Below are 55,584 nucleotides of genomic sequence, written 5' to 3'. Positions count from 1 at the left end.
AGCAACTGGGCAAACGCGGCTATCAATGCGCGCCGATCAACCTGGGGTCCAACACCGATCCTTACCAGCCGATCGAGCGTGAACACCGAATCACCCGACAAACCCTGGAAGTGCTGCTGCGTTATCGCCACCCGGTGACGATCATCACCAAGGGCTCGCTGATCCTGCGTGACCTGGACCTGCTCGCCGAACTCGCCGCTCAAAGGCTGGTGGCGGTGATGATCAGCCTCACCACCCTGGACGATGAACTCAAACGCATCCTCGAACCCCGCGCAGCCGCCCCCAAGGCCCGCCTGCGGGCGATTCGCGTCATGCGCGAGGCCGGGGTTCCGGTGGGTGTGCTGTGTTCACCGATGATTCCGATGATCAATGACTGCGAGCTCGAAAGCCTGTTGAGCGAAGCACACGCAGCGGGGGCGCAAAGTGCGGCGTACATGATGTTGCGCCTGCCTCTGGAGGTGGCGCCGCTGTTCGAGGAATGGTTGGCGGCCCACTATCCCCAGCGGGCAGCCCACGTGCTGAGCCTGATCCGCCAGAGCCGTGGCGGTGAACTCTACGACAGCCGGTTTGGTAGCCGGATGCGTGGCGAAGGTCCGTTTGCCGACCTGCTGGCGCAACGATTTGCCAAAACCATCAAGCGCCTGGGGCTCAACCGCCGAGAGGGCTTCAACCTGGATTGCGCTGCCTTTTGTCCGCCGGGTCGCCAGATGACGCTGATTTGAGGACAATTGACCTATGGTGTATGAGTGCGAACCCGTGACGGACCACGCCGGTCACGTTTTATGTGCCCTGTAACATACGGTCCAGAGCGGTTGATTCAGTTTGAGTTAAGTTTCGCCGGCTACCTTGTTCATCGAGTGACTGACGGGTCGAGATCTCTCGCCCGGACGTTTTTTTAACAGCCACTGGCTTCACACCGGACAAAACGGGAAAATTCCCTGAATCCGCCAATGAGGAAGACTTCATGAGTGACAAGGATAAACAGCCGTTGGCTGCGTCGGCTTCAGCCCCACAAGAGGCGGAGACCGCCGATGCAGCGCTGCAACATATCGTTGACGGTTTTTTGCATTTTCATCACGAGGTTTTTCCACAGCAGGAAGAACTGTTCAAGAAACTCGCCACGGCGCAAAAGCCACGGGCGATGTTCATTACCTGCGCCGACTCGCGCATCGTTCCCGAGCTCATCACCCACAGCTCGCCGGGCGATCTGTTCGTCACCCGTAACGTCGGCAACGTCGTTCCGCCTTACGGGCAAATGAATGGCGGCGTTTCCACTGCCATCGAATACGCGGTGCTGGCACTGGGCGTGCAACACATCATCATCTGCGGCCACTCCGATTGCGGTGCCATGCGTGCGGTGCTCAATCCCGCCAGCCTGGAAAAGATGCCCACGGTCAAAGCCTGGCTGCAACACGCCGAAGTCGCGAAAACCATGGTGCACGACAACTGCAACTGCACCGACGAAAGCGAGACCATGCATGTCCTCACCGAGGAAAATGTCATCGCTCAATTGCAACACTTGCGCACCCATCCTTCGGTAGCCTCGCGCATGGCGAACGGTCAGCTGTTCATCCATGGCTGGGTCTACGACATCGAAACCAGCAAGATCAAAGCTTACGACGCGGACCAGAGCCGTTTCCTGCCGCTCGACGGCAGTCGACCGATTCCGGTGGCGACGCCCAAAGCGCGCTTCTAAACCCTCCTAAAAATCTGTGTGGCTTGACGCCGGCCGCTGTTTCAGCGGTCCGGCCTCGTCACGCCTGAAGAAAACTTCGGGAGAACCACCATGCGTGCAGCGCAACTCAAAGCTGTTCTGCCACGGGAGCTGTTGGCGTCCGTGGTTGTGTTCCTTGTGGCCCTGCCCCTGTGCATGGGCATCGCCATCGCCTCGGGGCTGCCACCGGCCAAAGGCCTGATCACCGGCATCATTGGCGGGCTGGTCGTGGGTTGGCTCGCCGGCTCGCCCCTGCAAGTGAGTGGCCCGGCCGCCGGCCTGGCGGTTCTGGTGTTCGAACTGGTACGCCAGCACGGCATCGCCATGCTCGGACCAATCCTGTTACTGGCGGGTTTTCTGCAACTGGTTGCCGGGCGCCTGAAGCTGGGCTGCTGGTTCCGGGTCACGGCGCCAGCTGTGGTGTACGGCATGCTCGCCGGGATTGGCGTGCTGATTGTGCTGTCACAGGTGCATGTGATGCTCGACGCGGCGCCCAAGGCTTCCGGTCTGGATAACCTGGCGGCGTTCCCGGGGGCGCTGGTTCAGGCGCTGCCGTCCGTGGGTTGGCAGGCCGGCCTGCTCGGGCTGTCGACGATTGCGGTGATGTGGCTGTGGGAGAAATGGCGCCCGCATGCCCTGCGCTTCATTCCCGGCGCCTTGCTCGGCGTCGGGCTGGCCACGACCGTCAGCCTGATACTCGCCCTGCCGGTCAAGCGGGTGGAGGTCCCGGCCAACCTTGCGCAGGCCATCGACTGGCTGAAGCCGGCGGACTTGCTCAACCTCGCCGACCCGACACTGTTGATCGCGGCCCTCGCCGTCGCCTTCATCGCCAGCGCCGAAACCCTGCTGTCGGCGGCTGCGGTGGACCGCATGCACAGCGGCCAGCGCTCGGACTTCGACCGGGAACTCTCGGCCCAGGGCGTGGGCAATATGCTCTGCGGCCTGCTCGGCGCGCTGCCGATGACCGGTGTGATCGTACGCAGTTCGGCCAACGTTCAGGCCGGTGCGTCAACGCGCCTGTCGACGATCTTCCACGGCTTGTGGCTGCTGGCGTTCGTGTTGCTGCTGTCGAGCCTGTTGCAGAGCATTCCGGTGGCGAGCCTGGCAGGCGTGCTGGTGTACACCGGTTTCAAGCTGGTAGACCTCAAGGTATTCCGTGGCCTGGGCCGTTATGGCCGGATGCCGATGTTCACCTACGCCGCCACCGCACTGGCAATCATCTTCACCGACTTGCTGACCGGCGTGCTGATCGGCTTTGGCCTGACCCTGGTGAAACTGGCGCTGAAGGCTTCGCGGTTGAAGATCAGCCTGATCGACCTGCCCGGAGAAGGTGAAATGGAACTGCGCCTGATCGGCGCGGCGACCTTCCTCAAAGTGCCCGCGCTGACGCAGGTACTGGGGACCATTCCGGCGGGCTCGACCGTGCATGTGCCGCTCAATAACCTGAGCTACATCGATCACGCGTGCCTGGAACTGCTTGAGGAATGGGGGCGAGCCAACGCGGCCAAGGGGTCGAGGTTGTTGATCGAGTCGCGGGGGTTGAAGCGCAGGCTTGAAGGACGGTTGAGAACCAACACCGGCATCGGTTCCGCCGCCTAGACAGCACTGTGGGAGCGCGTCTGCTTGCGAAGGCGGACAGTCATTCAACGTTGATGTTGGCCGACACACCGCCTTCGCGAGCAGGTTCGCTCCCACAGGTTCGCGGAGGGCATTACGCCACGGTTTGATCCAGCTCCAGGCCCACGCCCAGGCGACGGGACATGCACGGCCAGCGCTTCCAGGCAGCCCCCGTATCCGGGCTGCTGAGTTTTTCACGGTAGGCTTCCACCGACTCCAGGGCGAAGCTGTCGTCGTCGAGCATGTTGTCCACGGCGTGGTGCACCACTTCATCCAGCTGGTTGGCGAAGGCCTCACCGATCAATTGATGGGCAATCAGGTTGGCGACAGTCATGTCCAGGGGGATCAGTGGCTGGCCAAAATGCTTGATGTACAGATCGTTGACCTCCTCGACAAACCGGTGCGCCAGATAGGCTTCATCCAGCAGGCTGTCCAGGCCGACGTGCCCCGCCATGATCTGCGGCGGCTGGAGGAAGTATTGTTCGGCGATTTTCAGCACCGGCTTGATCTGCGACTCGATACCCGCCTCCCTGGCGACTTCATTGGCTGCGTCCAGCAGATCGGGCACCTCGTCGATATAGGCGGCGACAAAACGCGTCAGCACGCCATGGGCATCGACCTCCGGCAATTGGATCGTCGGATGCAGTTGCGGCAGTTTACTTTCAAGCTGACGGGTCAGCAGGCCTGTAGCGGCTTCGTGTTGTTGGGCTTTTTGGATCTGCTCGCGTAATGCGGCGGTGTTCATGAAAACTCCAGGAAACAAAGGCAATGAAATAGGGAAGACATAACTTAGCTGGCTCACCAAAACGCTTAAGACGCATTTGTCATAATTGTTTCATCGTTGAGACGGCAAAGTTATAACCATTTGCCACCACTCGTCCGCATCCTTCTCCATTCGGGACCTTGAACGCAAGTCCCGGCTGTTTCAGATCATTTACGCCCTCACATTGCGAGGTGGCAGTCGCTGTCTATACTCGGGTTGGAATGGAGTTAGCTGATGACGCCCGACTGCACACGCAGCAAGGCCCGGCGATTCAAGTTCGTAGTCTGATGCAGCCGCTCCCTTGCCGCAGGTGAAAGCCGGCGGGATAACAAGAACGATAAGGGGAACCCGCAATGATGCGACATCCACATGTCTGGATGGGCCTCCTGTTGTGGTCGATTTTCAGCCCGGCGCACGCCGCCTGGACTGTGAATATGGCGCCGGGAGCGACTGAAATCAGTCACGCAGTGTTTGACCTGCACATGACCATTTTCTGGATCTGTGTAGTGATCGGCATCATCGTCTTCGGCGCCATGTTCTGGTCGATGATCCTGCACCGCCGCTCGACCGGGCAGGTGGCCGCAAAATTTCATGAAAGCACCACCGTCGAAATCCTCTGGACCATCGTGCCCTTCCTGATCCTGGTGGCAATGGCCGTTCCCGCGACGGCGACTCTGATCAAGATGTACGACGCCAGTGAGCCGGATATCGATATCCAGGTCACCGGCTATCAATGGAAGTGGCACTACAAATACCTGGGCCAGGACGTCGAGTTCTTCAGCAACCTGGCCACCCCCGCCGAGCAGATCCACAACCGGCAGGCCAAGGGCGAACATTACCTGCTGGAAGTCGACAAGCCGCTGGTGCTGCCGATTGGCGCCAAGGTGCGCTTCCTCGTGACCTCCGCCGACGTCATCCACTCCTGGTGGGTGCCCGCCTTCGCCGTCAAGCGCGATGCCATCCCGGGCTTCGTCAACGAAGCCTGGACCCGCATCGACAAGCCGGGCATCTACCGTGGGCAGTGCGCCGAGCTGTGCGGCAAGGACCATGGCTTCATGCCGATCGTGGTCGAGGTCAAGGAAAAGGCCGATTACGAAAAATGGCTGGGCGAGCGCAAGGCCGAAGCGGCGCAACTCAAGGAGCTGACCAGCAAGGAATGGACACTCGACGAGCTCAAGGAGCGCGGCGACAAGGTTTACCACACCACCTGCGTGGCCTGTCACCAGGCCGAAGGCCAGGGCCTGCCGCCAATGTTCCCGGCACTCAAGGGCTCGAAAATCGCTACCGGGCCGAAAGACGCCCACCTGAGCATCGTCTACCACGGCAAGCCCGGCACCGCGATGGCGGCGTTCGGCAAGCAGCTGTCGGAAGTCGATATCGCGGCGGTCGTGACCTACGAACGTAACGCCTGGGGCAATAACAAGGGCGACATGGTCACTCCCAAAGAAGTACTGGAGCTGAAACAGGCGGAAAGCAAATGACCCGGTCTATTGCGCATGTAAGCAACCGGTCGGGGCGACGCGCCCCGGCCCGCCCAGCCCAACCGTTTGCAGGAGACAAGCCATGAGCGCCGTCATCGATGACCATGGTCATGCCGACCACGCCCACGGCCCCGCCAAAGGCCTGATGCGCTGGGTACTGACCACCAACCACAAGGACATCGGCACCCTGTACCTGTGGTTCGCCTTTTCCATGTTCCTGCTCGGCGGTTCGTTCGCCATGGTGATTCGCGCCGAACTGTTCCAGCCGGGACTGCAGATCGTCCAGCCGGAATTCTTCAACCAGATGACCACCATGCACGGCCTGGTGATGGTCTTCGGCGCGGTGATGCCGGCCTTCGTCGGCCTCGCCAACTGGATGGTGCCGCTAATGATCGGCGCGCCGGACATGGCCCTGCCGCGGATGAACAACTTCAGTTTCTGGCTGCTGCCGGCGGCGTTCCTGCTGTTGGTCTCGACGCTGTTCATGCCCGGTGGCGGGCCGAACTTCGGCTGGACCTTCTACGCACCGCTGTCGACGACCTATGCACCCGAAAGCGTGACCTTCTTCATCTTCGCCATCCACCTGATGGGGATCAGCTCGATCATGGGCGCGATCAACGTGATCGCCACCATCCTCAACCTGCGCGCCCCCGGCATGACCCTGATGAAAATGCCGCTGTTCGTCTGGACCTGGCTGATCACCGCGTTCCTGCTGATTGCCGTAATGCCGGTACTGGCCGGGTGCGTGACGATGATGCTGATGGACATCCACTTCGGCACCAGTTTCTTCAGTGCCGCCGGTGGCGGTGATCCGGTGCTGTTCCAGCATGTGTTCTGGTTCTTCGGGCACCCCGAGGTGTACATCATGATCCTGCCGGCCTTCGGTGCCGTCAGCTCGATCATTCCGACCTTCTCGCGCAAACCGCTGTTCGGCTACACCTCGATGGTCTATGCAACGGCGAGCATCGCGTTCCTGTCATTCATCGTCTGGGCGCACCACATGTTCGTGGTGGGCATTCCGCTGGTGGGCGAACTGTTCTTCATGTACGCCACGCTGCTGATCGCCGTGCCGACCGGGGTGAAGGTGTTCAATTGGGCCAGCACCATGTGGCAGGGCTCGCTGACCTTCGAGACACCGATGCTGTTCGCGGTGGCGTTCGTGATCCTGTTCTCCATCGGCGGCTTCTCCGGGCTGATGCTGGCGATCGCACCCGCCGACTTCCAATACCAGGACACCTACTTCGTGGTCGCGCACTTCCACTATGTGCTGGTGCCGGGAGCGATCTTCGGGATCTTCGCTTCCGCGTACTACTGGCTACCGAAGTGGACCGGTCACATGTACGACGAAACCCTCGGCAAGCTGCACTTCTGGCTCTCGTTCATCGGCATGAACATGGCGTTCTTCCCGATGCACTTCGTGGGCCTCGCCGGCATGCCACGGCGGATTCCGGACTACAACCTGCAATTCGCCGACTTCAACATGGTGTCGTCGATCGGTGCATTCCTGTTCGGCACCACGCAGCTGTTCTTCCTGTTCATCGTGATCAAGACCATTCGCGGCGGCCCGCCAGCACCGGCCAAACCCTGGGATGGCGCCGAAGGCCTGGAGTGGAACATTCCGTCTCCGGCGCCGTATCACACCTTCACCACGCCGCCGGAAGTGAAATGAACACGCTGTCTTTCGTGGGAGCGAGCCTGCTCGCGATGAATGCCGCCGCAGTGCATTCATCCAGGCCGGGTGCGTTTTCGTTCACGTCCATCGCGAGCAGGCTCGCTTCCACAGGAAAGGACCATGGCTGACTCGATTTCGATGAAAAAGCTGGTCACGCGCCTGTTGCTGGTGGTGGTGGCGATGTTTGTCTTCGGGTTTGCCCTGGTGCCGATCTACGACGTGATGTGCAAGGTGTTCGGCATCAATGGCAAGACCGCCGGGCAGTATGAGGGTGAGCAGATCGTCGACGCCTCGCGGCAGGTGCGCGTGCAGTTTCTGTCGACCAACTCTGCGGACATGCCCTGGGATTTCTTTCCCACCAAGGATGAGCTGACGACCAACCCCGGGGCGGTGAACGAGATGGTGTTTATCGCGCACAACCCCACCGACCGCCCGATGAGTGCCCAGGCCGTGCCAAGCATTGCCCCCAGCGCCGCGGCGGCGTACTTCCACAAGACCGAATGTTTCTGCTTTACCCAGCAAGTGCTGCAGCCCGGTCAACGGATCGAGATGCCGGTACGTTTCATCGTTGACCGTGACATGCCCAAGGATGTGAAGCACCTGACGCTGTCCTACACGCTGTTCGATATCACCGCCCGACATCCACCGGTGGCTGCAAATACTGGCGGTTGAGCGTGCCCGATAAGGAGAACAATAAATGGCAACTCATGAGCACTATTACGTACCGGCCCAGAGCAAGTGGCCGATCATTGCCACGGTCGGCATGTTCGTCACCGTGTATGGCCTGGCGACCTGGTTCAACGATCTGAAAGCCGCGCGCCCGGAATCCCACGGCCCGCTGGTTTTTTTCGTCGGCGGCCTGTTGCTGGCCTACATGCTGTTCGGCTGGTTCGGAACGGTGGTCAAGGAGGGTCGCGCCGGGCTGTACAGTGCGCAGATGGATCGTTCGTTCCGCTGGGGAATGAGCTGGTTCATTTTCTCCGAAGTGATGTTCTTCATCGCGTTCTTCGGTGCGCTGTTCTACGTGCGCCATGTGTCAGGCCCCGCCCTGGGCGGTGAAGGCAGCAAGGGCCTTGCCCATATGTTGTGGCCCGGCTTCGAGTTCACCTGGCCATTGCTGAACAACCCCGACTCCAAACTCTTCCCGCCGCCCAAGGACGTCATCAGTCCGTGGGGTCTGCCGCTGCTCAACACGGTGCTGCTGGTCAGCTCCAGCGTCACCGTGACCATCGCCCACCACGCGCTGAAAAAGGGCCATCGCGGCGCGCTGAAACTGTGGCTGGCGATCACCGTGCTGCTGGGCTGTGCGTTCCTTGGCTTCCAGGCGGAAGAATACCTGCACGCCTACCACGAACTGGGCCTGACCCTGGGCTCGGGCATCTACGGTGCGACGTTCTTCATGCTCACCGGGTTCCACGGCGCACACGTGACCATCGGCACCATCATCCTGTTCGTGATGCTGATGCGGATCATGCGCGGGCATTTCGACAACGACCATCAGTTCGGTTTCGAGGCGGCCAGTTGGTATTGGCACTTCGTGGACGTGGTGTGGATCGGCTTGTTCGTTTTCGTCTACGTGTTGTGAACCGCCTTACCAGGACACGTGCGACACCAACTGGCCGCTGAAAAAACCCCAGGCGATCAAGCCGACGGTAATGGCGGCCAGGGCCACACGAACACTCAAGGCGATGACGAGGCGGTTCGAGCTGCTGTCGTCCTTGACCAGAAAAAACAGGCCGCTGAACAGGCTGACAACCGTGGCAATCAGCATCAGGACGATAGCTGCCTTGAGCATGGGGAATCTCCGGGGGGAAGGCGATGCAGTTGAGTATAGCTATCGCGACCAGCGAACTTCTGGCGGCGCCATGAAACGCTTCCGGCCGGGTGTCGTGCCGACATTGGTGGTTGCACTCCTGCTGCCCCTGTTGGTGTCGCTGGGTTTCTGGCAACTGGGCCGGGGCGCGGAAAAGACGGCGCTGCTCAACACTTACGCTGAGCGGCGGGCCGCCGAGCCGATGTCCAGCACCGAGCTGCAGCACACTCAAGACCCGGCCTTTCGCCGCGTGCGCCTGCATGGCCAGTTCGATGCCGCCCACAGCCTGCTGCTGGATAACCGCCAGCGCGATGGCAAGGTCGGCGTGGAGTTGCTGCAACCGTTTCAGGATCAGACCACCGGACTGTGGCTGTTGGTCAATCGCGGCTGGCTGCCCTGGCCCGACCGGCGCACGCCGCCACAATTCACCACGCCGTCCCAGGTGCTGAGTCTCGATGCCTGGGTCTACGTTCCGCCCGGCGAGACCTTTCAGTTACAGGCCGATCCGAACGCCACAACCTGGCCCGAACTGGTGACCGTCGTCGACCCGGCGAAGCTGTGGACCACGCTGGATCGTGAAGGCTTCGCCTACGAATTACGCGAAGAAAGCGGTCCTGCCTCGTACCGGGCCGATTGGCCGGTGGTCGCCCTGGGCCCGGAAAAACACATCGCCTACGCCGTGCAATGGTTCGCCATGGCGATCGCCCTGCTCGGCCTCTTCATTTACCTCGGCTGGCACAACGCAAAGGAGAAACACCATGGGAGCGGCCATGAATCCACCCAGCATGTCTGAGGCGAAAGCCCCGGTAAACCGGCGCAAGGGGCGCGTGCAGTTGCTGCTGATCCTGCTTGGGGTGATCGGCCCGATGATCCTTGCCACCGGCATGTACAAATTGCAGTTCTGGGTGCCCGAGGGCCGCAGCTACCACGGCGAATTGATTGGCAACGGCCAGACGCGTGCCGACCTCGGCGTACAGGCGCAGGAGGACCGCTGGCAGATCCTGGTGACGGCACCGAAGGCGTGCTCCGTGGACTGCCAGCAACTGGTGTACCTGGCTCGGCAGGTGCAGATCGGTCTGGGCCGCGATGCCTCGCGCGCCAGCCATGCATTGGCCACCGCGCAACCGTTGGCCAGCGACTACGACGCCAAGCTGACCCGCGAGTACCCGCAACTGCAACGCTACTCCATGGACCTGACCCTGTTCAGCAAGACGACCGGCGAGTCGACGCTGCCGCAGCTGTGGATCATCGACCCCCACGGCAATCTGGTGCTGCGCTACGACCCGGCGGTGAAGGGCAAGGACCTGCTCAATGACCTGCGGCACCTGCTGAAACTGTCGAACATCGGATAAAGGGCATCGTCATGGCCAAACCTGGATTTCGCCTCGCGCTGTTTGCCACCCTGCTGGCGTTGATCGTCGTGCTGCTCGGCGCCTACACCCGCCTGACGCACGCCGGTCTCGGCTGCCCGGACTGGCCCGGCTGCTACGGCTTCATCAGCGTGCCGAAAAGCGAGGCTCAGCTGGCCCATGCCGAGCTGCGTTTTCCCGATTCGCCCGTCGAAGCGCACAAGGGCTGGAACGAGATGGTCCACCGCTACTTCGCCGGCACGCTGGGCTTGCTGATCTCGGTACTGGCCGGGCGAGCCTGGGTGCATCGACGTCACCCGGGACAACCGGTGAAGCTGCCGCTGTTTCTGCTGGCGGTGGTCATCGCCCAGGCGGCCTTCGGCATGTGGACGGTGACACTCAAGCTGTGGCCGCAAGTGGTCACCGGGCATTTGCTCGGAGGATTCGCGACATTGAGCCTGTTGTTCCTGCTGACCTTGCGCCTGTCCGGTGTGCTGCCGGCGCTGACCGTGCCCCGGCGCCTGCAGTATTGGGCGACCGCCGGGTTATTGCTGGTGATCCTGCAAATCGCCCTCGGAGGTTGGGTCAGTTCCAACTATGCCGCCGTGGCGTGCATCGACTTCCCGACCTGCCACGGTCAATGGTTGCCGCCGGCGGACTTCGCCAATGGCTTTCACCTGACCCAGCACATCGGCCCCAATTACCTCGGCGGGCAACTGGACAGCGAGGCCCGCACCGCGATTCACCTGACTCACCGCATCGGCGCCTTGCTGGTCACCCTGGTATTGCTGGGCCTGGCGTGGCAATTGAAAGCCGTCGGCATGACGCGACTGGCCGCTCTGGTGCTGATCGCGCTGGGCGCACAAATCACCCTCGGCATCAGTAACGTGCTGTTTCACCTGCCGTTGCCGGTGGCCGTCGCCCACAACGCCGGCGGCGCAGCGTTGTTGCTGACCCTGGTGCTGGTCAACTATCACGCACGAACCAGCCTGGTTCGGGTCAAGCAGCCGTCGCTCGGGCGCTGGCGGTTCAGCCCGCGCAAACAGTCGGTCGGGCCCATCACAATAAAAGGAGAGATGCCATGGCGACTCTGACCGGTACACGGCACAGCCAGGCGATCTGGCGTGATTATCTGGAGCTGACCAAGCCGAAAGTGGTGGTGCTGATGCTCATCACATCGCTGGTCGGCATGTTTCTCGCGACCCGCGCCGGGGTGCCATGGACGGTGCTGGTGTTCGGCAATCTGGGGATCGCCCTGTGCGCCGGCGGGGCGGCGGCGGTCAACCATGTGGTGGACCGGCGGATCGACGCGGTGATGGCCCGCACCCACAAACGCCCCCTGGCCGAAGGCCGGGTTTCACCGACCGCGGCGCTGACCTTCGCACTGGTGTTGGCGCTGCTGGGCCAGGCGCTGCTACTGGCCTTTACCAACCCGCTCACCGCCTGGCTGACCCTCGCCTCCCTGCTCGGCTACGCCGTGATCTACACCGGCTTTCTCAAGCGCGCGACACCGCAGAACATCGTCATCGGCGGCCTGGCCGGTGCCGCCCCGCCGCTGCTGGGCTGGACCGCCGCCACTGGTCACATCAGTGCCGAACCGCTGCTGCTGGTGCTGATCATCTTCGCCTGGACCCCGCCGCACTTCTGGGCGCTGGCCATTCACCGCAAGGAAGAATACGCCAAGGCCGACATCCCGATGTTGCCGGTCACCCACGGCGAGCACTACACCAAGATTCATATCCTGCTCTACACCTTCGCGTTGCTGGCGGTCAGCCTGATGCCCTACGTGATCCACATGAGCGGCCTGCTCTACCTGATTTGTGCGCTGGGCCTGGGCGCGAGGTTTCTGCAATGGGCCGTCGTGCTGTACCGTGGCACTCGACCGCACGCGGCGATCAATACCTTCAAGTACTCTATCTACTACTTGTTCCTGCTGTTCATCGCGTTGCTCGTGGACCACTACTTATTGTTGAACCTATGACTCGAACTCAGAAAACCGTCTTCATCCTCGTCGCCCTGATCGCGCTGGTTCTGGGCCTGACCATCAACAAAGTGCTGTCCGGCAAGGGCCAGGGTGATCCCACTGCATTGATCGACGCCGGGATCATTCTGTTGCCGCAGAGCCGTACGCTGCCAAACGTGACGATGACCGACCAGGACGGTCAACCGGTGGCGGTCAACGAGCTCGAAGGCAAGTGGTCGCTGCTGTTCCTGGGTTACACCTTCTGCCCGGACATCTGTCCGACCACCCTCGCCCAACTGCGCCAGATCAAGAGCGAGCTGCCGAAGGAGGCTGTGGATAACCTGCAGATCATCCTGGTGAGCGTCGATCCGAACCGCGACACGCCCAAGCAACTCAAGCAGTACCTGGGCTACTTCGACCCACAGTTCCGGGGCCTGACCCCGGCCTCGGTGGACGACATTCAGAAACTGGCCAATGCCGTGAGCATCCCGTTCATTCCGGCCGACACCAGCAAGCCCAACTACACGGTGGATCACAGCGGCAATCTGGCGGTGATCGGACCGGATGGCAAGCAACGCGGGTTCATCCGCGCACCGTTGAACAACGTGAAGCTGGTGGCGCAGTTGCCGGTCATGCTCAAGCGGAAATAGTTTCAGGCACAAAAAAGGGAGGCCCATTGGCCTCCCTTTTTCATTGCATTCGCAATCAGAACGCCGGCACTACCGCGCCTTTGTACTTCTCGATGATGAAGGCCTTCACTTCCGGGCTGTGCAGCGCGGCAACCAGTTTCTTCATGTCTTCGCTGTCCTTGTCGTCCGGACGGGCCACCAGGATGTTCACGTAAGGCGAGTCGCTGCCTTCGATGACCAGCGCGTCTTTGGAAGGATCGAGCTTGGCTTCCAGCGCGTAGTTGGTGTTGATCAGCGCGAGGTCGACCTGGGTCAGCACGCGAGGGATGGTCGCGGCTTCCAGTTCGCGGAATTTCAGGTCCCGGGTGTTCTCGGTGATGTCCTTGACCGTCGAGAGGATGTTGTTCGAATCCTTCAGCTTGATCAGGCCCGCCTTGGCCAGCAGCAACAGTGCACGGCCGCCGTTGGTGGCGTCGTTCGGAATCACCACGTTGGCGCCGCCCGGCAGCTCCTCCAGCTTCTTGTACTTGCTGGAGTAGGCGCCCAGGGGCTCCAGGTGCACGCCGGCAACCGACACCAGGTCCGTGCCCTTGGCCTTGTTGAACTCATCGAGGTACGGCTGGTGCTGGAAGAAGTTGGCGTCCAGGCGCTTCTCGGCCACTTGCACGTTCGGCTGAATGTAGTCGGTGAAGACCTTGACCTTCAGGTCCACGCCTTCCTTGGCCAGCACTGGCTTCACGAATTCGAGGATTTCTGCGTGCGGCACCGGAGTGGCCGCCACGGTCAGGGTGTCGGCGTGGGCGGAAAAGGCTGCAACGGCAGCGAACGCGACGAGTAGTTTTTTCATTCAGCTAATTCCTTGTCAGTACCCGCTTACTTGCGGGAAAAATGCACGACCAGCTTGTCGCCAACCGTTTGCAACACTTGAACCAGTACCAGCAGCAACACCACGGTGACCACCATCACGTCGGTCTGGAAACGCTGGTAACCGAAACGGATCGCCAGGTCGCCGAGCCCCCCTGCGCCCACCACACCGGCCATGGCCGTGTAGGACACCAGTGTAATCGCTGTCACCGTAATCGCCGCAAAGATGCCCGGACGGGCTTCTGGCAGCAAGGCATTGGTGATGATCTGGCGAGTGGTGGCGCCCATGGACTGGGTCGCTTCGATGATGCCGCGATCCACTTCGCGCAGGGCGGTTTCCACCAGCCGCGCAAAGAACGGCGTGGCCCCCACCACCAATGGCGGAATCGCACCGGCGACGCCCAGCGAGGTGCCGGTGATCAGCACGGTGAACGGAATCATCACGATCAGCAGAATAATGAAAGGCAGCGAACGCAGGATGTTCACCATCAACGACAGCATCGCGTAGATGCCCTTGGCCTCGAGCAATTGGCGCGGGCTGCAGAGGAACAGCAACACGCCCAACGGCAGCCCAAGGAGCACGGTGAACAGCAGCGAACCGCCGAGCATCAGCAGGGTATCGCCGGTGGCCAGCCAGATTTCGAACCAGTCGATATTAACGAAGAAACTTGTCAGGGCTTCCATCAGCGCAGCACCTCCATGTGGACGTCAGCGGCGGTGAAACGGGCAAACGCCGCCTCCATGTCGCCACCGGTGACCGCCAGGGTCAGTTGCCCGTAGGGGATGTCTTTGATGCGGTCGATACGACCGGCCAGGATGCTGTAGTCCACGCCTGTTTCGCGGGCGACGGTGCCCAGCAACGGCGCATAGGTGGCGTCGCCCTGGAAGGTCAGGCGCACGATGCGGCCCGGCACATGGGCGAAATCATCGCGTTGCTCGCTTTCGTCGATCTGTTCGCTTTCCTGGACGAAGCGCTTGGTGGTCGGGTGCTTGGGGTGCAGGAACACCTCGGCCACGGAGCCTTGCTCGACGATCACACCCGCATCCATCACCGCCACCTGGTCGCAGACCCGACGGATCACATCCATCTCGTGGGTAATCAGGACGATGGTCAGCTTCAGCTCACGGTTGATCTCGGCCAGCAACTGCAGGACCGACGCCGTGGTTTGCGGGTCCAGGGCGCTGGTCGCCTCATCGCACAGCAGAATTTTCGGCTTGGTCGCCAGAGCGCGGGCAATGCCGACGCGCTGCTTCTGGCCACCGGACAACTGCGCCGGGTACTTTTTCGCATGGTCGGACAACCCCACCCGCGCCAGCAGTTCGGCGACACGCTGGTCGATCTCGCCACGCGACAGCTCGCCGGCCAGGGTCAGCGGCAGCGCGACATTGTCGGCCACGGTCTTGGAAGCCAGCAGGTTGAAGTGCTGGAAAATCATCCCGACCTGTTGGCGAAAGCGGCGCAAGCCATTGGCGTCGAGCGCCGTCACTTCTTCGCCGTCGACAATGATCTTGCCGCCAGTGGTGTTCTCCAGGCGATTGATCAGACGCAGCAGGGTACTTTTTCCCGCACCGGAATGACCGATCAGGCCGAAGACCTGACCGTTCTCAATCGTCAGACTGGTCGGGTGCAGGGCGGGGATATCCTTACCGGCGACGCGGTAGGTTTTATGGACGTTTTGAAACTCGATCACGTAGCGAACCTTGTGGGGCGCGTTGGAAAAAGATCAGCGGTTAGCCGGGCGCGCATTTTAGCCTGTCCGTATAGAGGTTATTAGCATTTATTCGGCAATCAACCTTCGATTTGGCAATAACGCGACCGAAAGTCATAAAAAAGGAACGGTTGGAAGCCCCCGTCAGTCACTCATTAGGCAACTCGACGATCGCCAGGTGCCGTGCCTGGACGCATTTTCCCACGTCCGACGAGGAGTTTACGACTGATGAGTATCAAGAAGCCTGGCGCCACGAAGAGCGCATTGGCCGGGACCGACACCCTGGACCGAGGCAACACCAATACCAAGCTCGACAGCCTGGAAACATTCCGTTCCGACGCCACCGATCAGGCCCTGCGCACCAACCAGGGCGTCAAGGTGTCGGACAACCAGAACACGCTGAAGGTCGGCGCCCGCGGGCCGTCGTTGCTGGAAGACTTCATCATGCGTGAGAAAATCACGCACTTTGACCATGAGCGCATCCCGGAGCGCATTGTCCACGCTCGCGGAACCGGCGCCCATGGCTTCTTCCAGTCCTACGAAAACCATTCGGTGTTGACCAAGGCAGGTTTCCTGCAGGACCCAGGCAAGAAAACCCCGGTTTTCGTACGATTTTCCACGGTGCAAGGCCCTCGCGGGTCGGGCGACACCGTGCGCGACGTACGTGGTTTCGCCGTGAAGTTCTTCACCGACGAAGGCAACTTCGACCTGGTGGGCAACAACATGCCCGTGTTCTTCATCCAGGACGCGATCAAGTTCCCCGACTTCGTCCACGCGGTGAAACCCGAGCCACACAACGAGATTCCCACGGGCGGCTCGGCCCATGACACCTTCTGGGATTTCGTGTCGCTGGTACCGGAGTCGGCGCACATGGTGATCTGGGCCATGTCCGACCGGGCGATCCCGAAAAGCCTGCGCAGCATGCAGGGCTTTGGCGTGCACACCTTCCGGCTGATCAATGCCGAGGGCAAATCCAGGTTCGTCAAGTTCCATTGGCGCCCGACGGCTGGCACCTGCTCGCTGGTGTGGGACGAAGCACAGAAACTCGCCGGCAAGGACACCGACTACCATCGGCGCGATCTGTGGGAAGCCATCGAAATGGGCGACTACCCCGAATGGGAACTGGGCGTACAAGTGATCGAGGAAGAAAACGAACACGCCTTCGATTTCGACATTCTCGACCCGACCAAACTCATTCCCGAGGAAACCGTTCCGATCACGCCGCTGGGCAAAATGGTGCTCAACCGCAACCCGGACAACTTCTTCGCCGAAGTCGAGCAGGTCGCGTTCTGTCCAGGACACATCGTTCCCGGTATCGATTTCTCCAATGACCCGTTGCTGCAAGGCCGACTGTTTTCCTACACCGATACGCAAATCAGCCGACTCGGTGGGCCGAACTTTCACGAAATCCCGATCAACCGTCCGGTGGCACCGTTCCACAATGGCCAACGTGACGCACTGCACCGCACCACCATCGATAAGGGTCGCGCGTCCTACGAGCCGAACTCCATCGACGGCGGCTGGCCGAAAGAAACCCCGCCTGCCGCCCAGGACGGTGGATTCGAGTCCTACCCTGAGCGCATCGACGCGGCCAAGATCCGTCAGCGCAGCGAGTCGTTTGGCGATCACTTCTCCCAGGCGCGGTTGTTCTTCAACAGCATGAGCCCCCACGAAAAAGAGCACATCATTGCCGCTTACAGCTTTGAGCTGGGCAAGGTCGAGCGCGAGTTCATCCGGGCGCGGGAAGTGAACGAGATCCTCGCCAACATCGACCTGGAGCTGGCCGGACGTGTCGCGCAGAACCTCGGTTTGCCGGCACCGAAAGCCGGGACGGTGGAGGTACCGAAGACGTCCCTGGAACGCTCACCGGCCCTGAGCCAGGCCAACCTGTTGCCGGGCGATATCAAAACCCGAAAAGTCGCGATCCTGGCGGCCGATGGGGTCGATGGCGCAGCGATCGATGCGATGAAGAAGGCACTGGAAGCCGAAGGCGCGCACGCCAAACTGCTCGGCCCGACGTCTGCGCCGGTCAAGACGGCGAATGGCAAGGCCTTGCCGGTGGACGCTTCCATGGAAGGGATGCCGTCGATCGCGTTCGATGCGGTGTTCGTGCCCGGTGGCGCGGAGTCGATCAAGGCGTTGAGCGGCGATGGTGTGGCGTTGCACTACGTGCTTGAGGCGTACAAACACCTGAAAGCGATTGCCCTGCACGGCGAGGCAAAACAGTTGCTGGATGTGTTGAAGCTGGAGGCTGATGCGGGGCTGATCGTTGGGAAAGATGCCAAGTTGACCCAGCCGTTCTTCGCAGCCATTGCGCAGCATCGGGTGTGGGATCGAGAGCCCAAGGCCAAGGCGGTTCCGGCTTGAGACAAATCTAGCTGGTCAGGCCGCTATCGCGAGCAGGCTCGCTCCCACAAGTCTTGGTTGAAACACACATTGTGTGAACACCAATGATCCCTGTGGGAGCGAGCCTGCTCGCGATTGCTGTTAAGGCTTACGCGGACTCAGCACGATCTGCGCCGGCACGGTGCGCAGAATCTGCTTGTACAGGTTCAGGTCAAAATTCGCATCCAGTTTGTTCACCCGCTTGGTCAACAAGGTTGCCAGCCAAGGATAATCGTCGGTGCGTGGCACCTGAATGCTCACATCACATTGATAATTCACCGTGTCGGCGGCGATGGCGTCCAGTTGCCGGCGCAGCTTGCCCATATCGCTCAAGTTCAGCGCGACAGTGGTACTTTCGGCCGTCGGGTCGATCACTTTGGCCGCCGGCTTGGCTTCAGCGGCCTTGAGCGCCGCTTCGGCTTTATCCAGCTCGGCCTTGCGCGCATTGACGATGGCGTTGTTGACCCCGCCGGTCAGCGCCGGTGCCTTGGGCATCAGCACCCGTGCGCGGCTCAGGGCGGTGGCGGCGGCGTTCACATCGCCCTTCTGCAGCACGATCTGGCTACGACGCAAGTAGGCTTCGGCCAATTGCCGCTGGTACTGCTCAAGGGATTGATCGTTGGGTGATTCGGCCTGCAAAGCTGCCAACTGGCCTTCGGCGGTGGCCAGTTCGCTGCTGGCAAGGCTTTGCTCAAGCTGTGCGATGGCCGCAGCCCGCGCATCAGTGGCCTCTGTGGCCGCCGGCGGCGTGCTTTGGCAGGCACCCAGTAGCAGCGAAAACGCGACAAGGAGCAGATAACGGGAGGCGAACGGCTTCATTCCTGCGACTCTCTATTTGCGCAAAAAACGAGCAAGTCTACACCCCTCGACGGGGCAGGACAAAACTCAGCAGAAACAGTGCGGCGGCCGTCACCACGATTGACGGGCCCGCCGGGGTGTCCTTGAACCAGGACAACGCCAGCCCGCCACACACCGCGAGCATGCCCAGCAGGCTCGCGCCCAGCGCCATCTGCTCCGGTGAACGGGCGTGACGTTGTGCCGCAGCCGCGGGAATGATCAGCAGTGACGTAATTAGCAACACACCGACGATTTTCATCGCCACGGCAATCACCACGGCGATCAGCAACATCAGGGTCATGCGCAGCGCCGGCACCGGCAAACCTTCCACGCGGGCCAGTTCTTCATGCACCGTGATCGCCAGCAAGGGCCGCCACAGCGTCACCAACAACACCAGCACCGCTGCACTGCCGCCGAGAATCCACGCCAGGTCGGTGGGACTGATCGCCAGCAGGTCGCCGAACAGATACGCCATCAGGTCGATCCGCACTTCGTGCATGAAGCTTAGTACGACCAGACCGAGTGAGAGCGTGCTCGGTGCGAGAATTCCCAACAGTGTGTCCGACGCCAATGGCTGGCGCTGTTGCAGCGTCACCAGCAGCACCGCCAACAGCAGGCAGCCGACGGTCACCGCCACCGTCGGGCTGACATCCAGCAGGAAGCCCAGCGCCACGCCGAGCAACGCTGCGTGGGACAGGGTATCGCCGAAATAAGCCATGCGCCGCCAGACCACGAAAGAGCCCAACGGCCCTGCCACCAGCGCCAGAGCCAGACCTGCAAGCAGGGCATAGAGCAGAAAATCAGCCATGCTTGCAGCCATCTCCGTGAACGTGGGGTTGGACCGCCGAGGACGCGGTGACAACCGAGCCATGCAAGTCGTGGGCGTGGTCGTGATGATGGTGGTAAATCGCCAGGCTCGGGGCGTTCTTGCCGAACAGCTCGACGAACGCCGGATCGCCACTGACCTGCTCGGGGTGCCCGGAACAGCAGACGTGACGGTTGAGGCACACCACCTGATCAGTGGTGCTCATGACCAGGTGCAAATCATGGGACACCATCAACACGCCGCAGCCGTGGCGGTCGCGCAGACGGGTAATCAGGCTGTACAGCTCAGCCTGGCCCGCGACGTCGACGCCCTGCACCGGCTCGTCGAGCACCAGCAATTCGGGTTCGCGCAACAGCGCCCGGGCCAGCAGCACCCGCTGCATTTCGCCGCCGGAAACGCTTTGCACCGGGCTGTCGATCACCTGCTCGGCGCCGACTTCCTTGAGCGCCGCCAAGGCGCGAGGGCGATCCACTCCGGGCACCAGGCGCAAAAAACGCAGCACCGATAATGGCAGAGTGGGGTCGACATGCAGCTTTTGCGGCATGTACCCGACCCGCAGCTTCGGCTTGCGCCAGACGCTGCCGGTGTCGGGCTTCAACAAGCCGAGCACGGCCCGCACCAGCGTGGTCTTGCCCGCACCGTTGGGGCCGATCAGGGTCACGATCTGCCCCGGCTCGACGCTCAGTTCGATGTTATCCAGCACCTTTTGCCCGGCGAAGGTGACGGCCACCTGCTCGAGGCGGATCAGCGCGTTGCTCATCAAGCCCCCTGGCAACCCGAGCACAGGCCGACGACTTCAACCGTCTGGCCTTCGACGACGAAACCGACATCCCTGGCGCTGCCGACGATCGCGTCGCTGATGGATTTCTGTTCAAGCTCAATGGCGGCATGGCATTCGCGGCAAATGAGGAATTGCCCCTGGTGCGCATGCTCCGGGTGATTGCAGCCGACGAAAGCGTTGAGCGATGAGATCCGGTGCACCAGGCCGTTTTCCAGCAGGAAATCCAGCGCGCGATACACGGTCGGGGGCGCGGCGCGGCGGCCGTCCTGGTCACTGAGCACCGCCAGGATGTCGTAGGCACCCAATGGCTTGTGGCTTTGCCATACCAGTTCCAGCACTCGCCGGCGCAGCGCAGTCAGGCGCAAGCCTTGACGCGCACACAGGGCATCGGCCTCAGACAGGGCGCTGTGAACGCAATGAGAGTGGTCGTGGGGACGGCTGGCAATCGGTGTGATAGGCATGAGCGGCGACGAGTTTTGTGAGAGACGTTATTATGTTACCCGTTCTTACCTCCTTGAGTGGTCATCGTGTCCCGACTTTTTTCCATCTTTGTCGCATTCGTCGCAAGTTTCCTGCTCATCGGCTCGGCCCAGGCCGACGTCAAAGTCCTCACCAGCATCAAGCCGCTGCAGCTGATTGCCGCTGCGGTGCAGGACGGCGTGGCGATCCCCGAGGTGCTGCTGCCGCCCGGCGCTTCACCGCATAATTACGCACTGCGCCCATCCGACGTACGGAAGGTGCAATCCGTGGACCTGGTTTACTGGATCGGTCCGGACATGGAAGGTTTCCTGCCTCGCGTGTTGAAGGGGCGTACGTTGCCGAGCGTCGCCGTGCAGGATCTGCCGGGGCTGAAACTGCGCCGTTTTGCCGAGGACAGCCATTCCCACGCCGAAGAAGCCGACGAGCATGACCACGACCACCGCCCGGGCAGCCTGGACGCCCACCTGTGGTTATCGCCCGTGAATGCCCGGGTGATTGCGGCGAAAATGGCCGCCGACCTGAGTGCAGCCGATCCGGAAAATGCGCCGCGCTACCAGAGCAATCTCAAGGCGTTCGATGAGCGTCTGGATGCGCTGGACCTGCGCCTGAAGGCGCGCCTGGCGGGCATCGCCGGCAAACCGTATTTCGTTTTTCATGAAGCGTTCGACTACTTCGAAGACGCCTACGGCCTGAAGCACACCGGCGTTTTCAGTGTCGCCGCTGAAGTGCAGCCCGGTGCCCAGCACGTCGCAGCCATGCGCACTCGCCTGCAGGAAGTCGGCAAGACCTGCGTGTTCAGCGAGCCACCGTTGCGCCCGCGCCTGGCGGAGACACTGGTGGCCGGCTTACCGGTGAAGCTGGCGGAGCTGGATGCGCTGGGCGGTTACACCCCGGCCACGGCCCAGGGCTATGAGCAGGTGCTGGAGAAATTGGGGAATGACCTGGCGGGGTGTCTGGAGTCGCTTTGATCAAAAATTGAGGTGACCTTATCGCGAGCAGGCTCGCTCCCACAGAGGATTTCATTCGCACTAAAGATCCAATGTGCGAGCGAGCCTGCTCGCGATGCTTTTAGAGGGCAAAAGGCAGTGGCGTACTGACCTTCTGCCGCTGCGCCAATCGCAACTGGAATTCCATCGGATCGTGAATCAGCACGTCCTGCCCGGCGAATGACTGCGCCGCAATCAAGCGCGATAACCAGAACCGCACGCACGCCACACGCAGCATGGTCGGCCACAGCTCCGCTTCGGCAGCGGTGAACGGCCGCAGCGCTGCATACGCGCCGAGCAACGCACGGGCCCGTGGCCCATCGATCAGGCCGGCGTCATCCGAACACCAGTCGTTCAGCGCAATCGCCACGTCATAGAGCATCGGCCCCGAGCACGCGTTGTAGAAGTCGATCAAACCGGTCAGGTGCGTGCCTTCGAACATCGCGTTGTCACGGAACAGGTCGGCGTGGATGTTGGCGCGTGGCAGCGCCAGGATTTTCTCTTTCTGCCGGGTGATTTCATCCAGCGCCCGCTCCAGCAGGTCTTTCTGCCCGGCATCGAGGTGCGAAAGAAACTGCGCGCCCTCTTCCAGCATCCAGTCCAGGCCTCGATCGGTCTTGCGCTTGATCATGTTGGCCTGGGTCGCCAGGTGCAGATGGCCGAGCAACTCACCCACCTGGGTGCAATGCTGGGCGTTGGCCTGCTTGATGTGCTTGCCGGCCAGGCGCGGTTGCAGCAGCGCAGGCTTGCCGGCCAGTTCGCGCAAGGCGACGCCGTCGGTGGTGCGCAACGCGTAAGGCACCGGCAGGTTGGCCTCGTGCAGCACATCCAGCAGCTCGATGAAGAACGGCATCTCCTGCACCGGCCCCCGCTCGACCAGGGTCAGGACGAATTCGCCCTGTTCCAGGCTGATGAAGAAATTGGTGTTTTCGCTACCGGCGGCAATCCCCTGGAAATCGAGCAGGCGGCCGAGCCCGTAAGGGGCGAGAAAGGTTTCCAGCTCGGGCCGAGCCAGCGGGGTGAACACAGACATGTTTTAACTGCCAGTACGGGCGCCGCCAGGGAGCGGGCGCCAATTGAAATTAAGAAATTACTTCCATTCGAAAATCTTCCACGCCGGAATCAGCATATCCGGCTGATCCGAGCGGATGAAGTTACCGTCCGATCCATCGGCGCGCACCAGAAAGTACGGCTTGCCGCCCTTCGGCGTCACCTGGATGGCGTACAGGAAACCATTCTGGCGGTATTCCTTGATCGTGTTATCGCCTTCGGTACGGATGGTCACATCCGGTTCCGGCGATGGCGCATCATCCGCGGCCATCACGGCCAGCGGTGCAATTGCAAACAAGCCAGCCAGCAACAGGCGATTTAGTGTACGCATGATAACCTTGTCCCTTTGTCGTCAACGGTCCCGCTATTCTAGCGCCGGACCCGCCGAAAAGGTTGATCCTGCTCATGAGCCAAGCCCCCCTCGTCCTGGTGGACGGTTCTTCTTATCTGTACCGGGCCTTCCACGCCCTGCCACCGCTGACCACCTCCAAAGGCCTGCCGACCGGAGCGGTCAAAGGCGTGTTGAACATGCTCAAGAGTCTGCGCAAGCAGTACCCGGACAGCCCCTTCGCCGTGGTGTTCGACGCCAAGGGCGGGACATTTCGCGATGAAATGTACGCCGAGTACAAGGCCAACCGCCCCAGCATGCCCGACGACATGCGGGTACAGATCCAGCCGCTGCACGACAGCGTCAAGGCGCTGGGTTTTCCATTGCTGTGCGTCGACGGCGTCGAGGCCGATGACGTGATCGGCACCCTGGCCCGCAGTAGCGCGGCGGCCGACCGCCCGGTGATCATCTCCACCGGCGACAAGGACATGGCGCAATTGGTCGACGGCCACATTACCTTGGTCAACACCATGACCGGTAGCGCACTGGACGTGGAAGGCGTGAAGGAGAAATTCGGCGTCGCTCCCGAGCAGATAATCGATTACCTGGCGCTGATGGGCGACTCTTCCGACAACATCCCGGGCGTTCCGGGCATCGGTCCGAAGACCGCTTCCGGCCTGCTGGTGGGGGTGAACGGCGGTCTGACCGAGCTGTACGCGCAGTTGGACATCGTCCCGACCCTGCCGATCCGTGGTGCGAAAACGCTGCCGGCCAAGCTCGAAGAGCACAAGGAGATGGCGTTTCTCTCCTATCAACTGGCGACGATCAAGATCGACGTGCCGCTGGACATCGGCCTCGACGATCTGCAGATGGGACCGCCTGATCACGACGCACTTGCCGAGCTCTATACCTTGCTGGAGTTCAAGAGCTGGTTCGAAGAGAACCAGCGCGATGCCAAGCGCTCCGGCCAGGAAGTGTCCGCGCCCGTGGTCGAAGAAGCGGCCGGCGAGACCGAACGCCAATACACCACGATCCTGACCCAGGCCGATTTCGACCTGTGGCTGAAGAAGCTCAACGACGCCAGCCTGTTTGCCTTCGATACCGAAACCACCGGCCTGGATGCGCAGCAGGCACAACTGGTCGGCCTCTCGTTCGCGGTCAAGGCCAACGAAGCGGCCTACATCCCGCTGACCCATTCCTACATGGGCGTGCCGGATCAGCTGGATCGTGACACCGTGCTGCGCGCACTGAAACCGATCCTGGAAGACCCGAACAAACTCAAGGTCGGCCAGCACGCGAAGTACGACATGAACATCCTGGCCAACTGTGCCATCGGCGGCGACCCGAACGACGGCATCCATGTGCAGGGCATCGCCTTCGACACCATGCTCGAGTCCTATGTGCTGGACTCCACTGCCACCCGTCACGACATGGACAGCCTGGCGCTGAAGTACCTGAACCACACCACCATCGGCTTTCAGGACATCGCCGGCAAGGGCGCCAAGCAGCTGACCTTCGACCAGATCGCTCTGGAACTGGCCGGGCCCTACGCCGCCGAAGACGCTGACGTGACGTTGCGCTTGCATCAGACCCTGCAGGAAAAGCTCAACGCCATTCCAAGCCTGGGCAAAGTACTGAGCGACATCGAAATGCCGCTGGTGCCGGTGCTCGCGCGGATCGAACGCCAGGGCGCGCTGGTCGATGCCAACCTGCTGGGGATCCAGAGCGTCGAACTGGGCGAGAAAATGGTCGCGCTGGAACGTGAAGCGTTCGCCATCGCCGGCGAGGAGTTCAACCTCGGCTCGCCGAAGCAACTGGGCGTCATCCTGTACGAAAAGCTGGGTCTGCCGATCCTCAGCAAAACCGCCAAGGGCCAGGCCTCGACGGCCGAAGCGGTGCTGGCGGAACTCGCCGAGCAGGATTACCCGCTGCCCAAGGTGCTGATGCAATACCGCTCGATGAGCAAACTGAAAAGCACCTACACCGATCGCCTGCCGGAACAGATCAACCCGCGCACCGGGCGGATCCACACCTCCTACCACCAGGCCGTCGCGGCGACCGGGCGCTTGTCGTCCAGTGATCCCAACCTGCAGAACATTCCGATCCGCACGGCCGAAGGCCGTCGGATTCGTCAGGCGTTCGTTGCCCCAAAAGGCTACAAACTGCTGGCGGCGGACTACTCGCAAATCGAACTGCGGATCATGGCGCACCTGGCCAGGGATGAAGGTTTGTTGCACGCCTTCCGCAATGACCTGGACGTGCACAAGGCCACCGCCGCCGAAGTGTTCGGCGTCGACCTGGCACAGGTCACCACCGATCAGCGGCGCAGCGCCAAGGCGATCAACTTTGGCTTGATCTACGGCATGAGCGCGTTTGGCCTGGCCAAGCAGATTGGCGTCGACCGCAAGCAGTCCCAGGCTTATATCGACCGCTATTTCGCCCGTTACCCGGGCGTCCTCGAGTACATGGAGCGCACCCGCGCCCAGGCGGCCGAACAAGGCTTCGTCGAAACCATCTTCGGCCGGCGCCTGTACCTGCCGGACATCAATGCGAAAAACCCGGCCCTGCGCAAAGGCGCCGAACGCACCGCGATCAACGCGCCGATGCAAGGCACCGCGGCGGACATCATCAAGAAAGCCATGGTGGCTGTGGATAACTGGCTGACGAACTCGGGCCTGGACGCCAAGGTCATCCTGCAGGTGCACGATGAACTGGTGCTGGAGGTGCGCGAGGACCTGGTCGATCAGGTTCGCGAGGAAATCCGCCAGCACATGAGCAACGCCGCGAAGCTAGACGTGCCGTTGCTGGTGGAGGTTGGCGTGGGCAACAACTGGGATGAGGCCCACTGAGCCTGCTGCAGGAGCGGGATCGCTCGCGAAGGTGCGTCAGTGACGGTCATGTCGACCGACACATCTTCGCGAGCCGGCCCACTCCGCAGGGAAGTTTTTCTGCCGCGGCATAGTGTCGCGGCCATTTCAGAAACCACTTATTTCGGAAATCGAACCGGCTTATTTCAAATGGTTTTTGAACGTCCGGAACTAAACCCGTGAAACACGACTCAGAGTAACTGAATGGCTGGTGAAGCCGTTCATTGCTCCTATGTTGTGTTAAGTGTTGGCAGATATCTGGACCCCGCCCTAGCGGTCCGGAACTTGAACCCCGGAACTTCCCCCTCCCCATAAGAAGTCCGGGGTTTTTTTTGCCTGCGATTTACTGCTCGGCGATTTCCGCACCCTTGTCCGCCAGCTCCAGCCAGCCGGCCAGTACAGTGTAGGCCTCTTCCAGACCCATGCGTTTGGGCGCCGAAAAAAGCTGGATGGTGATCGCCTCGCCCCAGCCTTTGCGAATCTCGGACTGGACCTTGAGCAATACGTTTTTCGCCGCGCCGTAGGTCAGCTTGTCCGCCTTGGTCAGCAGAATGTGCATCGGCATGCCGCTGGCCACAGCCCAGTCGAGCATGAGCAGGTCGAAGTCGGTCATTGGATGACGGATGTCCATCATCAGAATCAGGCCTTTCAAACTTTCGCGCCCACCCAGATACGCTTCCAGGTGGCGCTGCCAGTGCTGCTTCAGCGGGATGGGCACTTTTGCATATCCATAGCCGGGCAGGTCGACCAGACGACGATCATCGTCTAGCTTGAAAAAGTTGAGGAGTTGCGTGCGACCCGGGGTCTTCGAAGTCCGCGCCAGGCTGGCATGCGTCAGGGTGTTCAACGCGCTGGATTTACCGGCATTGGAACGCCCGGCGAAGGCCACTTCAAAGCCTTCGTCGTCGGGACATTGGTCGACTTTGGCAGCGCTTAGCATGAAGGTGGACTGTTGGCACAGGCCGAGGATGGGGTTCTTGAGTTGCATGGGATTTCCGATGTGGGCGGCGCCGGGAATGGACGCGGCAAGCGGTGTCGTTTCCGTTTCAGTAGCGCCAGTATATAATGCCGCAGATTTTGTGTGCGCTTTGTCCCAGCGTAGGATGAAGTTCACGAGAGCGATTGACCTTGATTGCGCATTAGAACGCAGAACGCTCTCAACCCTGAAAAGGTCGTTTTATGACGAAATGGCTGCTAGCTGCCGGTGTCTTGATTCCGCTTTACAGCGCTCAGGCTACACAGGATCCGGAAGCTGTGTACAACCGTGTTTGTGGTGCCTGTCATTCCGGCCAACTTCCCTTGGCGCCCCGAAAAGGCGATCGGGAGGCTTGGACGCCGAGGTTGGCGAAAGGTATGGAGACGCTGGTGCAACACGTGACCCAGGGTTTCAAGGCGATGCCGCCGCGTGGTTTGTGCATGGACTGCAGTGCCGAGGATTACCGAACCGTCATCCAGTGGATGAGCGAGTGATCCCGGTCCATAACTCTTTAACCCTTAGCCGTAGTTGGATTAGCTGATGAACAAATTGATCGTGAGTCTGCTGTTGACCGTGGGGATCTCCGGCATAGCCCATGCTGCAGGTGACGCAACAGCGGGTCAGGCGAAAGCCGCCGTATGTGGCGCCTGTCATGGCCCGGATGGCAATAGCATGGCGCCTAACTTTCCGAAACTGGCAGGTCAGGGCGAACGTTATCTGAACAAGCAGCTGCACGACATCAAGTCCGGCAAACGCACGGTACTGGAAATGACCGGGCTGCTGACCAACCTGAGCGATCAGGACCTGGCCGATATCGCCGCCTACTTCGCCAGCCAGAAAGGCAGCGTTGGCGCCGCCGATCCGAAGATCGTGGCTCGCGGTGAAGCGTTGTTCCGTGGTGGCGACCTGGCCAAGGGCCTGCCAGCCTGCACGGGCTGTCACGCCCCCAACGGCGCGGGCAACGCGGCGGCCGGCTTCCCGCACCTGGGCGGCCAGCACGCTCAGTACGTGACCAAGCAGCTGACCGATTTCCGCAAGGAAGAAGGCGGCCGCACCAACGACGGCGACGCCAAACCCATGCAGAGCATCGCCAAGCGCATGAGCGACGAAGACATCGCTGCGGTGTCCAGCTACATTCAAGGCCTGCACTAAGAGCGACGGATCGGGCGGCGCACAGGCGATACACCTCCTGTCACGTTAACGCTCCATTAATCTGTCGCGGCAAGTATAAAAAGGGTGGCTCAGGCCGCCCTTTTTTGTGGCCGCTGCCGGTACACTACAGAACTCAAGCCCGCCATGACCTGTCTGAAAACAGGTCGCGCGAGGCGACCCCATTTGTCCAGGAGTAAAGCATGCGTAATCTGATCATCAGCGCCGCATTCGTCGCTGCCAGCCTGTTCGGCATGACTGCACAAGCCGCCGAAACACCTACCGCCCCCTACGTCGAACTGGCCAACCCGGTGGCGGTTGCCGTGCCTGGCAAAATCGAAGTGGTGGAGCTGTTCTGGTACGGCTGCCCGCATTGCTACGCCTTTGAGCCGGTGATCAATCCCTGGGTCGAAAAACTGCCTTCCGACGTCAACTTCGTGCGTATCCCGGCCATGTTCGGCGGCCCATGGGATGCACACGGCCAGATGTTCCTGACCCTGGAAGCCATGGGCGTCGAGCACAAGGTCCACGCTGCGGTGTTCAATGCGATCCAGAAAGAGCACAAGAAGCTCGTCGACAAGAACGAAATGGCCGACTTCCTGGCCACCCAGGGCGTCGACAAGGACAAGTTCCTGGCGACCTTCGACTCCTTCGCCATCAAGGGCAAGATCGTCCAGGCCCGTGAACTGGCCAAAAAATATGAAATCACCGGCGTTCCAACCATGATCGTCAACGGTAAGTATCGCTTTGATATCGGCTCTGCCGGCGGTGCCGAAAATGCCCTGAAGCTGGCCGACCAACTGGTCGACAAAGAGCGAGCGGCTAACAAGGCTGCCTCCAACTAAGCGCGGCGACTGCCATGCGCCGCTGGGGAACTGAACGCGTCGTTGGCCTGCACGATCCGCAGGTCAACGATCATCACCTGGAATCGACGGGCCTGCCCCCGGACAGCCGTCTGCGCCTGCTCAGCTTCAACATCCAGGTGGGCATCAGCACTGAGCGCTATCGGCACTACCTGACCCGAGGCTGGCAACATCTGTTGCCGCACACCGGGCGCGCCGACAACCTGCAGAAAATCGGCAACCTGCTCGGCGACTTCGACCTGGTCGCCCTGCAGGAAGCCGATGGCGGCAGCCTGAGGTCCGGCTACGTCAATCAAGTGGAGCACCTGGCCCAGCTCGGAGCCTTCCCCTACTGGTATCAGCAACTCAATCGCAACCTGGGGCGTTTCGCCCAGCACAGCAATGGCGTGCTCAGCCGTCTGCGTCCGTGGGCCATCGAAGACCACCCGCTGCCCGGCCCCAAGGGTCGCGGAGCGATCCTTGTGCGCTTCGGCGAAGGTCCGGAGGCCCTGGTGGTGGTGATGATGCACCTGGCGCTCGGCGCCCGCACCCGCAGCCTGCAACTGGCCTACATCCGCGAGTTGATCGGCGACTACAAGCATCAGGTGCTGATGGGTGACATGAACACCCACGCCAGTGACCTGCTGCAAAACTCCCCGTTGCGCGACCTTGGCCTGCTGGCGCCGCAACTGGAAGCGACCTTTCCCAGCTGGCGCCCGCAGCGCTGTCTGGACCATATTCTGCTGAGCCCGACCCTGACCCTTGAAAAAGTCGAAGTGCTGGCTCATCCCATTTCCGATCACCTGCCGGTCGCGGTAGAGATTCGTCTGCCGGGTTCGCTCACGGCCGATGCATTGCCCGCGTTGAGTCCTGCCCTTCGCGGAACCGATGAATGAGCGACGAAACACAGCGCTGGAAAGAGAAATACCTCAAGAGCATCGAACAACAGGAAAAGCTCGAGCGTCGCTGGGACGCCCGCCTCGACCTCCTGCGGCGGGGACTGGTGCGCAGCACCCTGGCGGCCGAGGGCACTGACCGCGCCGTCGACCAGTGCATGAAGGAAATGCGCGACGTCATCCGCAGCAATGAAATGGATGCGGGCCTGGCGGCGTTGCTGCCTCGACTGGAAAAAGCCGTGCTCGACTCCGAGCAGCGTCGCGAAACCCGGGTCAACCAGACCAGCGCCGCGCTGAACGCGCTGGTGACCCAACTGCAAACCTTGCCGTTGCCACGGGACGTCAGCCGACCGCTGAAGAACTTCGCCAAACAACTGGATGCACGTGTCAGCCAGGCACGCGAGATCCCGCTGCTGCTCAGCGAACTGAGCGGGCTGCAGGGCAAGGCCTTGAGCCAGCTGGAGCAGCCTGTGGAACCGGGCCGGCCAGGCTTGTTGCAGCGTTTGTTCGGCCACCGGGAGAGCGAGGAAGCCCCCCAGCAGACCGCGCCGGCGGTTGCGGCGGCACCCGTTCAGACCGCACAGCCTGACGAGGACATTGAAGAGGCGACTGACACCCCAGCTGCCGCGCGCTCACAGGCGCCTGTCGAAGCCCTACAGGAGGCTGAACCGCCTCCCGTGGCGTCGCCACTCGAACAACCTGGAGAGACGGCCCCAAAGGCAGTCGAAGAAGTGCCTGCAATGCCGGCACCCGAGACGGTCGTGGCCTATGTTCCGCCGGTTCATGAGCCTGCGCCTGCTGCTGAGCCAGTTCCCGAGGCCCCGCAAGCTCTGCAACCGCAAGCGCAGCCACCAGAACCGTTGGCCGTCGCGCCGGCTACCCAGGCGCCAGTGCAAGACAACCCGGACGAACTGACCCCTGAGGTCTTTCTCGACTGCCTGCCCCTGCCCCCGGCCATGGCCCAGGCATTGGCCGCTATCGATCCGGAGCAACCCGAGCAGGATATTCTCTACGCGCTGCCTGACTCGCCGGAACCGTCCTACAGTTCCGTCGCCAAGCACATCGAGGACACCCTGCTGGGCCTGCTGGACGATCTGTCTTTGCCCGAGCGTCATCGCCCGCAAGCCGAAGCCATGCGAGATCGCCTGCAAAACGGTCTGAACTGGTACGAATTGCTGCCGATCCTCGACGATCTGGCGACGCTGATGCTGGCGATCAACGACAGCGGCCAGCATGAGTTCGAAGTCTATCTGCAACAGCTCAATGAGCGCCTGGAGTCATTCCAGAGCAACCTCAAGGCCGCCAGTGATGGCCACGCGGACAACCAGTCTGCGGCGCGCGAAATGGACACGCAGATCCGCGAGCAGGTCGACGGCCTGCAGACCAGTGTGCAGGACGCGGCGGACCTCGAAGATCTCAAGCACGTGTTGGAGAATCATCTCGAAGGCTTGCTGGGGACCATGGACCAGCACCGCAAGCAGCGCGACGAACGCGAGCAGGAAGTGGCGGCTCGCCTCAAAGGCCTGGCCGAACGCGTGGCGCACATGGAGCAGGAGGCCCTGGGCTACCGCGAGCACCTTGAGGAGCAGCGCCAGAAAGCCTTGATCGACCCGCTGACCACCCTGCCCAACCGGGCTGCCTGGAGCGAACGGCTGGATCATGAAATCAGCCAGTGGCAGCAACATGGCAACACCTTGTTGCTGGCGATACTCGACCTGGATCATTTCAAGCGCATCAACGATGAATATGGTCACTTGGCGGGGGACAAGGTGCTGAAAATCATCGCCAGCGTATTGCGCAAACGCCTGCGCGGCACGGACTTCATTGCCAGGTTCGGGGGTGAGGAATTCGTCATGCTGATGCCCGGTACGGTCCCCGCCGTTGGAGCAAAGCTGCTGGAGAAACTGCGCGCATCGATCGAGGCCTGCCCGTTTCACTTCAAGGGTGAGCCGGTCACCATCACCGTTTCCATGGGCATGACCGCATTCAGACCCGGAGAGCACAGTGATCTGGTGCTTAAAAGAGCCGATCAGGCGCTCTACCGGGCCAAACACGCGGGCCGCAACCGGATCGAACTGGGCTGACAGGCCATTTGTCCCATTTTGTTGAAATGGACCCGGTTGGCGGTCACGGCGCAAGACAGTACGTTACACTGTTGCATTACTGTCTTGCGCGTTGCCTCTTGCCATGAAATTTCTTGCTCTCATCGTGTCGTTGATCCTGTTGGCCGGGTGCACCAGTGGCCCCCGGTTCGACACCAGCCACCCTTCCGCCAATCACGACAGCCGCATTCAGTTCGTGGTGGTGCATTACACCTCTGCGTCCCTGGAACGTTCACTGCAACTGCTGACTCACGGCGAAGTCAGCAGCCATTACCTGATCGGCGACGACAAGGACGCAACCATCTACAAATTGATGGATGAAAGCCTGCGGGCATGGCATGCGGGCGAAAGCGAGTGGCAGGGCCGTACGTGGCTCAACTCCAGCTCCATCGGCATCGAGATCGTCAACCCCGGATTCAAGGAGATGTCGGATGGCAAGCGCCTCTGGTATCCCTACAGTGAAGCCCAGGTGCAGTCGCTGATCGTTCTGCTCAAGGACATCAGCCAACGTTACGCCATCAACCCACGCAGCATCATTGGCCATAGCGATATCGCGCCATTGCGCAAACTCGACCCCGGCCCCCTTTTTCCCTGGAAACGCCTGGCGGCCGAAGGTCTGGGCGTCTGGCCGAACGAGCAGGCGGTGGCGCGCCAGCAAGCGCAATTCGACGCACAACTGCCGAGCATCAGTTGGTTCCAGGGTCAGTTGGCTCGCCTGGGCTATGCCACGCCACAAACTGGCGAGCTGGATGTCGCGACCCATCATGTGATCGCTGCCTTCCAGATGCATTTCCGTCCGTCACGCTTCGACGGCCAGCCCGACGCGCAAACGGCGGCGCTTCTCCAGGTGCTGAATCAGACAAAATAATGACGCCCGCCCGACGGTCAGCGCTTTTTCTCAATCAGCAGCTATAACTCATTGGTAATCCTTCGGATATGCCCATATGCCTGCTGCTCGAGAGACGCTTCGTAGCTGGTTTTATCGCCCCTGGTTATTGGCGACGCTGGCTGCTGTCCTGAGCACAATATTACTGATGACGGGCAGCATGTTCGTGGCGCTGAATCAGATCGAGCAGAACGAAAGCCTTGAAATGAACGCGCAAGGCGAGCGCTTTCTGGCGCGCCTGGAGCAACTGTTCGGGCAATTGCGCGAAAGCCTGGATGACCTTGAAGCCCAGCCCCTGCGCATGTGCAGCGACGAAATGATCGCCACCCTGCAACAGGTCACCTTCAACTACCGTTTCGTCTACGAAGCTGCGTTCATGGACGGTTCGCGGCTCTGCTCCAACCGTCCGCGCCAGGAAGGCCCGTCGATGGTGCGCCCCCCGGACATCAAGGACCCGGCCTACAGCTATTGGCTGAACACCTCCACCGAACCCGATGAAAACCGCGCTGCGCTGATGCTCGGGCGTGGCAACTTTCGCGTCGCCACGTCCCGCGGGCACCTGACCGACATGGTCGACCTGTCGCCGGGCAGCAGCCTTCTGGTGGTGCTGGATCACGGCAAGCGAGCCATTCCGGTCCTGGGCACGGCGCAGGCCTGGCCTCCCACCGAAGCCTGGCCACCGGACAGTCGCGATGCCCTGCAAGTGACCCAGACTCGTCTCATTTATCGCATGCCCACCGACAGCCCCGAATACCAATGGGTGCTGATCACCCCGCGTACTGGCCGGCATGTACCCACCGCGTGGTGGTGGCTGGGGCCGGCCAGCCTGATAGCCGGGCTGTTTGTGGGGTTCATGGTGTTTCTGCTGGTGCGCCAGCGCCAGTCGCTGGATGCCGAGCTCGCCGGCGCCATACGACGCGGGGAGTTGCAGGTGTTGTATCAACCCATCTTCAACCTCGACAACCGCCACTGCGTCGGCGCCGAAGCGTTGCTGCGCTGGCGCCGGCCCGACGGCACCCTGACCAGCCCCGACCTATTCATTCCGATGGCGGAAAACACCGGACAGATCCGCCAGATGACCGATTTCGTCCTGCAACGCCTGCTCGAGCAACTGGGTCATTTGCTGCGGGCCAATCCGCAGCTGTACATCTCGGTCAACCTGGCGGCCTGTGATGTGATGGTGCCGCGCATCGGCCAAGTGATGGCGCGACTGTTGACCCTGCATCGTGTGGCCGCCAGGCAGATCGCCTTTGAAGTCACCGAGCGCGGCCTGATCGACGTGGAGATCGCCCGTGGAAACCTCCAGGCGCTACGCGATGTCGGGCACCAGGTGCTGATCGACGACTTTGGCACCGGCTATTGCAGCCTTGCGTACCTGCAGACCCTGCCGGTGGACTGTCTGAAAATCGACAAGGCGTTCATCGATGCGCTGGGGCATGACGCCGCCAGCAGCGGCGTGGCACCGCACATCATCCACATGGCCCAGGCCCTGCAGCTCAAGGTGATTGCCGAAGGCATCGAGCATGAAGCCCAGGCCGCATTCCTGAGCAGTGAAGGGGTCAAGTTCGGCCAGGGCTGGTTGTTCGCCCATGCCCTGAGCGCCGTGCAGTTCATCGAGCTGATTACCCGAGGTCGGCGCCTGGCCGCCCGGCGCATCGATGACGAAGCCTGAAGCGGATCAGACGGTCAGCGCCATGTAGAACTGGGTGCCCTGCCCCGGACGCGAGTAAACCCCCATCCTTCCACCGTGCAACTGCACGATTTCCTTGCACAGCGCCAGGCCAAGCCCTGCGCCGCCCTTCTTGCGCCCGACCTGCACGAACGGCTCGAAGATCCGCCCCTGCTGGCCATAGGCAATGCCCTCACCATTGTCTTCGACGCTGATGATCACGCGCTCGGCATGCCGTCGCGCCTGCAGGCGGATCTGGCCGTCGGTGCCGGTATGGCGCAGGGCGTTGTCGATCAGGTTGTCCAGCACCCGGTCCAGCTGCGGCTGGTCGGCCTGCAACCAGGGCAACGGCCCCTGCAGTTCCACCTGCAGGTCGATGCCCTTCGCTTGCGCCGCGTCGGCAAATCGCGCGCGGGCCTGCTCCAGCAGATCCTCGATGGAACACGGCGCCAACGTGAGCTTCTGCAGGCCGTTCTGATAACGGGAGAAATTCAACAGATCGTTGATCAGCTGCATCAGACGCTGCATTTCTTCGTTTACGGTGTCCAGCAGATCCGCTTCCCGCGAGTCCGCAGGGAAATGTGCACGTTCGCGAAACAGCCCGAACGCCATGTGCATCCCGGTCACCGGCGTGCGCAATTCATGGGATGCACGCAAGACAAATTCGCTGCGCACCCGCTCGAAGGCGCGCTGCTCGGTGACGTCATGCAGCACCATCACAGCGCCCAGGATATGGCCCTGGGTATGACTGACCGGCGTCAGGCTGTACGTCAGCACGCGCGACTCGCCATCGACCTCGATGCTCAAATCCTCAGGCACCCGCTCCAGCATGCCGCCGCGCAGCACCAGTTGCAGTTGCTGGTCCAGCTCCGGGCGGCCAAGCGCCGCGCCGAGACCTTTACCCAGGCTCTCGAGATCCCAACCCAACTGACGCTGTGCCACGGGGTTGAGGTGTTCGAGATGGCCATCGCGATCGATCATCAACAGGCCGTCGTCGATACTGTCGAGCACCGCCTGCAACCGTTGCTGACCGGCAAGCAGTTCGTCGACATTGGTAGCCTGGTGCTGACGCAGTGCCTCGGCCATGAGGCCGAAGCGCTTGGTCAGTAGATTGATCTCGACCGCCGAGGTCACGGGCAGCGTCACCTCGAAGTTGCCTTGGCCAATATTGTCGGCGGCCTTGGCCAGGGCTTCGATGGGCGCACCGAAACGCCGGGCGATGGCCTGCGCGGTGACGAAGCCGATGATCAACACTGCCAGGCCCACCAGACCGATCAGCCCGGCAATCAACAGCGCCCGCTCCCGGGCCTGGCGCTGCATGTCATTGATGTTCTCCAGCGCGTGCTTGTGCTCGGTGATCAGCCCGTTGCGCAGCACGTTGAATTTTCCGGTGAGGTCTTCGTTGCCACTCAATACATGGGATGGATCGCTCGACCGACCCAAGGCCTGGAGAAAATCCAGGTAATCGTTCTTGGCCTGCTGGAAACCGTACTGGCGCCCTCCACCCTGATCATGGGCGATGCCCTCCTCCAGCAGTTGAAAATAGCGCTGCTTGGACGCTTCGAATGCCACGGGGTCGGGCTTGTCGCCCATCAGTAGAATCAGCTGGTCGCCCAGGGTCTGACGCAATTTCAGGCCCAGGTCCAGGGTGACGAAGTTGTCGCGCACCAGCGCTTCCTGGGTTCCAGCCATCTGCATCACGCTGACCAGCCCGAGCAACAGACCCAGCAGCGCGACGGTGATCAGTGCGGAAATACTCAGGAACAGCCGAGTACGCAACTTCATCGCCAGTTTCATCGACCCTTACTCACAGGTTGTACTGCTTGCGCTTGCGATACAGCGTCGATGCATCGATTCCCAGGGTCTTGGCGGCCTGGTCCAAGGTACCGGCGGTGGCGAGCACAGCGCCGATGTGGGCCTTCTCCAGTTCATCCAGGCTCAGTGCAGCGCCAATGCGCGGCGCGTTGTTGACCGGTGTCTCGGCCATGCCCAGATGACTGATCTCGACCCGCTCCTGCGGGCAGATGATGCTCGCCCGCTCCACCACGTTACGCAGCTCCCGGATGTTCCCCGGCCAGCGATAGCTCAGCAACGCTTCACGGGCCTCGTCACTGAAACCTCGTGCCGGACGCGCATATTCCTTGACGAAGCGCGCCAGGAAACGGTCTGCCAGGTTCAGAATGTCCTCCCGACGCTCACGCAACGGAGGCAGGTGCAAGGTGATGACGTTCAGGCGATAGAGCAAGTCCTCACGGAAACGCCCGTCACGCACCATGTCTTCGAGGTTGAGGTTGGTGGCCGCCAGAATGCGCACGTCGGCGCGACGCGTGACCGGATCACCGACCCGCTCATATTCCTTGTCCTGGATGAAACGCAGCAACTTGGGTTGCAACGTCAGGGGAAAATCGCCGATCTCATCGAGAAACAGCGTCCCGCCGTCGGCCTGGTTGACACGTCCCAGGGTGCTTTCGCTGGCACCGGTAAAGGCGCCACGGCTGTGTCCGAAGAGTTCGCTTTCCATCAATTCGGCCGTCAGCGACGGACAGTTGATGGTGACGCAGGATTTCTTCGCCCGTTTGCTCCACCCGTGAATGGCCTGGGACAGCTCACCCTTGCCGGTGCCGGACTCGCCAAGAATCAGAATGTTGGCATCGGTGCTGGCCACCTGGCGGGCCGTCTCGAGCACCACTTTCATGGCCGGGCTGTGGGAATCCAGGCCGTCCTTGGGTTTGCGGACTTCACCCTCCAGCGCTTCGAGGCGCGCCGACAGCTGCCGCACTTCCAGTTGCTTGGCGGTCGCCAGGCGCAGCTGATCGGGGCTGCACGGTTTGACCAGGTAGTCCGCAGCGCCGGCCTGGATCGCGTCGACCGCAGTGTCCACGGCCGAGTGCGCCGTGACGATCACCACCCGCATCCACGGGGCCTGGATGCGCATTTGCGCCAGTACATCGAGTCCGTTGTCCTCACCGAGGCGCAGGTCGAGGAAACACAGGTCAAATACCTGGCGTTGCAGCAACGCGTCAGCCTGCGCCGCGCTATTGGCAGTGGCGACGCTGTAGCCCTCGTCTTCGAGGCAATACCGGAACGTTCGCAGGATGGCGGACTCGTCGTCCACCAGCAGAATGCGGCCCTGATGCTCGGTGGCAGATTCCATTTTCCTACGCTCCTTAAAGAATGATCTTGGTTAGTCCCAGAAAAATCGGGCAAGTTGCATGGTTGATTCTGGCCGATTCCGACCACAACGGAGTAACTATCTACTCACGCCAAGGCTAATCGCCTGATTCTGTTGTTTTTTATCGTCTAGCTGAATTTCAGGCTGATCCGCCTTCCTTTCAGACATCGGCGTCCTCTGCGCAATTCAAAAAAAACAAGAAAGCTCCTACGAAATTATCGTGCATTTCGCACGACCCTCAATAGGCCATCGTGCAGGATGCGTCCGACCCTCAGGTTTTATCATTTTTAACTCATTGATTTAATTGAATTTTTTCATTCAAAAAAAGTGGCATGCCGACTGCAATAGTCGTTGTATCCGGGGCAAACCGAACGCCCCCCAATAACAATCACCACCGTGTGGGAGGAGCTTCAGGATGAATCGCCAACGTGCCGCCCAATTGCGTATCTCGCCACTGCATATCCAGCAGGGCCTGTTCGCGGTCCTGGCGCTGCTGATCACCCTGATCGGCGGCCAGCAGTTCCAGCGCTGGACGCAGAGCCAGCAGCCAGAAGCGCCACGCGTGTCGTTTCAGTATCCGGTCCAGACCCACTTCAGCGCCGTGCACAGCACCCCTGCCGACAGCGCTCCCATGCGCATGATGGACGTCGACCAGGCTCAGCCCCTGGATGAAATGCCACCTCAGGAGCGCTGGGTGTTCTGACAAACGAACTTGGCGCACCTCTGCGCCGACAACTGCATCACCGCAGTACCTTTAAATAGAAGCGTAAGGAGAATCACCATGTTGAGCTGGGCAATCACATTCCTGATCATTGCCATCATCGCTGCAGTACTGGGCTTCGGTGGTATCGCGGGCACCGCCACGGGTATCGCCAAGATTCTCTTTGTCGTGTTCCTGGTGATGTTCATTGCTTCGTTCTTCTTTGGCCGTCGTGGCCGGGGTTGACGATGAACGTTTCACTCAAAACGCTGGCAGCCGCCCTGCTTCTGGGCGGCAGCGCCTTCGCGATGGCTGCCAATGATGGCCAGACCCGGGTCAACGAGTTGCTGAGCGCGGACCCGCAGTTTCACGACACCTGGCAAAGCGCGGTGGAAAAGGAAGAACGCCTGCCGGAATGGGTGATGAACCTGTCCGGTAACGCCGAGCAAATGAATGCAGTGGAAGAGGACGGCGAAAAATACCTGGTGGGTCCGCTCTGCGAATCCAGCAGCACTTGCCAGAGCAATCGCCTGATCGTGGCCGTCAGCTTCGACAAAAAGGACGCCTATGCCATGCTGGTCCAGGTGCCTGCAGGGCTGCCGGCCGACAAGTCGCCGACGCGACGTGCCGATTACCGCTTTCTCGGCAAACCTGACCAGGGCATGCAGGACCTGTTGATGGAGCAACTGAAGAAAGACCCGAACTGGTACTGAATTTGTCACATGAAAGAAGCAGCATTGCTTCTCTCTGCTGCGTCGCCTGAGGAAGGCCGACGCATGACCAGGGGGCCGGGACGTTCTGCCTGTTTCAGGGGCGGAGTGACCTACGGGTACAGGGAGTGCCTGCGCAAGGGCCGGGTCAGGAAAAAGCTGCTACGCAAGTTCGTCGTCCGCTCATGGCACGACGGGCTTGCGAAGAGCTTGAAGGGTCGATCGACTGCCAAGGCGACCCGTTCCATTTCGCTGCGTTACCCTCTCCTTTCCCATCCTCTGCCGGAAACTGCTTTTCCAGCATTTGACGCGTGACCGTACATCGAGAAAAACACACCTTGTTTCGCGGCGTTTTGTCGCGACTCGCTGTCGGATTATTCCTCGAAAAACCCATTACCCAACTGATCAAAAAACATCCAATCTCGTCGGAGATGACCGGTTCACGGCACTTCATTAACCGAAATGTCACCTTCGAACCATTTGCGACGTCGCTTTTGGCACATAAACCTCATGCCGATTCGGCATGGGGTAGTCGTTTACGGCATTAGACGCCGCATCCTCGCATCGGAATAGTTGCGCCTTTTTTCAGCTGCCAGAGAGCCATAAAAACGCTCCGGGGCACCTTATACGGGGGCGGATGCACACGACTTTTTCGCCACGAGCGGTCCAGTTTGCGCATCAGTCCGAGTCAAACTGAAGTAAGGGTAAAGATATGAAGAAGGCAAAGCTCAGCCTCGCCTGGCAGATCCTCATCGGTCTGGTGTTGGGGATTGCAATCGGTGCGCTGCTCAACCATTTCAGTGCCGAAAAGGCCTGGTGGATCAGCAACGTCCTGCAACCGGCGGGCGATATCTTTATCCGTCTGATCAAGATGATCGTGATCCCGATCGTCATTTCCTCGCTGGTCGTCGGGATCGCCGGTGTCGGCGATGCGAAGAAACTCGGCAGCATCGGCCTGAAAACCATCGTCTACTTCGAGATCGTCACCACCATCGCCATCGTGGTCGGCCTGCTGCTGGCCAACCTGTTCCACCCGGGCGCCGGTATCGACATGAGCACCCTGGGCACGGTGGACATCTCCAAGTACCAGGCCACCGCCGCCGAAGTGCAGCATGAACATGCGTTCATCGAAACCATCCTCAACCTGATCCCATCCAACATCTTCGCGGCCATGGCCCGCGGCGAGATGCTGCCGATCATTTTCTTCTCGGTGCTGTTCGGTCTCGGCCTGTCGAGCCTCAAGCCGGAACTGCGCGATCCGTTGGTCACGATGTTCCAGGGCGTGTCGGAAAGCATGTTCAAGGTCACCCACATGATCATGAACTACGCCCCGATCGGCGTTTTCGCACTGATCGCGGTCACGGTGGCCAACTTCGGCTTCGCTTCGCTGCTGCCACTGGCGAAGCTGGTGATCCTGGTTTACGTCGCGATCATCTTCTTCGCCTTCGTGGTCCTGGGCCTGATCGCTCGCCTGTTCGGCTTCTCGGTGATCAAACTGATGCGCATCTTCAAGGATGAGCTGGTGCTGGCCTACTCCACCGCCTCCTCCGAAACCGTGCTGCCGCGCGTGATCGAGAAGATGGAAGCCTACGGTGCGCCGAAAGCCATCTGCAGCTTCGTGGTGCCGACCGGTTACTCGTTCAACCTCGACGGTTCGACCCTGTACCAGAGCATCGCTGCCATCTTCATTGCCCAGCTCTATGGCATCGACCTGTCGATCAGCCAGCAACTGCTGCTGGTGCTGACGCTGATGGTCACCTCCAAAGGCATCGCCGGCGTTCCGGGTGTGTCCTTCGTGGTGCTGCTGGCAACCCTGGGCAGCGTTGGCATCCCGCTCGAAGGCCTGGCGTTCATCGCCGGTGTCGACCGCATCATGGACATGGCGCGTACCGCCCTGAACGTGATCGGCAACGCCCTGGCCGTGCTGGTCATCGCGCGCTGGGAAGGCATGTACGACGACGCCAAGGGCCAGCGCTACTGGAACTCCCTGCCGCACTGGCGCAGCAAGGAAAAATTGCCAATGGGCGAAACCGTCGGCAATTGATCCATACGAGCCTGTTCGCGACAGCGGCGCATCAATCGAATGCGCTCCTCGCGGGCGGGCTCGTTGCCACAATGATCGGTGTACATCGCGCTGACAAACCCCGGAGCAATCCGGGGTTTGTCGTTTCTGGCCGCCCCGCTATCATTCGCGCATCTTTGGGGGGATTGACTGATGCTTAATGGCCTGTGGCTTGGCTTCTTCATCGTGGCGGCCGTGTCGGCGCTGGCGCAGTGGCTGATCGGTGGCAACGCCGGGATCTTTGCGGCGATGGTGGAGAGCATTTTCGCCATGGCCAAGTTGTCGGTCGAGGTCATGGTGTTGTTGTTCGGCACCCTCACCCTCTGGCTGGGCTTCCTGCGGATCGCCGAGAAAGCCGGGATCGTCGAATGGCTGGCCAGGGCGCTGGGCCCCTTGTTCCTGCGTTTGATGCCGGAAGTGCCGCCCGGCCACCCGGCGATTGGCCTGATCACCCTGAACTTCGCCGCCAACGGCCTGGGCCTGGACAACGCCGCCACGCCGATTGGCCTCAAGGCCATGAAGGCGCTGCAGGAGCTCAATCCCAGCGCCACCATCGCCAGCAACGCGCAGATTCTGTTCCTGGTGCTCAACGCCTCTTCCCTGACCCTGCTGCCGGTCACCATCTTCATGTACCGCGCGCAACAAGGCGCGCCTGACCCGACGCTGGTGTTCCTGCCGATCCTGCTGGCCACCAGTTGCTCGACCATCGTCGGCTTCCTGGCCGTGGCCTTCATGCAACGCCTGCGGGTCTGGGATCCGGTGGTGCTGGCCTACCTGATTCCCGGCGCGCTCATGCTGGGCAGCTTCATGGCGTTGCTGGGAACGATGTCGGCCACCGCGCTGGCGGGCCTGTCGTCGATCCTTGGCAACCTCACGTTGTTCGGGCTGATCATGCTGTTTCTGCTCATCGGTGCACTGCGCAAGGTCAAGGTCTACGAAGCGTTCGTCGAAGGCGCGAAAGAAGGCTTCGACGTGGCGAAGAACCTGCTGCCCTATCTGGTGGCGATGCTATGTGCGGTAGGCGTGCTGCGTGCTTCCGGGGCGCTGGACTTCGGCCTCGACGGCATTCGCCACCTGGTGGAATGGGCCGGTTGGGACACGCGTTTCGTCGACGCGCTGCCGACGGCCATGGTCAAGCCATTTTCCGGCAGCGCTGCCCGGGCCATGCTGATCGAAACCATGAAGACCTCAGGCGTGGACAGCTTCCCGGCGCTGGTCGCAGCGACGGTTCAGGGCAGCACCGAGACGACCTTCTATGTGCTGGCGGTGTATTTCGGTGCGGTGGGGATTCAGCGCGCCAGGCATGCAGTGGGGTGTGCGTTGCTGGCGGAGCTGGCCGGGGTGCTCGGCGCCATCGGGGTTTGCTACTGGTTCTTCGGCTAACCCGCTCGCACATTGATCTCTGCAGGGTTTTACGGTCGCGCTGGCGCAACCTTGCGCCCTTGCTCCACCGCCCAGCCCACCACCTGCGCTGTCAGTTGATCACTCGCCTGGCCAAACCCGGTGACCACCGATGGCACGTTCACGTCGTGCAGCGGCTGGCGCACTTCGAAGCGGCGGCTGGCAAGGATGCGCTGGTCGAAGCCGCGCACCAGCAATGCATCCAGGCGCACCACCACGCTGGCCGTCGTGCCCTGATACTCGGTCTGGAAGGCTTGCAGTGTACCGCCCAGCTCCAGGTCGGCCTGGAAGTTGCTGTCGTCGGTGCTCAACAACGACACCCGGCCGTCATGCTGAAACCCATCGAGCAGACGATTGCGCAGCAGCTCCGGGGCCGGATCGCTCCAGCGGGATGCCTTGTAGCTGCTGATCAGGTCGCCCTGGGGGATCACCGCGATGTTGCGACTGTTCAACGCCTCGCTGGCCTGCGGCTTGGTCAGGCGCAGCGACCAGGGTTGCGCAGTGCCGTGGCCGGCGACTGCGCTGCTCTGGGACGAGGGCAACCGATACACATCGGCCGGCTCGGCCTTGGGCAGGATCGAGCAGGCGCTGGTCAACGCCAGGGCGCCGAGGAGGGCAATGTGGCTCAACTTCATGGCGTGAACTCCTTGTTCTTGTCAGTGCCCAGGAGGTAACCGCTCGGGTTGGCTTCCAGGCGCTGGGAGATGGCCCGCAGCGACGTGAGGGTGTCACGCAATTCCCGCACCGCAGGCGCCAGGCCATTGAGGCCCTGCATGCCGTTGTTGAGTGAATCCTGATTGCTGCTGAGCAATTTATTGATGGTCGCGCTGCTCTGTTCCAACGACTTCATGGCCTGCTCGGCGCTGCCGAACATCTGCTTGCCCTGGGTGTTGAGCAAGCCATTGGCATTGCGCATCAGCGTCGATGTCTGTTCCAGCATGACACTGGCCTGCTTGCCGACCGACGCCAGTTGCTGCATGGCCTGGCGGATGTCGCCGCGCTGCTCGGCAATGGTGCCGGTGGTTTGTTCCAGGTGTTCCAGGGTCTTGCCGATGCGTTCGACGTTTTCACTGGAGAACAGCAGGTTGGCGTTGTGCATCAGCATGTTCACGCCGCTCATCAGGTCGTTGCTGTCATTGAGCAGGCGCGCGATGGGCGAGGGCGAGGCGACGATGGTCGGCAGCTCGCCGTCCTTGCCCTTGAGCGCAGGGCTCTGCGGTGTACCGCCGCTGAGCTGGATGATCGACGTGCCGGTGACCCCGGTCAGCGCCAGCTTGGCCTGTGTGTCTTCCTTGATCGGGGTATCGCCGCCCAGGCGAATCCGTGCCAGCACCCGACGCGGGTCTTTCGGGTCCAGGCGCAAGGCCACCACATCGCCGACCTTGATTCCGCTGTACTGCACCGAGCTGCCCTTGGACAGGCCGCTGACCGCCTCGTTGAAGACCACCTCATAGTCCTTGAACTCGGTGTCGACACTGGATTTGGCCAGCCACAGACCGAAGAGCAGGGCACCTGCCACCACGATCACCGTGAACAGGCCGATCAACACATGATGGGCTCGGGTTTCCATGTCAGACCTCTTTCAACTGTTGAGCAGCGGTCAACGCTGCGCGGCCCCGGGGGCCGTGGAAATATTCGTGAATCCACGCATCGTCGGTTTCCGAGACGACATCGATGGCGCCCGCCACCAGCACTTTCTTCTGCGCCAGCACCGCCACGCGGTCGGTGATGGTGTAGAGGGTGTCGAGGTCGTGGGTAATCAGCAACACACTCAGGCCCAGCGCATCGCGCAGGGTGAGGATCAATTGATCGAAGGCCGCCGCGCCAATCGGATCGAGGCCGGCGGTCGGTTCGTCGAGAAACAGGATGTCCGGGTCCAGCGCCAGGGCCCGGGCCAGCGCCGCGCGCTTGATCATCCCGCCGGACAGCGAAGCGGGGTACTTGTCCGCAGCGGACAGCGGCAAGCCGGCCAGTGCCAGTTTCACCGCCGCCAGATGCTCGGCATCGTCGCGGCTGAGGCCGGCGTGCTCGATCAGGGGCAGGGCGACGTTCTCGGTGACGGTCAGCGAAGAAAACAACGCGCCTTTCTGGAACAGCACGCCAAACCGCCGCTCGACCAGCGAACGTTCGTGCTCGGACAGGGCCGGCAGGTTCTTGCCAAACACCTTCACCAGGCCTTCGCTGGGCTGGCGCAAGCCGACAATGCTGCGCAGCAGCACCGATTTGCCGCTGCCGGAACCACCGACCACGGCGAGGATTTCACCCTTGTACAAATCCAGGTCGAGGTTCTCGTGCACGCTCTGCCGGCCGAAGCGATTGCACAGCCCACGGACTTCGATCACCGCCTCGGAGGGCGCTCGGGGTAGACGACTCACCAGCCCATCTCCATGAAAAACAGCGCGGCCACGGCATCGAGCACGATCACCACGAAAATCGATTGCACCACACTGGACGTCGTGTGCGCGCCGACAGACTCGGCGCTGCCGCTGACCTTGAAGCCTTCCAGGCAGCCAATCGCGGCGATGAGGAATGCGAAGACCGGCGCTTTGACGATCCCCACCAGAAAGTGCTGCACACCAATGTCGGAGTGCAGCAGCGACAGGAACATCGCCGGGGAAATATCCAGGGACACCGCACACACCACGCCACCGCCGACGATTCCCGACAGCATCGCCAGGAACGTCAGCATCGGCAGCGAGACCAGCAGCGCCAGCACCCGCGGCACCACGAGCAACTCCATGGGGTCCAGGCCCAGGGTACGGATGGCGTCGATTTCTTCGTTGGCCTTCATCGAGCCGATCTGCGCGGTGAAGGCACTGGCCGTACGGCCGGCCATCAGGATCGCGGTCAGCAGCACGGCGAATTCGCGCAGGAAGGAGAACGCCACCAGGTCCACGGTGAAGACCGTCGCGCCAAAGTTGGCCAGCACGGTTGCGCCAAGGAACGCCACTACCGCGCCCACCAGGAACGTCAGCAGGGCGACGATCGGCGCCGCATCCAGACCGGTCTGTTCGATGTGGGCCACCATGGGCGTGATCCGCCAGCGCCAGGGACGAAACAGCCCACGCACCAGGGTTTCGAGAATCAGGCCGACGAAGCCCAGCAGCTGCAGGGTGTCCTGCCAGACCGCATCCACCGCACGGCCGATGCGGGTCAGCAGTTGAATGCCGACACTGATTTCCGGTTCCTTGATCGGCACGCAAAAATCGGTCATCGAGCAATACACCGTCTGCAACAGCGCACGGTCTGCGGAGGACAAGGTGCAGTCGGGGTGTTCGGCGGATCGGCCAAGGCGCTCCGAACCGAGCAGCTCCACCAGCAGCGATGCACCGGCGGTGTCGAGCGCACCCAGGCTATTGAGGTCGATGTGGGTGTTGTGGTCGTACTGCCCGCGCAGCTTTTCGCTCAGGTCCTTGAGGACGGCGTAATGGGCGAGCGTCCAGTCGCCCACCACCCGCAATTGCGCAGGGGTGTGCGAGGTGTCCAGGAGGGCACTGCCGGGTGTCGTGCTGCTGGTCATAAGCTCCGTGCTTGTTCGGCTGTTACGCAGAGCTACGTAATAGCACGAACCACGTTACTTTTCTTTGGTCGGTGTGCTGTCCGTGATCTTGAAACGCAGCACGCCAATCAACTGCCCGTCCTCGGTCAACACACGAACCTGCCAGTTGCCCGCCGGGTTGCCGGGGAAATTCTGCTTGTGGGTCCAGGCGCGGTAGCCTTCCTTGCGCCCGCCGTGGATGTCCAGGGCGATGCGGTCGACTTCCTTGCCGTTGAATTGCCAGACGTGATAAATCCGCTCGTCCAGTCCGCGCGGCGCGTTGATCGCGGTGTAGGCATAGAGTCCGCCGCCCCGGATCTGCTCGGCACTGACTTCGTCCAGGCTGTCGCCGGGCGTGCGGTCCTGCATCTGCGTGCTGATCGCCACGTCGGTCATCCACAGTGTGGCCGGCGGCACCCAGGAGCGCAGCACCCAGCCCACGCCACCAATGCCTACCGTGATGCTCAGGATCGCCAGCGCGTTGCGCACCGTGCGGATCGGGAAGATCGACGCCAGGCTCGGGAACGACAGGATGACGGCCGTGCCCAGGGCCAGCTTGAAGCTCTGGGAGGTGGTCAGGTGCAGGATGACGGGCAGGGCGGTCAGCAGCGCGGCGAACAGGGTCAGCGTGTGCAGCGCCAGGAACGCCCAGCGCCGTGGCGCCAGCCATTTGTAATAGAGTGGGTCGGTGATCGAAATCAGCGCGGCGAGGCCCAGCAGCCCGGTGAAAAACAACTGGCCGCTGTTCCAGGTGGTGGTGATGAAAAAGAACGGCAGGACAAAGAACAGGCTTTCCTGGTGGATCATCTGCGTTGCATAACGCAGTAAAGGCGGGGGGATTTCCCGCTTGAAGACGCGGGTGAACAGCCGGGTGAGGCTGTTTTCCAGCATCAGCCAGATCCAGCTGAGCACCATGATGACGGTGATCCAGGTCGCCAGCCCTTGCTGGCGATCCACCAGCATGAAACTGGCGACCCCGGAGATGAAACCACCGAGCGCAATGACCCCTGGGTAGCGCTTCATCAATTCGAGGATGCGCTGTACGAACAAGGTCAGGGTAGGCATTCGGCGATTCACAGTAGTCGTGGGAAAAATCCCCGACAGGTTACCGCCCGGGAGCCGGTGTGGCGAGTCGATCCTGTGGCAGCGGCGACCGTTCAGCGCGTCCTTCGATGCCAGCGCCAACCCAGCAGGGTCAACACCAGAAGGCCCAGTACAGCGCCAACCGTTCCCAGGAATGAGTCGTCACCGAGCAACGGTTTCTCGATCCGCAGGTAGCCCGGTTGCATCAGCAACTCACGCATGGCCTTGTTCGCCTGCACCAGTGTCACCCCCTGCAACTCCCTGGCAGGGTCGGCGAATCGACCCTCTTCATAGTTGCCCAGTGCACTCCAGTAATAGTCGGCCAGCGCGCTGTTGCCTTGCACGGCCCAGGCCTGGCGGGCGATGGCGGCCTGCTTGAGGCGGTTGAAGGTGTCCGCATCGAGGCCATCCTTGAGCAAGCCGGCCTTCAACGCGTCCAGTGCCTGCGTGGCCTCGGGCACATCGCCACGTTCGAGGTCGGCGTTGAGGCTCATGAAGCCCACACCGCCAAACACCTCGCGCTCGGCGGAAGGGCCGTAGGACAGGCTATGCGCCAGGCGCAACTGGCGATAGAGCGCCCAGTCGAGGTAATCCTTGAGCAAGTCGAAGGTGGCGTCGTTCACATCGTCCAGCACCGGTTCCGGCACCAGCCAGTGCAGTTTGGCCGAGTCGCCCACCAGCCCGCGACTCAACGTGCGTTCATGTGCCGCGCTGGCCAGGATCACCGGCAGTGGCGGGTGTTCGCTCGGATCAACCGCTTCGAGCGCGCCCCAGGCCCGTTCCAGGTAGGCCGGCAGCAGGCGTTCCAGATCGCCCACCATGACCAGCGTCATGTTGTTCGGCGCGTACCAGGCCTTGCGGACCGCCTCCAGTTGCTCGCGGGTCAGGTGATCGACTTCGGCCCGCTCCGGGCATTTGAGGCCCAGTTCCACGGCCAGTTGATTGCTCGCCGTGTGGCCCAGGTCCTGCCGGTCCAGCCAGCGCTGCAGGTGCGTGTAATGGCCGCCGTCCTCGCGTTCGACCACTTTCTTGGCGGCGCTGATCGCGTTGTCGTCGATGCGGGTCTGGGTCAGCAGGGCCAGCAGCAGATCGAGGACCTTGCGCTGGTTTTTCGCCGGGGCCTCGATGACGAATGTGGTGTCGGCGTTGCTGGTGTAGGCATTCCATTCACCGCCCAGCGCCTGCATGCGTTCTTCCAGCCCACCTTCGCCGGTGGCGTCGATGCCGCTGAACAGCAGGTGCTCAAGCAAGTGCGGCAACTCTTTGTCGGCACAGCTGAAATCATCGAGGCCGACGCCGACCACCAGCCGAATCGCCACGTGACCGCGCTCGTTGCCGGGCTTGAGCAGCAATTGCAGGCCGTTGGGCAGCGTATAGCCCTCGACCTGGAAGCGGTCCAGGGCAAGCAACGGGAATGAGCCCAACAACAGGCAGGCGAACAACAGACAACGCATAAGGAGCTTCCAGGCAATCAGTCGCAGATCCGTTTCGTCAGTCAGCCCCCGATCGCGAGCAGGCTCGCTCCCACAGGGTATTGTGGACACCGCAGAACCCATGTGGGAGCGAGCCTGCTCGCGATAGGGCCATCAGGCTGAACCCAAGCTACTGACTGATCACTGTGCCAGACGTTCAAGGCGAATGTGTGATGTCAGCCAAATCGTCTACCGCGAGCGCGCCGGTGTCGGAGTTTTCCAGCACCACATAGGCACTGCCGCAGAACAGTGAGTTCAGGCGCTTCATGTCGGCGATCATTTCCAGGTGCAGCGAACTGGTCTCGATACTTTGCACGATCTTGCGCTGCAACCGACTGACATGCGCGTGGGCCAGGCGGCGTTCCTGCGCACGGAAGCGCCGTTTCTCGCGCAACAACTGACGGGCGCTTTCTTTGTCGGCGCTGAGGAACACCGACAATCCCAGGCGCAGGTTGACGATCAGCTGGCTGTGCAACCCTGCCAACTCTTCCAGGCCCACTTCGGAAAACGAGCGGCGCTGGGAGGTTTTCTGCTGTTGCACCTTGCGCAGCATGCGTTCGATCAGGTCGCTGGCCAGTTTGAGGTTGATTGCCAACTCGATGATTTCCGCCCAGCGCCGACTGTCCTGGTCGCTGAGGTCCTCGCGGGGCATCTGCGCCAGATAGAGTTTGATCGCGCTGTACAGCGCTTCCACATCATCGCTCAGGCGGCGCATTTCCTGGGTCACAGCGCTTTGCTTGCCCTGCAACACATCGAGCATGGCCTCGAGCATGTGGTCGATCAGATCCCCCATGCGCAGGGTTTCCCGGGACGCATTGGCCAGCGCGAGACTGGGCGTGACCAGCGCGGTCGGATCGAGGTGCCGGGGTTTGGCGGTGCCATTGATCTGCGGCGTCTCCGGCAGCACCCAGGCACAGAACCGGGCCATCGGCGACACCGTGGGCAACAGGATCAGACAACGCACCGTGTTGTAGAGCAGGTGGAAACCGATGACCATTTCCTGCGGGCTGTAATCCAGGCTGTCGATCCAGTGCACCAATGGGTCGAGCACCGGGATGATCAGCAACAGACCGATCAACTTGTACAGCAGGCTGCCCAGGGCCACCTGACGTCCGGCGGGGTTCTGCATGCTGGTACTGAGGAACGCCAGGACGCCGCTGCCGATATTGGCGCCGATGACCAGGCCAAGGGCGACCGGCAGGCTGATCACCTTGGCTCCGGCCAGGGTCGCGGTCAGCAGCACCGCCGCCAGGCTCGAGTAGGAGATCATGGCGAACAGTGCGCCCATCAGGGCATCGAGCAGGATGTCGCCGGTCAGCGAGGCGAAGATCACCTTCACCCCCTTGGCGTGGGTGATGGGGTCGGCCGCCTCCACGATCAGTTGCAGCGCCAGAATGATCAGCCCCAGGCCGATCGCCACGCGGCCCATCTGGCCCAGGCGGGTCTGCTTGCGCGACAGGAAGAAAATCACCCCGAGGAAGATCAGCAGCGGCGACAGCCAGGACAGGTCGAAGGTCAGCACCCGCGCCATCAGCGCAGTACCGACATCGGCGCCGAGCATGGTCACCAGCGCCGGCGTCAGTGCCATCAGGCCCTGGCCGACGAAAGAGGTGACGAGCATCGCCGTGGCGTTGCTGCTCTGGACCATGGCCGTGACCGCGATCCCGGAGAGAAAGGCCAGCCAGCGCTTGGACATGTTGCGGCCAATCACATGGCGCAGATTGGAACCGTAGACCCGCAGAATGCCGGTTCGGACGATGTGCGTGCCCCAGATCAGCAAGGCAACGGCAGAAAGCAAATTGAGCAGGGTGAGCATACGGGCCCCCTGTGGTGGTAGCGCCCCAAAGGAGCAAGTTGACGGTGCCGCGCGAGGTTCTACGTCTTGTACTTAAGCTGTAGTTGGCTAACGGTCTGTGCGCCAGCATCGCATAGCTCAAGAATTGATTGAAACAAAACTGTCATGAAAACAATTCTGATCAGCCACCAGAAACAACTGTGGGAGCGAGCCTGCTCGCGATGAGGCTCTCAGATTCAACCGTGATGTTGACTGACAGGCCGCTATCGCGAGCAGGCTCGCTCCCACCGGTTTTTTACGCGGTTACTGGCCTGGAATGTCCTTGCGCAGTTTTACCGGGTCCTGCTGCTTTTTCTTTTTCGCCATCGCGGTGCGCATTTTGATGTTGAAGGCTTCCACCGCCAGCGAGAACGCCATGGCGAAGTAAACGTAGCCTTTAGGCACATGGACTTCGAACGACTCGGCGATCAATACCGTACCGACCACCAGCAGGAACGACAGCGCGAGCATTTTCAACGACGGGTGCTTGTCGATGAATTCGCTGATGGTGCCCGCCGCCAGCATCATCACCAGCACGGCGACAACGATCGCAGCGACCATGACCGGTACATGGGAAACCATGCCGACCGCAGTAATCACCGAATCCAGCGAGAACACGATGTCGATGATCGCGATCTGGATGATGGTGTAGAGGAAATTTCCGCCCTTGCCACTCGGCTCCTCGTTGGTCTCGTCTTCACCTTCCAGCGCGTGGTACATCTCTTGCGAGCTCTTCCACAGCAGGAACAGACCACCGAAGAACAGGATCAGGTCACGCCCGGAGATGCCCTGGCCGAACACGACAAACAGGTCGGCGGTGAGGCGCATGACCCAGGTGATCGACAGCAGCAACAGGATTCGCGTGACCATGGCCAGGGCCAGGCCGAAGATCCGGGTGCGCGCCTGCATGTGCTTGGGCATGCGGCTGACCAGGATCGAAATCATGATGATGTTATCGATACCCAGGACGATTTCCAGGGCGGTCAGGGTAAAGAAGGCAACCCAGATTTCAGGGTTGGTCAGCCATTCCATGTGTATTCCTTTGAGGATGTGTTAAACCAGAACGGGTCCGGGCTTCATTCAACAAAGCCTGGACCCGTCTTGGTGAGTCTTGGGCTTATAGCGTGCTGAACAGCGGGAAAATTCCCATCAGCAATGCTGCAACCAGTATGCACATGCACACCAGCACTGCCCATTTGAGGGTGAAGCGCTGATGGTCACCGAAGTCGATACCGGCCAGCGCCACCAACAGATAGGTCGATGGTACCAGCGGGCTCAGCAAGTGGACGGGCTGACCGACGATCGAGGCACGTGCCATTTCCACCGCAGTTATACCGTAATGGCTGGCGGCTTCGGCAAGCACTGGTAAGACACCGTAATAAAATGCGTCGTTCGACATGAAGAACGTGAACGGCATGCTCACCAGCGCGGTGATCACCGCCATGTACGGACCCAGGAAATCCGGGATGACGCCCAACAGGCTCTTGGACATCGCATCGACCATGCCGGTGCCCGACAGGATACCGGTGAAAATGCCCGCCGCGAAGATCAGGCCGACTACTGCCAGCACGCTGCCGGCGTGGGCCGCGACACGATCCTTCTGCTGTTGCAGGCAAGGGTAGTTGACGATCATCGCGATGCTGAACGCCACCATGAACAGCACAGGCAGCGGCAACAGGCCGGCGATCAGGGTGCACATCAATGCCAGGGTCAACGCGCCGTTGAACCAGATCAGCTTCGGACGACGGGCATCCGGAAACTGCGAAACACTGATTTCGCTGTGATCGATCTCGTCGCCCACCAAGTGCAGTTCACCCAGGCGCGCACGTTCACGTTTGCCGTAGAAGTAGGCGATGGCCAGGATTGCCACGACACCGGCAACCATCGCCGGAATCATCGGTACGAAAATCGCCGAGGGGTCGACGTGCAGTGCACTGGCCGCGCGGGCGGTCGGGCCGCCCCACGGGGTCATGTTCATCACGCCACCGGCGAGGATGATCAGGCCCGCCATGATCCGCGGGCTCATGCCGATGCGGCTGTACAGCGGCAGCATGGCCGCCACGCAGATCATGTAAGTGGTCGCGCCGTCACCATCGAGGGAGACGACGAGTGCCAGAACGGCGGTACCGACCGAAACCTTCAGCGGGTCGCCCTTGACCATTTTGAGGATCTTGCGCACGGCCGGGTCGAACAGCCCGGAGTCGATCATCAGCGCGAAATACAAAATGGCGAACATCAGCATCACACCGGTCGGCGCGAGCTTGGTGATGCCTTCGAGCATCATCGGGCCGATTTTCGGGGCGAAACCACCGAACAGGGCGAAAATGATCGGGATGATGATCAGGGCGATCAGCGCGGACAGGCGCTTGGTCATGATCAGGAACATGAACGTGATGACCATGGCGAAGCCAAGGAAAGTCAGCATGGGGGTACTCCAGGCGTAGCGCGGCTAGGGAATGGGCGAACCGGGGAGGGTCAGCGCAGAACGGGAAGCACGAGACGTACGGGCGGAGTGATGGCGAAGCGGCGGGTAGTAAAGGACATCAGGGTCACCATTGTTGTTGTTTAATGGGCTGTGCGAGCGATAAAACACTGGCAGTGGCCGACCGGTCTGTTGCCGGTAGTGGGGCGATCCTAATCGGGGAAGCTTTCAGCCAGCTTTCGTCGGCGAAAGCAGTGGGTTACCGGTCGTCGGACGAAGAAAGGCGGTCAGTCCGGATTGAGGCCTTCACGAGCAAGCCCGCGAAGGCGTCGATACAGACACCTCAGGAGAACACAGGATGAACGACCTCCACACTGGCGGATGCCACTGCGGACAACTGCGCTACCAATTCAGCGGTCCGCTGAGCGACATCGCCCACTGCCACTGCTCGATTTGCCGACGGGTCAGCGGTGGCATCGTGACCACCTGGATCACCGTGCCCGCCTCGACTTTCGCCTGGGTCAAGGGCACACCGGCGCAGTACGACTCCTCACCCAGTTGCGCCCGATACTTCTGCCCGAACTGTGGCGCGCAACTCGCATTGGTGACCCGGCTCAGCCCGCACAGCATCGACCTGACCATCGCCACCCTCGATCACCCGGAGCGGGCACCGGCCGAGCGGCATATCTGGACCGACAGCCGCCTGCCCTGGCTGCACCTGGACGAGCACCTGCCGGGCGAAGCCGAAGAAACCCTGTGATCAAAAAACCGACAGGTCCAATGGCCGGATCGCGCCCATCCAGATTGCATGCTCGGTGTGGTCAAGCAGGTCGTCACCCGTGTCCGGGTGCACAAACACCACCAGCCCCTTGCGATTGAGCGCCAGCCACGGCAGCACCTCGCCCAGCAGTTCCGGCCCGAATGCCAATTGGCAGCTCCAATCCGGGTGCGGCCCGACCGGACGTTCATGCACGCGACCCATCTTCAGCGGGAACTGGCGTGCGGCCTGTTCGCACAGCGCTCGCGCCTGATCGATGCGGGTTGCGTCGAAATACACATGGGCGTGATAGCCCTTGATCTGCTGCATCTGAATCCCTCGTAAACCCGGTCGAACCCTCAGCGTTTCCCACAGGTCACACGCCATATACGTGGGAAGGTGTGGAGACCAGCCATGAAAAATGCCGAAACCCCAGTGGTCAAAGTGGTGCTTTATGGTGCCATGAGTAGCCTGGGCAGTGCGCTGATGGCTGAAATGCTGCGGCGCCAACATGAAGTGATCGCGATTCTCGACGAACTGACAGCCCTGGCCCCGCGCCCCGGCTTACGCGCCAAGGCCGGCGATCTGTTCGACGCCGAGCGCGTGAAGCAAAGCGTCGCCGGCAGCTCGGCGGTCATTTGTCTGCTGGATGCTCCCGGGTTGCCGTTCAACAGCGAGTACGTGGAAAAAACCATTGTGCCGGGTCCGGTCGAGCAGGTGCTGGCGGTCGATGCCTTGATCGACGGTCTGCAGGCCGCAGGCGTTGCAAGACTGTTCCTGGTGGGTGATTTCCAGGTGCTGGACGATCCGGAAATCGAGGATCAACTGCAACGCCACGCCGCCGAAGAAATCCGCGAGGCCCTGCAAAGCAGCCCGTTGCACTGGACGCTGGTCAATTCGCCGCGGGGCGTCGCCGGGCTGACGATCGAACATTTCAGCCAGGTCAGCAGCAGCCTGGAACCGGGACTGGCAGAGCCGCTCGAACGCCTGAGCCGTGTCGCCGCAGGGATCGCCGATGAACTGCGGTTGAACCTGCACGTGGGCGAGCACGTGAGCTTCGTCGGTACGGACCCTACACCGCGATAGACGGCAGTGTCAGGCCATTGAGCGATTGCGCGCTGCTGGCCTGCTCGGCCATCAGCCAGTCGACGAACTGCTGAATCAATGCACCGCGACGTTTACGCGGGGGCAGGACCACGTAATAGCCTTGGCGTGACATGACGGTGTCGGCGATCGGCCGACACAACAAACCCTGTGCCAGCAAGTTATCCACAAGGTGGCGCCAGCCGATCGCCACGCCCTGACCGCCAATCGCCGCCTGGATCAACAAGGTGTAATTGTCGAAACGCAATTGTCCGGGGGCTGGCGCCGAACTGATGCCGAGTTCGCGAAACACGCCGCTCCAGTCGAACCATTGGCTGCTGTTTTCACCGCGCAAATGCAGCAGCGGGAACTCCAGCAGCGCGTGCGCTGGCAAGGGCAGGTTCCGCTCCGTCAACAGCAGTGGGCTGCACACCGGAAACACTTCCTCGCTGAACAACCAAAGGCTCTCGCCCTGTTTGAATCGGCCGTCACCGAACAACACCGCGACATCGATATCGGTGCGCAGCATGTTGAGGCTTCGTTCGCTGGTGACCAGGCTGACGTCAACCTGTGGATTGGCCGCATGAAAGCGGTGCAGACGCGGCATCAACCAATAGGCGGCGAAGGCGAAATCGGTCGCCACCTGCAACACTTCATGCTGATGTTGTGCGCTGATTGCACTCAATCCTGCATCGATATTCTGTAAACCGAGTTGA

54 protein-coding genes (2 of these 54 cut by a window edge) are annotated in these 55,584 nt (G+C 61.5%); 29 read left to right on the top strand and 25 right to left on the bottom strand.

From position 1 onward, the window contains the following. The 3 genes from IB249_RS19475 to IB249_RS19465 all read left to right on the top strand — a co-directional run. Window positions 1-722, top strand: partial view of a PA0069 family radical SAM protein gene (locus IB249_RS19475; protein WP_192307330.1) — the 3' portion only. The gene continues 337 nt to the left of window position 1, outside the view; 722 of the gene's 1,059 nt are visible here — the last part of the coding sequence; the start codon falls outside the window, past its left edge; it ends in the stop codon at window positions 720-722. 242 nt (window positions 723-964) lie between these two features. After that, window positions 965-1,696, top strand: coding sequence for a carbonic anhydrase (locus tag IB249_RS19470; RefSeq protein ID WP_192307329.1), 732 nt, complete (start codon window positions 965-967; stop codon window positions 1,694-1,696). A 90-nt stretch (window positions 1,697-1,786) separates the two neighbouring features. Continuing rightward, a complete protein-coding gene (locus IB249_RS19465; protein WP_192307328.1) occupies window positions 1,787-3,313 on the top strand; it encodes a SulP family inorganic anion transporter in 1,527 nt (508 codons plus the stop codon). Between the two features lie 112 nt (window positions 3,314-3,425). Here the strand turns inward: IB249_RS19465 and IB249_RS19460 are convergent, their stop codons facing one another. Next, on the bottom strand, window positions 3,426-4,076 hold the full coding sequence (locus IB249_RS19460; RefSeq protein ID WP_192307327.1) for a hypothetical protein: 651 nt from the start codon (window positions 4,074-4,076) through the stop codon (window positions 3,426-3,428). 371 nt (window positions 4,077-4,447) lie between these two features. Between IB249_RS19460 and coxB the strand changes: the two genes are divergently transcribed. The 4 genes from coxB to IB249_RS19440 all read left to right on the top strand — a co-directional run bounded on the left by coxB (window position 4,448) and on the right by IB249_RS19440 (window position 8,832). Then, entirely contained in the window at window positions 4,448-5,575 is a 1,128-nt protein-coding gene (gene coxB / locus IB249_RS19455) for a cytochrome c oxidase subunit II (protein WP_192307326.1), read from the top strand. 82 nt (window positions 5,576-5,657) lie between these two features. Beyond that, window positions 5,658-7,244: a cytochrome c oxidase subunit I gene (gene ctaD, locus IB249_RS19450; RefSeq protein ID WP_192307325.1), complete on the top strand. Its 1,587-nt coding sequence runs from the start codon at window positions 5,658-5,660 to the stop codon at window positions 7,242-7,244. Window positions 7,245-7,367: 123 nt separating this feature from the next. Then, a complete protein-coding gene (locus IB249_RS19445; RefSeq protein ID WP_192307324.1) occupies window positions 7,368-7,919 on the top strand; it encodes a cytochrome c oxidase assembly protein in 552 nt (183 codons plus the stop codon). A gap of 25 nt (window positions 7,920-7,944) precedes the next feature. Further along, window positions 7,945-8,832 carry a cytochrome c oxidase subunit 3 gene (locus IB249_RS19440; protein WP_192307323.1) on the top strand — a complete coding sequence of 296 codons (888 nt, stop codon included), beginning with the start codon at window positions 7,945-7,947 and terminating at the stop codon, window positions 8,830-8,832. A gap of 6 nt (window positions 8,833-8,838) precedes the next feature. On the opposite strand, the gene IB249_RS19435 is transcribed toward IB249_RS19440, so the two are convergent. Continuing rightward, on the bottom strand, window positions 8,839-9,042 hold the full coding sequence (locus tag IB249_RS19435) for a twin transmembrane helix small protein (protein ID WP_150765453.1): 204 nt from the start codon (window positions 9,040-9,042) through the stop codon (window positions 8,839-8,841). A 70-nt stretch (window positions 9,043-9,112) separates the two neighbouring features. Here IB249_RS19435 and IB249_RS19430 point away from each other — a divergent pair, with 70 nt between their 5' ends. The 5 genes from IB249_RS19430 to IB249_RS19410 are packed head-to-tail and all read left to right on the top strand — an operon-like array spanning window position 9,113 to window position 13,022. Continuing rightward, on the top strand, window positions 9,113-9,853 hold the full coding sequence (locus tag IB249_RS19430) for an SURF1 family protein (protein WP_192307322.1): 741 nt from the start codon (window positions 9,113-9,115) through the stop codon (window positions 9,851-9,853). After that, window positions 9,819-10,412 carry a hypothetical protein gene (locus IB249_RS19425; protein WP_192307321.1) on the top strand — a complete coding sequence of 198 codons (594 nt, stop codon included), beginning with the start codon at window positions 9,819-9,821 and terminating at the stop codon, window positions 10,410-10,412. Before IB249_RS19430 ends, IB249_RS19425 begins: the two co-directional genes overlap by 35 nt. An 11-nt stretch (window positions 10,413-10,423) precedes the next feature. Then, window positions 10,424-11,503 (top strand): COX15/CtaA family protein, encoded by a 1,080-nt coding sequence (locus tag IB249_RS19420; RefSeq protein ID WP_192307320.1) that lies wholly within the window; start codon window positions 10,424-10,426, stop codon window positions 11,501-11,503. Further along, a complete protein-coding gene (cyoE, locus tag IB249_RS19415) occupies window positions 11,491-12,390 on the top strand; it encodes a heme o synthase (protein WP_192307319.1) in 900 nt (299 codons plus the stop codon). Before IB249_RS19420 ends, cyoE begins: the two co-directional genes overlap by 13 nt. Beyond that, window positions 12,387-13,022: an SCO family protein gene (locus IB249_RS19410; protein ID WP_192307318.1), complete on the top strand. Its 636-nt coding sequence runs from the start codon at window positions 12,387-12,389 to the stop codon at window positions 13,020-13,022. The genes cyoE and IB249_RS19410 overlap by 4 nt, the downstream gene beginning before the upstream one ends. A 55-nt stretch (window positions 13,023-13,077) precedes the next feature. Here IB249_RS19410 and IB249_RS19405 read toward each other — a convergent pair whose 3' ends face one another. Genes IB249_RS19405 through IB249_RS19395 form a run of 3 tightly spaced genes read right to left on the bottom strand, consistent with a single transcriptional unit; the run spans window position 13,078 to window position 15,556 of the window. Continuing rightward, a complete protein-coding gene (locus IB249_RS19405; protein ID WP_192307317.1) occupies window positions 13,078-13,848 on the bottom strand; it encodes a MetQ/NlpA family ABC transporter substrate-binding protein in 771 nt (256 codons plus the stop codon). A gap of 26 nt (window positions 13,849-13,874) precedes the next feature. Further along, window positions 13,875-14,549 (bottom strand): methionine ABC transporter permease, encoded by a 675-nt coding sequence (locus tag IB249_RS19400; RefSeq protein WP_192307316.1) that lies wholly within the window; start codon window positions 14,547-14,549, stop codon window positions 13,875-13,877. Further along, window positions 14,549-15,556 carry a methionine ABC transporter ATP-binding protein gene (locus IB249_RS19395; protein WP_192307315.1) on the bottom strand — a complete coding sequence of 336 codons (1,008 nt, stop codon included), beginning with the start codon at window positions 15,554-15,556 and terminating at the stop codon, window positions 14,549-14,551. The genes IB249_RS19400 and IB249_RS19395 overlap by 1 nt, the downstream gene beginning before the upstream one ends. A gap of 246 nt (window positions 15,557-15,802) precedes the next feature. Between IB249_RS19395 and katE the strand changes: the two genes are divergently transcribed. Further along, window positions 15,803-17,941, top strand: a complete 2,139-nt coding sequence (katE, locus tag IB249_RS19390) for a catalase HPII (protein ID WP_192307314.1) — start codon at window positions 15,803-15,805, stop codon at window positions 17,939-17,941. A gap of 120 nt (window positions 17,942-18,061) precedes the next feature. On the opposite strand, the gene IB249_RS19385 is transcribed toward katE, so the two are convergent. From IB249_RS19385 to zur, 4 genes are read right to left on the bottom strand one after another with little or no spacing between them, the layout of a single operon-like run. Next, window positions 18,062-18,778 carry a PA5502 family lipoprotein gene (locus IB249_RS19385; RefSeq protein ID WP_192307313.1) on the bottom strand — a complete coding sequence of 239 codons (717 nt, stop codon included), beginning with the start codon at window positions 18,776-18,778 and terminating at the stop codon, window positions 18,062-18,064. A gap of 37 nt (window positions 18,779-18,815) precedes the next feature. After that, entirely contained in the window at window positions 18,816-19,604 is a 789-nt protein-coding gene (gene znuB / locus IB249_RS19380; protein WP_192307312.1) for a zinc ABC transporter permease subunit ZnuB, read from the bottom strand. Then, window positions 19,597-20,382 carry a zinc ABC transporter ATP-binding protein ZnuC gene (znuC, locus tag IB249_RS19375; protein WP_192307311.1) on the bottom strand — a complete coding sequence of 262 codons (786 nt, stop codon included), beginning with the start codon at window positions 20,380-20,382 and terminating at the stop codon, window positions 19,597-19,599. The genes znuB and znuC overlap by 8 nt, the downstream gene beginning before the upstream one ends. Then, window positions 20,382-20,864: a zinc uptake transcriptional repressor Zur gene (zur, locus tag IB249_RS19370; protein WP_192307310.1), complete on the bottom strand. Its 483-nt coding sequence runs from the start codon at window positions 20,862-20,864 to the stop codon at window positions 20,382-20,384. Before zur ends, znuC begins: the two co-directional genes overlap by 1 nt. A gap of 66 nt (window positions 20,865-20,930) precedes the next feature. On the opposite strand from zur, the gene IB249_RS19365 reads away from it, so the two are divergent. Next, window positions 20,931-21,851, top strand: a complete 921-nt coding sequence (locus tag IB249_RS19365) for a zinc ABC transporter substrate-binding protein (protein ID WP_192307309.1) — start codon at window positions 20,931-20,933, stop codon at window positions 21,849-21,851. 100 nt (window positions 21,852-21,951) lie between these two features. On the opposite strand, the gene IB249_RS19360 is transcribed toward IB249_RS19365, so the two are convergent. Continuing rightward, window positions 21,952-22,902 carry a homoserine kinase gene (locus IB249_RS19360; protein ID WP_192307308.1) on the bottom strand — a complete coding sequence of 317 codons (951 nt, stop codon included), beginning with the start codon at window positions 22,900-22,902 and terminating at the stop codon, window positions 21,952-21,954. Window positions 22,903-22,959: 57 nt separating this feature from the next. Continuing rightward, on the bottom strand, window positions 22,960-23,250 hold the full coding sequence (locus IB249_RS19355) for a DUF2782 domain-containing protein (protein WP_192307307.1): 291 nt from the start codon (window positions 23,248-23,250) through the stop codon (window positions 22,960-22,962). 74 nt (window positions 23,251-23,324) lie between these two features. Here IB249_RS19355 and polA point away from each other — a divergent pair, with 74 nt between their 5' ends. Continuing rightward, entirely contained in the window at window positions 23,325-26,096 is a 2,772-nt protein-coding gene (polA, locus tag IB249_RS19350; protein WP_192307306.1) for a DNA polymerase I, read from the top strand. Window positions 26,097-26,457: 361 nt separating this feature from the next. Here polA and yihA read toward each other — a convergent pair whose 3' ends face one another. Then, a complete protein-coding gene (gene yihA / locus IB249_RS19345) occupies window positions 26,458-27,102 on the bottom strand; it encodes a ribosome biogenesis GTP-binding protein YihA/YsxC (RefSeq protein ID WP_192307305.1) in 645 nt (214 codons plus the stop codon). 191 nt (window positions 27,103-27,293) lie between these two features. On the opposite strand from yihA, the gene IB249_RS19340 reads away from it, so the two are divergent. From IB249_RS19340 to IB249_RS19310, 7 genes are all read left to right on the top strand, one after another. Next, window positions 27,294-27,584, top strand: a complete 291-nt coding sequence (locus tag IB249_RS19340) for a c-type cytochrome (protein ID WP_192307304.1) — start codon at window positions 27,294-27,296, stop codon at window positions 27,582-27,584. Between the two features lie 46 nt (window positions 27,585-27,630). Further along, entirely contained in the window at window positions 27,631-28,242 is a 612-nt protein-coding gene (locus tag IB249_RS19335; RefSeq protein ID WP_192307303.1) for a c-type cytochrome, read from the top strand. A 200-nt stretch (window positions 28,243-28,442) separates the two neighbouring features. After that, window positions 28,443-29,084, top strand: a complete 642-nt coding sequence (locus IB249_RS19330) for a thiol:disulfide interchange protein DsbA/DsbL (protein ID WP_192307302.1) — start codon at window positions 28,443-28,445, stop codon at window positions 29,082-29,084. A 14-nt stretch (window positions 29,085-29,098) separates the two neighbouring features. Next, a complete protein-coding gene (locus tag IB249_RS19325; RefSeq protein ID WP_192307301.1) occupies window positions 29,099-29,977 on the top strand; it encodes an endonuclease/exonuclease/phosphatase family protein in 879 nt (292 codons plus the stop codon). Continuing rightward, complete coding sequence (locus tag IB249_RS19320; RefSeq protein WP_192307300.1) at window positions 29,974-32,061, top strand: diguanylate cyclase; 2,088 nt, start codon at window positions 29,974-29,976, stop codon at window positions 32,059-32,061. The genes IB249_RS19325 and IB249_RS19320 overlap by 4 nt, the downstream gene beginning before the upstream one ends. 103 nt (window positions 32,062-32,164) lie before the next feature. Beyond that, window positions 32,165-32,947: an N-acetylmuramoyl-L-alanine amidase gene (locus IB249_RS19315; protein ID WP_192307299.1), complete on the top strand. Its 783-nt coding sequence runs from the start codon at window positions 32,165-32,167 to the stop codon at window positions 32,945-32,947. Between the two features lie 76 nt (window positions 32,948-33,023). Next, a complete protein-coding gene (locus IB249_RS19310) occupies window positions 33,024-34,637 on the top strand; it encodes an EAL domain-containing protein (RefSeq protein ID WP_192307298.1) in 1,614 nt (537 codons plus the stop codon). Window positions 34,638-34,643: 6 nt separating this feature from the next. On the opposite strand, the gene IB249_RS19305 is transcribed toward IB249_RS19310, so the two are convergent. Both IB249_RS19305 and algB read right to left on the bottom strand, forming a co-directional pair. Beyond that, the gene (locus tag IB249_RS19305) at window positions 34,644-36,431 is read right to left on the bottom strand and encodes a KinB sensor domain-containing domain (protein ID WP_192307297.1); all 1,788 of its coding nucleotides are present in this window, start codon (window positions 36,429-36,431) and stop codon (window positions 34,644-34,646) included. A 10-nt stretch (window positions 36,432-36,441) separates the two neighbouring features. Next, window positions 36,442-37,788 carry a sigma-54-dependent response regulator transcription factor AlgB gene (algB, locus tag IB249_RS19300; RefSeq protein ID WP_192307296.1) on the bottom strand — a complete coding sequence of 449 codons (1,347 nt, stop codon included), beginning with the start codon at window positions 37,786-37,788 and terminating at the stop codon, window positions 36,442-36,444. Between the two features lie 433 nt (window positions 37,789-38,221). On the opposite strand from algB, the gene IB249_RS19295 reads away from it, so the two are divergent. From IB249_RS19295 to IB249_RS19275, 5 genes are all read left to right on the top strand, one after another. Beyond that, the gene (locus IB249_RS19295) at window positions 38,222-38,509 is read left to right on the top strand and encodes a hypothetical protein (RefSeq protein ID WP_192307295.1); all 288 of its coding nucleotides are present in this window, start codon (window positions 38,222-38,224) and stop codon (window positions 38,507-38,509) included. Between the two features lie 78 nt (window positions 38,510-38,587). After that, window positions 38,588-38,752 (top strand): DUF1328 domain-containing protein, encoded by a 165-nt coding sequence (locus IB249_RS19290; protein WP_003177151.1) that lies wholly within the window; start codon window positions 38,588-38,590, stop codon window positions 38,750-38,752. Between the two features lie 2 nt (window positions 38,753-38,754). Next, entirely contained in the window at window positions 38,755-39,219 is a 465-nt protein-coding gene (locus IB249_RS19285; RefSeq protein WP_192307294.1) for an inhibitor of vertebrate lysozyme family protein, read from the top strand. Window positions 39,220-39,928: 709 nt separating this feature from the next. After that, window positions 39,929-41,260: a glutamate/aspartate:proton symporter GltP gene (gene gltP, locus IB249_RS19280; protein WP_192307293.1), complete on the top strand. Its 1,332-nt coding sequence runs from the start codon at window positions 39,929-39,931 to the stop codon at window positions 41,258-41,260. Between the two features lie 171 nt (window positions 41,261-41,431). Continuing rightward, on the top strand, window positions 41,432-42,661 hold the full coding sequence (locus IB249_RS19275) for a nucleoside recognition domain-containing protein (protein WP_192307292.1): 1,230 nt from the start codon (window positions 41,432-41,434) through the stop codon (window positions 42,659-42,661). A 29-nt stretch (window positions 42,662-42,690) separates the two neighbouring features. Here IB249_RS19275 and IB249_RS19270 read toward each other — a convergent pair whose 3' ends face one another. The 9 genes from IB249_RS19270 to IB249_RS19230 form a co-directional block, all read right to left on the bottom strand. Further along, the gene (locus tag IB249_RS19270; protein WP_192307291.1) at window positions 42,691-43,314 is read right to left on the bottom strand and encodes an ABC-type transport auxiliary lipoprotein family protein; all 624 of its coding nucleotides are present in this window, start codon (window positions 43,312-43,314) and stop codon (window positions 42,691-42,693) included. After that, the gene (locus tag IB249_RS19265) at window positions 43,311-44,249 is read right to left on the bottom strand and encodes an MlaD family protein (RefSeq protein ID WP_192307290.1); all 939 of its coding nucleotides are present in this window, start codon (window positions 44,247-44,249) and stop codon (window positions 43,311-43,313) included. Before IB249_RS19265 ends, IB249_RS19270 begins: the two co-directional genes overlap by 4 nt. Window position 44,250: 1 nt before the next feature. Beyond that, the gene (locus IB249_RS19260; protein WP_192307289.1) at window positions 44,251-45,054 is read right to left on the bottom strand and encodes an ABC transporter ATP-binding protein; all 804 of its coding nucleotides are present in this window, start codon (window positions 45,052-45,054) and stop codon (window positions 44,251-44,253) included. Beyond that, window positions 45,051-46,199: an ABC transporter permease gene (locus IB249_RS19255; RefSeq protein ID WP_192307288.1), complete on the bottom strand. Its 1,149-nt coding sequence runs from the start codon at window positions 46,197-46,199 to the stop codon at window positions 45,051-45,053. The genes IB249_RS19260 and IB249_RS19255 overlap by 4 nt, the downstream gene beginning before the upstream one ends. A 54-nt stretch (window positions 46,200-46,253) precedes the next feature. Continuing rightward, window positions 46,254-47,282 carry a DUF5924 family protein gene (locus tag IB249_RS19250; protein WP_192307287.1) on the bottom strand — a complete coding sequence of 343 codons (1,029 nt, stop codon included), beginning with the start codon at window positions 47,280-47,282 and terminating at the stop codon, window positions 46,254-46,256. 92 nt (window positions 47,283-47,374) lie between these two features. Then, a complete protein-coding gene (locus IB249_RS19245; protein ID WP_192307286.1) occupies window positions 47,375-48,754 on the bottom strand; it encodes a M16 family metallopeptidase in 1,380 nt (459 codons plus the stop codon). A gap of 175 nt (window positions 48,755-48,929) precedes the next feature. Next, a complete protein-coding gene (locus IB249_RS19240) occupies window positions 48,930-50,588 on the bottom strand; it encodes a Na/Pi cotransporter family protein (protein WP_192307285.1) in 1,659 nt (552 codons plus the stop codon). Between the two features lie 282 nt (window positions 50,589-50,870). Then, window positions 50,871-51,638: a TerC family protein gene (locus IB249_RS19235; RefSeq protein WP_192307284.1), complete on the bottom strand. Its 768-nt coding sequence runs from the start codon at window positions 51,636-51,638 to the stop codon at window positions 50,871-50,873. An 85-nt stretch (window positions 51,639-51,723) separates the two neighbouring features. Further along, window positions 51,724-53,031: a CitMHS family transporter gene (locus IB249_RS19230; protein WP_192307283.1), complete on the bottom strand. Its 1,308-nt coding sequence runs from the start codon at window positions 53,029-53,031 to the stop codon at window positions 51,724-51,726. Window positions 53,032-53,386: 355 nt separating this feature from the next. Between IB249_RS19230 and IB249_RS19225 the strand changes: the two genes are divergently transcribed. Further along, on the top strand, window positions 53,387-53,788 hold the full coding sequence (locus tag IB249_RS19225; protein WP_192307282.1) for a GFA family protein: 402 nt from the start codon (window positions 53,387-53,389) through the stop codon (window positions 53,786-53,788). Here the strand turns inward: IB249_RS19225 and IB249_RS19220 are convergent, their stop codons facing one another. Next, window positions 53,789-54,115: a DOPA 4,5-dioxygenase family protein gene (locus IB249_RS19220; protein WP_192307281.1), complete on the bottom strand. Its 327-nt coding sequence runs from the start codon at window positions 54,113-54,115 to the stop codon at window positions 53,789-53,791. 84 nt (window positions 54,116-54,199) lie between these two features. Between IB249_RS19220 and IB249_RS19215 the strand changes: the two genes are divergently transcribed. Continuing rightward, window positions 54,200-54,871, top strand: coding sequence for an NAD(P)-dependent oxidoreductase (locus IB249_RS19215; protein WP_192307280.1), 672 nt, complete (start codon window positions 54,200-54,202; stop codon window positions 54,869-54,871). Here IB249_RS19215 and IB249_RS19210 read toward each other — a convergent pair. Next, window positions 54,858-55,584, bottom strand: the 3' portion of a protein-coding gene (locus tag IB249_RS19210) for a choline sulfate utilization transcriptional regulator (protein WP_192307279.1). It continues 224 nt past the right edge of the window; only the last 727 of its 951 coding nucleotides appear in the window; its start codon lies off the right edge, out of view; the stop codon is at window positions 54,858-54,860. The two genes, IB249_RS19215 and IB249_RS19210, sit on opposite strands and share 14 nt — an antisense overlap.

It is taken from the genome of Pseudomonas sp. PDM04, from assembly GCF_014851765.1.
Lineage (GTDB): Bacteria > Pseudomonadota > Gammaproteobacteria > Pseudomonadales > Pseudomonadaceae > Aquipseudomonas.
The sequence above is the reverse complement of the archived record's forward strand: the minus strand, read 5'-3'. Positions and strand labels throughout refer to the sequence as shown.

What these genes read in the sequence shown, in the direction of transcription:
- IB249_RS19325 (WP_192307301.1), top strand. Translation starts at nt 29,099, where the DNA reads ATGCGCCGCTGGGGAACTGAACGCGTCGTTGGCCTGCACGATCCGCAG.
- IB249_RS19430 (WP_192307322.1), top strand. Translation starts at nt 9,113, where the DNA reads ATGAAACGCTTCCGGCCGGGTGTCGTGCCGACATTGGTGGTTGCACTC.
- IB249_RS19295 (WP_192307295.1), top strand. Translation starts at nt 38,222, where the DNA reads ATGAATCGCCAACGTGCCGCCCAATTGCGTATCTCGCCACTGCATATC.
- IB249_RS19420 (WP_192307320.1), top strand. Translation starts at nt 10,424, where the DNA reads ATGGCCAAACCTGGATTTCGCCTCGCGCTGTTTGCCACCCTGCTGGCG.
- IB249_RS19275 (WP_192307292.1), top strand. Translation starts at nt 41,432, where the DNA reads ATGCTTAATGGCCTGTGGCTTGGCTTCTTCATCGTGGCGGCCGTGTCG.
- coxB (WP_192307326.1), top strand. Translation starts at nt 4,448, where the DNA reads ATGATGCGACATCCACATGTCTGGATGGGCCTCCTGTTGTGGTCGATT.
- IB249_RS19250 (WP_192307287.1), bottom strand. Translation starts at nt 47,282, where the DNA reads ATGCCTACCCTGACCTTGTTCGTACAGCGCATCCTCGAATTGATGAAG.
- zur (WP_192307310.1), bottom strand. Translation starts at nt 20,864, where the DNA reads ATGCCTATCACACCGATTGCCAGCCGTCCCCACGACCACTCTCATTGC.
- IB249_RS19400 (WP_192307316.1), bottom strand. Translation starts at nt 14,549, where the DNA reads ATGGAAGCCCTGACAAGTTTCTTCGTTAATATCGACTGGTTCGAAATC.
- IB249_RS19405 (WP_192307317.1), bottom strand. Translation starts at nt 13,848, where the DNA reads ATGAAAAAACTACTCGTCGCGTTCGCTGCCGTTGCAGCCTTTTCCGCC.
- IB249_RS19385 (WP_192307313.1), bottom strand. Translation starts at nt 18,778, where the DNA reads ATGAAGCCGTTCGCCTCCCGTTATCTGCTCCTTGTCGCGTTTTCGCTG.
- gltP (WP_192307293.1), top strand. Translation starts at nt 39,929, where the DNA reads ATGAAGAAGGCAAAGCTCAGCCTCGCCTGGCAGATCCTCATCGGTCTG.
- IB249_RS19425 (WP_192307321.1), top strand. Translation starts at nt 9,819, where the DNA reads ATGGGAGCGGCCATGAATCCACCCAGCATGTCTGAGGCGAAAGCCCCG.
- IB249_RS19265 (WP_192307290.1), bottom strand. Translation starts at nt 44,249, where the DNA reads ATGGAAACCCGAGCCCATCATGTGTTGATCGGCCTGTTCACGGTGATC.
- znuB (WP_192307312.1), bottom strand. Translation starts at nt 19,604, where the DNA reads ATGGCTGATTTTCTGCTCTATGCCCTGCTTGCAGGTCTGGCTCTGGCG.
- IB249_RS19235 (WP_192307284.1), bottom strand. Translation starts at nt 51,638, where the DNA reads ATGGAATGGCTGACCAACCCTGAAATCTGGGTTGCCTTCTTTACCCTG.
- algB (WP_192307296.1), bottom strand. Translation starts at nt 37,788, where the DNA reads ATGGAATCTGCCACCGAGCATCAGGGCCGCATTCTGCTGGTGGACGAC.
- IB249_RS19255 (WP_192307288.1), bottom strand. Translation starts at nt 46,199, where the DNA reads ATGACCAGCAGCACGACACCCGGCAGTGCCCTCCTGGACACCTCGCAC.
- IB249_RS19310 (WP_192307298.1), top strand. Translation starts at nt 33,024, where the DNA reads ATGCCTGCTGCTCGAGAGACGCTTCGTAGCTGGTTTTATCGCCCCTGG.
- IB249_RS19470 (WP_192307329.1), top strand. Translation starts at nt 965, where the DNA reads ATGAGTGACAAGGATAAACAGCCGTTGGCTGCGTCGGCTTCAGCCCCA.
- IB249_RS19445 (WP_192307324.1), top strand. Translation starts at nt 7,368, where the DNA reads ATGGCTGACTCGATTTCGATGAAAAAGCTGGTCACGCGCCTGTTGCTG.
- IB249_RS19340 (WP_192307304.1), top strand. Translation starts at nt 27,294, where the DNA reads ATGACGAAATGGCTGCTAGCTGCCGGTGTCTTGATTCCGCTTTACAGC.
- IB249_RS19435 (WP_150765453.1), bottom strand. Translation starts at nt 9,042, where the DNA reads ATGCTCAAGGCAGCTATCGTCCTGATGCTGATTGCCACGGTTGTCAGC.
- IB249_RS19270 (WP_192307291.1), bottom strand. Translation starts at nt 43,314, where the DNA reads ATGAAGTTGAGCCACATTGCCCTCCTCGGCGCCCTGGCGTTGACCAGC.
- IB249_RS19315 (WP_192307299.1), top strand. Translation starts at nt 32,165, where the DNA reads ATGAAATTTCTTGCTCTCATCGTGTCGTTGATCCTGTTGGCCGGGTGC.
- IB249_RS19355 (WP_192307307.1), bottom strand. Translation starts at nt 23,250, where the DNA reads ATGCGTACACTAAATCGCCTGTTGCTGGCTGGCTTGTTTGCAATTGCA.
- IB249_RS19320 (WP_192307300.1), top strand. Translation starts at nt 29,974, where the DNA reads ATGAGCGACGAAACACAGCGCTGGAAAGAGAAATACCTCAAGAGCATC.
- yihA (WP_192307305.1), bottom strand. Translation starts at nt 27,102, where the DNA reads ATGCAACTCAAGAACCCCATCCTCGGCCTGTGCCAACAGTCCACCTTC.
- IB249_RS19330 (WP_192307302.1), top strand. Translation starts at nt 28,443, where the DNA reads ATGCGTAATCTGATCATCAGCGCCGCATTCGTCGCTGCCAGCCTGTTC.
- IB249_RS19440 (WP_192307323.1), top strand. Translation starts at nt 7,945, where the DNA reads ATGGCAACTCATGAGCACTATTACGTACCGGCCCAGAGCAAGTGGCCG.
- IB249_RS19245 (WP_192307286.1), bottom strand. Translation starts at nt 48,754, where the DNA reads ATGCGTTGTCTGTTGTTCGCCTGCCTGTTGTTGGGCTCATTCCCGTTG.
- polA (WP_192307306.1), top strand. Translation starts at nt 23,325, where the DNA reads ATGAGCCAAGCCCCCCTCGTCCTGGTGGACGGTTCTTCTTATCTGTAC.
- IB249_RS19230 (WP_192307283.1), bottom strand. Translation starts at nt 53,031, where the DNA reads ATGCTGACTTTCCTTGGCTTCGCCATGGTCATCACGTTCATGTTCCTG.
- IB249_RS19290 (WP_003177151.1), top strand. Translation starts at nt 38,588, where the DNA reads ATGTTGAGCTGGGCAATCACATTCCTGATCATTGCCATCATCGCTGCA.
- cyoE (WP_192307319.1), top strand. Translation starts at nt 11,491, where the DNA reads ATGGCGACTCTGACCGGTACACGGCACAGCCAGGCGATCTGGCGTGAT.
- IB249_RS19410 (WP_192307318.1), top strand. Translation starts at nt 12,387, where the DNA reads ATGACTCGAACTCAGAAAACCGTCTTCATCCTCGTCGCCCTGATCGCG.
- ctaD (WP_192307325.1), top strand. Translation starts at nt 5,658, where the DNA reads ATGAGCGCCGTCATCGATGACCATGGTCATGCCGACCACGCCCACGGC.
- IB249_RS19285 (WP_192307294.1), top strand. Translation starts at nt 38,755, where the DNA reads ATGAACGTTTCACTCAAAACGCTGGCAGCCGCCCTGCTTCTGGGCGGC.
- IB249_RS19335 (WP_192307303.1), top strand. Translation starts at nt 27,631, where the DNA reads ATGAACAAATTGATCGTGAGTCTGCTGTTGACCGTGGGGATCTCCGGC.
- IB249_RS19360 (WP_192307308.1), bottom strand. Translation starts at nt 22,902, where the DNA reads ATGTCTGTGTTCACCCCGCTGGCTCGGCCCGAGCTGGAAACCTTTCTC.
- IB249_RS19240 (WP_192307285.1), bottom strand. Translation starts at nt 50,588, where the DNA reads ATGCTCACCCTGCTCAATTTGCTTTCTGCCGTTGCCTTGCTGATCTGG.
- IB249_RS19215 (WP_192307280.1), top strand. Translation starts at nt 54,200, where the DNA reads ATGAAAAATGCCGAAACCCCAGTGGTCAAAGTGGTGCTTTATGGTGCC.
- IB249_RS19460 (WP_192307327.1), bottom strand. Translation starts at nt 4,076, where the DNA reads ATGAACACCGCCGCATTACGCGAGCAGATCCAAAAAGCCCAACAACAC.
- IB249_RS19220 (WP_192307281.1), bottom strand. Translation starts at nt 54,115, where the DNA reads ATGCAGCAGATCAAGGGCTATCACGCCCATGTGTATTTCGACGCAACC.
- IB249_RS19225 (WP_192307282.1), top strand. Translation starts at nt 53,387, where the DNA reads ATGAACGACCTCCACACTGGCGGATGCCACTGCGGACAACTGCGCTAC.
- katE (WP_192307314.1), top strand. Translation starts at nt 15,803, where the DNA reads ATGAGTATCAAGAAGCCTGGCGCCACGAAGAGCGCATTGGCCGGGACC.
- IB249_RS19465 (WP_192307328.1), top strand. Translation starts at nt 1,787, where the DNA reads ATGCGTGCAGCGCAACTCAAAGCTGTTCTGCCACGGGAGCTGTTGGCG.
- znuC (WP_192307311.1), bottom strand. Translation starts at nt 20,382, where the DNA reads ATGAGCAACGCGCTGATCCGCCTCGAGCAGGTGGCCGTCACCTTCGCC.
- IB249_RS19305 (WP_192307297.1), bottom strand. Translation starts at nt 36,431, where the DNA reads ATGAAACTGGCGATGAAGTTGCGTACTCGGCTGTTCCTGAGTATTTCC.